Raw genomic sequence first — 48,375 nt, 5'->3', positions numbered from 1 at the left:
AGGTCGCCAACGGCGCCTGGAAGCTCCGCGTCCAGGACAAGGCCTCGGCCGACACCGGCTACATCAACGCCTTCAAGCTGACCTTCCCGTAACCCCGTAATCCCGTGCCCCTCACGGGAAGGCGAGAGAACGCCCGGGCGGGTCGGTGACCATCGCCCCCGACCCGCCCGGGGTCCCAACCGGTCCGGCCGCTACTTGCCGGAGTTCGCCGCCTCCACCAGGGCGTCCTTCGTCACCGCGCCGACGTAGACCTTGCCGTCGTCGGTGAGGAGCGCGTTCACCAGCTTCGTCGTGAAGAGGGTGCCCGAGCCGAACTTCCCGGTGACCTTGTCGCCGAAGGAGTCCAGGAGGCCCTGGAGCTCCTTCGGCGCCTCGTCCGTCTTGGGCGCCGGGGCGCCGGTGTCGAGCTTCGCGATGGTCGTCCAGCCCTCGCCGAGGACGTTCAGGCCCTTGCCGAAGTCCCCGAAGCCCTCGCCGAACTCCTTGCCGAAGTCCTTCTCGAAGTTCTCCGGGAGCTTCTGGGACTTCCGCGCCTCCTCCGCCGCGCCCTCCGTCACCTTCGCGCCCTTCGGCGCCTCGAAGGCGAAGACCGACGCGTCCGGGCGGGCGAAGTCGACCTTCGTGAAGCCCGCGTCCACGACCGGCTTGCCGCCCTCGACCGAGGAGAGCGTGAACTTCAGCGGGGTGCCGTTCGCCGCGTCCACCGCGATCTTCACCGACGCGACCGTCGAACCGGCCTGCTTCGGCTTGATCACCAGCTGGTACGCGTCCCGGCCCGCCACCCGCGCCGTGCCGTCGACCGTGATCGACGTGGTGTCGCCCGCCGCCTTCAGGACCTCGTCCGCGAGCTCCTTGGGCGTCGCCGGAAGCTCCTTCCCCTCCGGCTTCTCCGCCCCCGGGCCCTCCGAGGCGCCCTTCTCGTGGAAGACCTCGTTCGACTTGCTGTCGTAGGCCCAGACGTCGTCGCCGTCGTGGATCAGGCTGTACTCGTCGGAGCCGTCGAGCAGGGTCAGCTTCTGGCGCTCGGGGCCGTCCGCCGCCAGGCGCAGCGTGTGGGTGCCCGAGACGAGTTCGGTGAGCTTCTGCGCGGGGTCCGCCGTGGAGGCCCCGCCGCCTTGGCCCCCGAGGCCGGACGCCAGGCCGCCGAGGGCCGGCAGGCCCAGGTCGGTGGAGACCTTGAAGGTGCCGGAGAGGGTCTGGGTCTCCGAGCCCGCGATCTTCTCGATGAGCTGCTGGGCCGTGATCTCCGGCAGGTCCGGGTCGCCGGCCGCCGCGAGCGCCGGGACCAGACCGATGGTCGCCGCGGCCACACCGGCCACCGCGACAGGGACGACGTACCGGCTCGCCTTGCGACGGGTCTCGCCACGAGCCTCGCCGCGAACCTCGCTGGGGGTCTCGCTGGGGACTTCGTTCGCTGCCATGGTCTCCGCTACCTCCGTGCGCCCTGGAGAGGCCCCGAACGGCCTCATGTGGTCGATGTACCCCATCCCACCAAACGGGGAGGACGGAATCGTCAGCCCCCGGGATCAACCTCGCGTACCCCTTCGGGATGACCCGACCCCGAGACCGGCCCGGACCCGCACATACGGAACTCCGGGTTCCGCGAAGGCGGGGCCCGTGCTCCCGGGCGAGACTGGCGGGAGGGGGACGGGTCGCGAGAGGAACCGTCATGGCCGAAAGGCTCTCCGCGGCGGCGCGCACCGGGCGCCACGCCGCGCACGTCACCGCCGCGACCGCCGCCGGGTTCTATCCGGCGCTCCACCTCCTGGACCGGCCGGTGGCCGGGATCTACGCCCTGTTCACCCCCATCGCGTTCGGCATCCTCTCCCCGCTGCCCGGAGCGGGCCGGGAGCGCGCCGCGACCGTGCTGCGGGCGGTGCCGGCCGCGGCCGTGCTCGTCGTCCTCGGGACCGTGCTCGCGGTCGGGACCTGGCCGGCCGTCGCGGGCATGCTGGCGGTCGGGTTCGCGCTGGCCTTCGGGGCGGCCTGCGGGCCCCGGATCGCGGGCGCCGCCCCCGGGCTCCAGCTCTTCTACATCCTGGCCTGCTTCCCGCCGTACGAGCCGGGGACGCTGCCGCAGCGGCTCGCCGGGCTCGTCGTCGGCGGGGCGCTCCTGGCCCTGGCCGAGGCGGTGTTCTTCCCGGACGCGCCGGAGCCCTCGTACCGGGGGCGGATCGCCGACGCCCTGGACCTGGCGGCCCGCGCCGCCGCCGGGGTCGTCCGCGGGGAGGGGCCGGACCCGGGGACCGCCGGGCGGCTCGGGGCGGCCGGGCGGGAGCTGCGCCTGTCGCGGCTGCCCGCCGGGTCCCGGCCGACGGGCGCGGGCCGGACGGACCGGGCCCTGGCCCAGGCGGGGGCCGCGACCCGCCGGCTCCTGGACCAGCTGGCCCTCCTCGCCGCGCACGACCCGGCCCCCGGGGACACGGTCTCGGCGGAGCTGCTGCGGGGGATCGCGGCGAACTGCACGGAGACGGCCGAAGCCCTGCGCGGGGGGCGCCGGGGACGGCCCCTCCCCGGCCCGCAGCTCCTCGAAGAGATGATCGCGGACTTCCTGAAGGCACGCGGGGCCTCGGCGGAGAGCACCGGGGCGCGGGCCGGCTCCCCCGACCCGCCCGCCCCCACCCTCCGTACCGTCCTCGTCCGGCGTTCGACCGTTCTGACGGCGGCCGTGTCGGCGGTGACCGTCCGCACGGCCGCCTCCCTCGCGCTCGGCGGCCGGGAGCGGCTCCACGGGCTGCCCCGCGAGCAGTTCTGGTACGCGGCGGAGGGGACGGCCCGGCTGGTGGCCGTCCGGGTCAGGGGCAATCTGACCCGGCGCTCCGTCGTCTTCCAGAACGCGCTGCGCACCGCGCTCGGCCTGGCGCTCGCCCGGCTCGTGGCCGGTTCGCTCGACCTGACGCACGGCTTCTGGGTGCTGCTCGCCGTCCTGACCCTGGGGCGGACCACGGCGGGCGCCACCTGGTCGGCCGTGCGGGCGGCGGCGGCCGGGACCCTGGCGGGGGCGTTCGCGGCGGGGCTGCTGATCGTGGGGGCCGGGGGCGCCTCCGACGTGTACGCGGCGCTGCTCGTGCCGATGATGCTGGTGGCCTTCACGCTGGGCCCGCTCGGCGGCCCGTCCTGGGGCCAGGGGCTCTTCACGCTCGTCGTCGCCACGGCCTTCGCCCAGATCGCGCCGGTGACCTGGCGGCTCGCGGAGGCCCGTCTGGTCGACGTGCTCACCGGCAGCGCGATCGGCCTGCTGTGCGGCCTCCTCGCCTGGCCGGCGGGGGCCCGCGCCGAGATCCGGTACGGCATGTCGGGCCTGCTGCGGGCCGCCGCGCCGGTGGTCCGGGCCACGACGGCGGCGGTGACGGACGGGACCGGGGAGGGCGCGGTCCCGGCCGGGGAGGCGAAGGGCGCCGGCCCCGCCGGGTCCGCCTCCCCCGGCGTACGGCTCACCCTGCACCGGCTCCGGATCGCCGAGGCGGTCTACGCGCAGTACCGGACGGAGCCCGCCGCGGACGCCGCCGGGTCCGCCCACGACTGGCTCGCGGTGCTGGACTACGGGTCGCGGACGCTGGTCGGGGCCTACTGGCTGCCCCGTACGGACGGCATGCCCGGCCTTCCGGCGGACGCCCGGCGCTGGGCGCACGAGACGGCCGAGGAGGTGGTCGCGGCGGCCGTGCGGGCGGCGGGATTCCCCCCGGACGGCGTACGGGTCCGTCCCGCGCCCCTGCCGCCGGAGGTGGCGGAGCGGGTGCCCGCGCCGCTGCTGGCCCCGCTCACGGACGTGGAGGTCTGGCTCCACGCGCTCGCCCGGGACCTGGAGGCGGGCTCGCCCCGGGAGCCGGAGGACCGGAGGGACCGGAGGGACCGGAGGGACCGGCCGGGCGGTCAGCCCGCCCGGTGCACCACCGCGTCGCACAGCTCCGCGAGCGCCGACTTGGCGTAGCCGTCGGGCAGCGGCGCCAGCATCGCGCGGGCCTCCTCCGCGTACCGCACGGTGTCCCGGCGGGCCTGCTCCAGGGCCGGGTGGGCGCGCAGCCGGCGCAGGACCTCGGCGTGCCGGGCGTCGTCGGTGAGGTCGCCGTCGACGAGGGCGACGAGCTCGACGTCCCCGGGGCGCCCGTGCGCGGCGGCCGCGGCCCGCAGCCGCAGGACGGGCAGGGTCGGGATGCCCTCGCGCAGGTCGGTGCCGGGGGTCTTGCCGGACTCGTGGGAGTCGGAGGCGATGTCGAGGACGTCGTCGGCGAGCTGGAAGGCGACGCCGAGCCGCTCGCCGTACTGGGTGAGGGTGTCGACGACGCCCTCGTCGGCGCCGGCCATCATCGCGCCGAAGCGGCAGGCGACGGCGACGAGGGAGCCGGTCTTGCCGCCGAGGACGTCGAGGTAGTGGTCGACGGGGTCGCGGCCGTCGGCGGGCCCGGCGGTCTCCAGGATCTGGCCGGTGACGAGCCGCTCGAACGCCTCGGACTGGATGCGGACGGCCTCCGGGCCGAGGTCCGCGAGCGTGTGGGAGGCGCGGGCGAAGAGGAAGTCGCCCGTGAGGACGGCGATCGAGTTGCCCCAGCGGGTGTTGGCGCTGGGGACGCCGCGCCGGACGTCGGCCTCGTCCATGACGTCGTCGTGGTAGAGCGTGGCGAGGTGGGTCAGTTCGACGACCACGGCGGCGGGCACGATGCCGGGCGCGTAGGGGTCGCCGAACTGGGCGGCGAGCATCACGAGCAGCGGGCGGAAGCGCTTCCCGCCGGCCAGGACGAGGTGCTGCGCGGCCTCCGTGATGAAGGGGACGTCGCTCTTGGTGGCGGCCAGGAGGCCCGCCTCCACGGCCGCCAGACCGGTCTGGACATCGGCCTCAAGAGCCTGGTCCCGCACGCTGAGGCCGAACGGCCCGACGACGGTCACGAGGGGGTCTCCTGTCTGCTGACGCCTGCTGTCGCTACACGGTCGGCAGCGATCACACGGGACGGTCACACGGATTGTCGATGTGTCGCTGGATTCACTCAAGCCAGCGTATCCGGTCACCTTTCGATCACCGTGGGCGCCTTCCCGTCACCCCCGGTATGTTCGTGATCGGCCGATACCACCAGGAGTAGGCGCTTTGTCCCGAACGAACATCGACACCGACCCGGACGGCGAGCAGCCCCCGCCGGAGGACGACCACGCCTTCCTCGGGCACCCGAGGGGCCTGCTGACCCTCTCGGGCCTGGAGGTCTGGGAGCGGTTCTCGTTCCTCGGCATGCAGGCGATCCTCGTCCTGTACTTCGCCGCCGCCGTCGCCGACGACGGGCTCGGCATGTCCCCGGGCACCGCCGCCTCGGTCTCCGCCGCCTACGGCACGCTGGTCTACCTGGTCTCGGTGGCCGGCGGCTGGCTCGCGGACCGCGTCCTCGGCTCGTACCGCGCCGTCCTGTGGGGCGGGATCCTGATCGCCTGCGGCCACTACTCCATGGCGGTCCCCACGGCCGCCATGACCTGGGTGGGGCTCGGTCTGATCAGCGCCGGGACCGGGCTGCTCAAGCCGAACGTGGCGACGATGGTCGGCAAGCTCTACCGCACGGACGACGACCGCCGCGACGCCGGTTTCGCGCTCTACTACACGGCGATCAACATCGGCGCCTTCGCCGGTCCGCTGATCACCGGCTGGCTCGCCGACCACCGGGGCTACCACTGGGGCTTCTCGGCCGCCGCGATCGGCATGACCTTCGGCCTGGTGCAGTACGTGGCGGGCCGGCGTCACCTGGCCGGACGCAGGCACGCCGCCGAGTTCGCGCTCGCCCCGGACGCCATGCGCCGGGCGGTCCGGCTGATGGTCGCGGGCGCGGTCGTGGTGGCCGTCGTCGCCACGGTCCTGGCCCTGGCCGGGTGGCTGACGATCGACCGGTTCGTGGACGTGCTGACCCTGGTCTCGGTGGTCGCGCCGGTCGTCTACTTCCGGGTGATGTTCACCAGCCCCCGGGTCACGCCCGAGGAGCGCGGCCGGCTGCGGCCGTACGCGGTGCTCTTCCTGGCCTCGGTGGTGTTCAACTTCATCCTCTTCCAGGCGTACTCGACGATGATCCTGCTGGCCTCCACCAACGCCCGCACCACGATCCTCGGCTTCGACTTCCCGGCGAGCTGGTACGCCTCCGCCCTCGGCGCCTTCGAGGTGGCCCTGGCGCCCGTGGTGGCCGCCGTCTGGTCCCGGATGGGCCACCGCCAGCCGCACGTCTCGAACAAGATCGCGTTCGGGGTGGTCCTGGGCGGCCTGTCCTTCCTCCTGATGGTCCTGCCGACCTCCGGGCACGCGGACGACACCTACCGGATGGCCGCCTGGTGGATCGTCGGCTCGTACGTGCTCCTCGGCCTCGGCGACGTGCTCCTGGAGACCTCCGGGATGTCCGCCACCAGCAAGCTCGCCCCGAAGGCCTTCTCCAGCCAGACGATGTCGCTCTGGTTCCTCTCCCTCGCCCTGGCCAACGGGATCCAGGCCCAGACCGTGAAGCTCTACGACGACGTCCCCAAGCCCGTGTACTTCGGCGTGAACGGCGCGGTGGCCGTCGCCGCCGGCCTCGTCGTGATCGCCCTGGCGCCCTGGCTGCGCCGCACCATGCACCCCGTCCGCTGAGCGCCGCACCCCGCCTTCTCCCGTCCCCGAGGTGACCCGATGCCGAAGATCCGCACCGACTTCCCGTACGAGACCCGCCGCGAGGACGTCCGCATCCCGATGGCGGACGGCACCCTGCTCTACGCGCGCGTGTGGCGCCCGGTCACCGAGGAGCCCGTACCGGCGCTCCTGGAGTACCTGCCGTACCGCCTGACCGACTGGACCGCGCCCCGCGACCACCAGCGCCACCCCTGGTACGCGGGCCACGGCTACGCCTCCGTACGGGTGGACGTGCGCGGCCACGGCAACAGCGGGGGGCTGCCGGGCGACGAGTACGACGCGACCGAGCTGGCGGACGGCGTGGCCGTGGTGCACTGGCTCGCCGAGCAGCCCTGGTGCACGGGCCGGGTCGGCATGTTCGGCATCTCCTGGGGCGGCTTCAACTCGCTGCAGATCGCCGCCCTCGCCCCCGAGCCCCTGAAGGCGGTCGTCACCGTCTGCTCCACCGACGACCGGTACGACAACGACGTGCACTACATGGGCGGCTCGGTCCTCGGCGTCGACATGCACGCCTGGGGCGCCACCATGCTCGCCTTCGCCTCCCGGCCGCCGGACCCGGAGTACGCGGGCGAGGAGTGGCGCGCGATGTGGCTGCGGCGCCTGGAGGCCGTGGAGCCCCTCGTCGACACCTGGCTCTCCCACCAGACCCGGGACGCCTACTGGAGGCACGGCAGCGTCTGCGAGGACTACGGGGCGATCGGGGCGGCCGTCCTCGCCGTGGGCGGCTGGCACGACCCGTACCGGGACACCGTCCTGCGGCTCGTCGAGCACCTCCCGGCGGACCGGGTGCGCGGGATCGTCGGGCCGTGGTCGCACCAGTACCCGGACCGGGGCCTGCCGCCGGGGCCCGCGATCGGCTTCCTCCAGGAGACCCTGCGCTGGTGGGACCACCACCTCAAGGGGGCCGCGAACGGCGTGATGGACGAGCCGCTGCTGCGGTCCTGGATCAGCGACTCGCACCCGCCGGCCACCGTCTACGAGGAGCTGCCGGGCCGCTGGGTCGCCGACCCCGCCTGGCCCTCCCCGCACGTCACCCCCGTCACGTACGGCTTCCAGGGCTCCCCGGTCGTCGTCGACTCGCCCCAGCAGACCGGGATCGACGCGGGCCGCTTCTTCCCCTTCGGCAACGACGCCGACCTGCCGCCCGACCAGCGCGAGGAGGACGCCCACTCGGCCTGCTTCGACTTCCCCGTGCCCGAGGACGGCGGCCCGGTCGAGATCCTGGGCCGCCCGTCGGTGAACCTGTCCCTGCGCGCGGCCGCCCCCACCGGGCAGGTGATCGCCCGGCTCTGCGACATCGCCCCGGACGGCTCCTCCACCCTCGTCACCCGGGGCGCCCTGAACTTCTCCGCCCGCCGCGGCCGCGACCGGGCCGAACCGGCCCTGATCGGGGAGACGGAGGGCTTCGCCTTCGAGCTGAACGGCATCGGGCACGCCTTCGCGCCCGGCCACCGGGTGCGGCTCGCGGTCTCCTCCACGTACTGGCCGTGGATCTGGCCCCAGCCCGACGCGGCGGGCTTCACCCTCGACCCGGCGGGCTCCTCCCTCACCCTGCCGGTCCGCCGCCGCACCGAGGACGCGGTCGTGTGGGAGGAGCCGGAGCAGGCCGAGCCGCTGGGCGTGGTCCACCCGGCCTCCCCGGAGGAGCGGCGTCCGGAGCGGGTGGTGGTCCGGGACGTGGCCAAGGGCGAGTGGCGCCTGGAGGTGGATCCGAAATACGGGGGCACGCGCGTGTACCCGGACGGGCTGGAGTTCACCGAGGACGCCCTGGAGACGTACACGATCGAGGAGAGCGGCCCGCTGACCGCCCGCACCCGCTCGGACTGGACGATCCGGCTGCGCCGCCCCGACCGGGGCTGGGACGTCGGCGTGGACACCCGCTCGGAGATCACCTGCGACGCGGAGGCCTTCCACACCTGGAACGAGGTGGTGTGCCGGGAGGGCGACGAGGTCGTCTTCCGCCGCACCTGGGAGAAGCGGATCCCCCGTACGGCGGGCTGAGCGCGCGTACGGGGGATCCGGGACCGCTGGTTACGCCTGCGTGCCGGCCTTGCGGCGGCGGGCGGCGAAGACCACGCCGGCGCCGAGGGCGACGGCCCCGGCGGCGGCCAGGCCGAGCTGCGGCAGGACGTCGTTGGCGCCGGTGGCGGCGAGGGTGCCGCCGGTCGTCACCGGGGTGGTGGACGAACCGCCCTGCTGGGTGATGCCGGTGGTGCCGGTGGTGGTCACCGGGGCGGGCGTCGAGGTGGAGGGCGACGGGGTCGGGGTCGGCTTCGGCTTGTCGTCCTTGGCGGCGAGGATGTCGAAGTCGGTGTACCCGTCGTCCAGGCTGATGCCGCAGGTGGAGTCGTTGTTCTCGTACTGGCCGAAGGCGAAGACCGAGCCCGCGCCGGCGGGGGCGCCGGCGTCGACCGTGAGGCGCAGCTTCACGTCGTAGTGGGCGCCCTTGGCGAGCTTCCCGACCTCGATGGACTCGAACTCCTCGCTGACGGGAGTCCATTCGAGGACGTCCGCCGAGGACCACTCGACGGGGATCGTCCACTTCTCGAAGTCCGTGTCCTCGTCGATGTCCTCGCCGGGGCCGGGCTCGCGCAGGGCGTTGACGTAGACGTCGACGAGGTCCAGGGTCCGGTCGGAGGCGTTGGTGACGCGCATCGAGAAGACGGCGGGCTCTCCGGCGGTGACCTTCTCCGGGCCGCTCAGGGCGATCTTCACGGCCTCGTCCGGCTCGCAGACGCCCTCCATGTCCTCATAGGACGCCAGCTCCTCCTTGGCGTCGTCGAGCTTCCGGGAGGCCTCCTCCTTCGCCACCTCGGCGCGGTGGAACACCTGCGAGGCGGCGGCCGAGGCGTCGGCCAGGTCCTTCGAGGCCGCGCTCAGCGCCGTGTCGGCGGCGGTCTTGGCGGTGGCGGCCTCCCCGGCCTTCCCCTTCGCGGCCTCGACGGCGTCGTCGGCGGCCTGCTTCTGCTCGGGGGTGGCGTCGACGGGAAGGTCCTTCTTCGCCTGCTCCGCCTCGGTGAGCGCCGTGTCGGCCGCGGTCTTGGCGGTGGCGGCCTCCTCGGCCTTCTTCTGGGCCGCGGTGACGGCGGCCCTGAGGGGGTGGTCGGCCTTCTCCAAGGCGTCGACGGCGGCCCCGGCCCCGGCGAGGGCGACGACGGCGTCGTCGTACTCCTTCTGCGCCAGCGCGACCGCGGCCTTGAGCTCGTCGAGCGTCGGCGGCTTGTCGTCCTCGCCCCGCGCGGGCTTCTGCGTCGACGCGGACGACGGCTTGGTGTCGGCGAACGCCGGGGCGGCGGACAGGAACACGACCGGGGTGGTCACGGCGGCGGCCACGGCGGTCGCGAGAATGCGACGGATCTTCACAGTGCGGGACCTTTTTCCTGGTCAGGGAAGAGTGCGGGAAAGCGGGCGCGCGCCCGCGGCTGCTTCACGCGGCGCGATACCACCGTGATCGTAGGGCCGGGGGCGCCCCCGCGGGAGGCCCGTTCCCGCGGCTCGGACCCGGGGGGAGACACCGGCGGGCACGCAAAGGGAGCGAACGCGGACAGTTGCCCACGGAGGCCGCGCTTTCCGTGTGATCCATGTCATCAGCGCCCGGCGGCCGGACCCGTAACGTGTCCCCCAACACCCGTGGAAAGCGAGGCAAGCACCGATGTCCGAGCACAGCCCGCTCGACCTGGCCGAGGGCGATCCCTTCGGCCCGCACAACCTCCCGTACGGCGTCTTCTCCACCGCCGAGGAGCCCGACCGGCGCCGGCTCGGCGTCCGGATCGGCGGGTACGTGCTGGACGCGGGGGCCGCGGCGCACGCGCTCGGCTCGCCGTACGCGTCACTCCTCGCGCAGCCCGGCCTGAACCCGCTGCTCGCCGCCGGGCGGACCGCCTGGCGCGACGTCCGCCGGGCGCTCACGGCCTGGGTGACCGTCCCCGCGCACCGGGCCGACGTCGAACCGCTCCTCCACCCCCTGGACGCGGTGACGCTGCACCTGCCCTACGAGGTCGCGGACTACGTCGACTTCTACGCGAGCGAGCACCACGCGACCAACGTGGGACGGATCTTCCGCCCCGACGGCGACGCGCTCACCCCCAACTGGAAGCACCTGCCGATCGGTTACCACGGGCGCGCGGGCACGGTCGTGGTCTCCGGCACCGACGTCGTGCGCCCCTCGGGGCAGCGCAGGGCGCCCACCGACCCGGCGCCGGTCTTCGGGCCCTCGGTGAAGCTGGACATCGAGGCGGAGGTCGGCTTCCTGGTCGGCACCCCGTCGGAGCTGGGCCGGCCGGTGCCGCTCGCCGACTTCCGGGAGCACGTCTTCGGCCTGACGCTGCTCAACGACTGGTCGGCGCGGGACGTGCAGGCCTGGGAGTACGTGCCGCTCGGCCCGTTCCTCGGCAAGTCGTTCCAGACGTCGGTCTCGGCGTGGGTGACGCCCCTGGAGGCCCTGGACGCGGCCCGGACCGCCCCGCCCGCACGGGACCTCCCCCTCCTGCCGTACCTGGACGACGCGGACGAGGAGGAGCCGGGCGGCTTCGACCTGCGGATCTCCGTGGAGATCAACGGCGAGGTGGTGGCCGAGCCGCCGTTCTCCTCGATGTACTGGACGGCGGCCCAGCAGCTCGCCCACATGACGGTGAACGGCGCGTCGCTGCGCACGGGCGACCTGTACGGCTCCGGGACGGTCTCCGGGCCGGAGGTGAACCAGCGCGGTTCGCTCCTGGAGCTCACCTGGAACGGGCGGGACGCGCTCGAACTGTCCGGCGGCAAGCGGACGTTCCTGGAGGACGGCGACGAGGTCGTCCTGACGGCGTGGGCGCCGGGCCCGGACGGCACCCGGGTCGCCCTGGGCGAGGTCCGGGGCCGGATCGCCCCCGCCGTCTGACCGTCAGGCGGCCCGCCAGAGGGCGGGGACGTTCGGCGGCTGCCAGCCGGGCTGGGCGGTGTGCGCCTGGAGGCACACGTAGCCCAGCCCGCCGTAGGTGACGGCGTCCCCGGCCTTGTAGGCCGTGCCGACCGCCCAACTGCCCCCCGGCGGCTGGGTGGTCGGGGTGGGCGTCGGCGTGGGGCCGGGGTTCTGCGCCACGTTCAGGACGAAGTCGAAGGCGGCCTCGCGCGCGCCGCCCGCGTCCCGCACGGTCATGAGCAGCCGCGGGTCGAAGAGGCTGTCGGTGTTGTTGCGGGGCTCGTTCGGGAAGTAGAGCTGCGTGGTGAGGACCGGGCGGCCGGGGGCCTGCACCTTGACGTGGAGGTGCCGGGTGCGGCCCGGGTAGAGGCCGGGCACGATCGTGGTGAGCTTGAAGGAGCCGTCGGCGCCGGTGAACTGGTGGCCGCGGAAGCGGAACCCGGTGTTGTCGTAGGCGCCGTTGGTGTCGGCCTGCCAGAAGTCCAGCAGGACGCCGGATATCGGCCGGCAGGCGAGCCCGAAGGCGTACCCGCTGACGGTGAGCCGGACGCCGGGGGTGTTGGCCTCCGACAGGCTGGTCCGCAGCGGGGAGTTGGGCTTGAAGTACGGGCCCTCGATCTGCTCCGGGGTGGGATCGTCGCCGTCGTCGCACGCGGGGGTGAGCGCGGGCGCCTCGCCGCTCTCCGTCAGGGTGCGGGCGAGCGCGGGGACGCCCATGAGCACCGCGGGCGCCGCCATGCCGGCCGCGAGCGCGGCCCGCAGGACGGTCTTGCGGCTGACGTGCCCGGTGCTGGTCTCGTGGTCCATGTGCCTGGCTCCTCGGGTGGGGGCTGGGATCGGCAACGAACCTAGGGGCCCGCGGCACCGGGTTCGATGGACGGAACACGGCGGTCGTGGTCTTTTCGGAAGCGCCCGGGACTGCGGCCGACCTCCCTGCGGAAGAAGCGGCAGAAGTAGGCGGCGTCCTCGAACCCGACCCGCGCGGCGACCTGCCGCACGGGCAGCGCGGTGGCGACGAGCAGCCGCTGCGCCTCCCGCACCCGCTCCTGGCGCAGCAGCGCGGCGGGGGTGCGTCCGGTGGCGGCCCGCACCACCTCGGTGAGGTGCCCGGGCGTCACCCCGATCCGCTCGGCGCACTCCCGTACGGAGAGCCCGGCGGTCCCGGCGGTACGGGCGAGGCGCAGGAACTCCCCGGCCAGGCCCGACGACGGCTCCCCTCCCCCGCCCGTGCCGCCGGGCAGCCGGACGGTCCGCACGAGGAGGACGTGGAGCAGGGACCGCAGCACCCCGGCGAACCCGTCGGCCCCGTGCCGGTACTCCTCGGCCAGGTCGCCCATCAGCCGGGCCGTGCGCTCGTGGGTGGCGGCGTCGAGGTCCACCCAGGGCCGCTCCCCGAGCCGCCGCAGCAGTTCCTCGTCGTCGGGTCCGCCGACCAGGAACTCGGGCGTGAAGAGGGCGAGCGACCCTTCGAGCCCGCGCACGCCCTCCCAGTGGTGCACCTGTCCGGGCAGGATCACCCCGAGCTGCGGCGGCCGCACCTCGTACCGCTCCAGGTCGAGCACGTGGACCCCGCTCCCCTCGACGACGTGCACGATCTCGTAGAAGGTGTGCCGGTGCGGGTACGCGGCCCGCGACATCGGTCCCATCGCGTCGAACCCCCCGGCGGCGAAGGGCACCTGGTCGGGCAGCCGCAGTTCGAGCCGGTGCACGGGCGGGTCGCCGTTCCTCGGCGCGGCGCAGGGCGCTCCGGGTAAGACCGTGGTGCCGCGCATGGAACCATCCCTCCACGACTGGTACAGACCATTCGGTGTGGCTCCCACGATGGCACGGCGCCCGGCGGGGGTGAAGTACGCCGAAGGGCCCGGCTCCTGGGGAGCCGGGCCCTTCACGCGCGTCCGTCCGGGGTCACCGCACGAACACGCTCGCCTGGTTCGCCAGGTCCAGGAAGTACTGCGGGGCGAGGCCGAGGGCCAGGGTGACGGCCACGCCCGCCGTGATGGTGACCGTGGTCAGGGCCGAGGGCACGGCGACCGTGGGGCCGTCCGCCTTGGGCTCGCTGAAGAACATGAGCACGATGACCCGGATGTAGAAGAAGGCGGCGATCGCCGAGGAGATCACGCCGACCACCACCAGGACGCCCGCGCCGCCCTCCGCCGCCGCCTTGAAGACCGCGAACTTGCCGGAGAAGCCGGAGGTCAGCGGGATGCCGGCGAAGGCGAGCAGGAAGACCGCGAAGACCGCCGCGACGAGCGGCGAACGGCGGCCCAGACCGGCCCACTTGGAGAGGTGGGTGGCCTCGCCGCCCGCGTCCCTGACCAGGGTGACGACGGCGAAGGCGCCGATCGTCACGAAGGAGTACGCCCCCAGGTAGAAGAGGACGGACGAGATGCCGCTCGGGGTGGCGGCGATGACGCCCGCGAGGAGGAACCCGGCGTGCGCGATCGAGGAGTACGCCAGGAGCCGCTTGATGTCGGTCTGGGTGATCGCGATGATCGCGCCGCCCAGCATCGTCACGATCGCGACGCCCCACATGACCGGCCGCCAGTCCCACGTGAGGCCCGGGAGCACCACGTAGAGCAGGCGGAGCAGCGCGCCGAAGGCGGCGACCTTGGTCGCGGCGGCCATGAAGCCGGTGACCGGGGTCGGGGCGCCCTGGTAGACGTCGGGGGTCCACATGTGGAACGGCACGGCGCCGACCTTGAAGAGGAGCCCCATGAGGACCATGGCGAAGCCGATGAGGAGCAGCGCGTCGTTCCCCATGGTGTCGGCGAGCGCCGGGTTCACCGAGGCGACCGTCCCGTCGACGACGTCGGCGATCGTGGCGTACGAGACGGAGCCCGCGTAGCCGTAGAGCAGGGCGATCCCGAAGAGCAGGAAGGCCGAGGAGAAGGCGCCGAGCAGGAAGTACTTGACGGCCGCCTCCTGCGACATCAGCCGCTTGCGGCGGGCGACGGCGCACAGCAGGTACAGCGGGAGGGAGAAGACCTCCAGGGCGACGAAGAGCGTCAGGAGGTCGTTGGCCGCCGGGAAGACCAGCATGCCGGCGACGGCGAAGAGGGCGAGCGGGAACACCTCGGTGGTGGTGAACCCGGCCTTGACCGCCGCCTTCTCCTGGTCGCTGCCGGGGACCGCGGCGGCCTCGGCGGCGAAGGAGTCGACCCGGTGGCCGTGGTCGGCCGGGTCGAGCCGGCGCTCGGCGAAGGTGAAGACCGCCACGATCGAGGCCAGGAGGATGGTGCCCTGGAGGAAGAGGGCGGGTCCGTCGACCGCGATGGCGCCCATGGCCGCGATGTGGGCCTTGGTGGAGCCGTACCCGCCGGCCGCCAGGCCGACGACGGCGGCGAAGGAGGCGGCGAGCGCGAGGACGCTCAGGAAGACCTGGGCGACGTAGCGGCCCCGGCGGGGCACGAACGCCTCGACGAGGACGCCGAGGACCGCGGCGCCGACCACGATGAGCACGGGCGCGAGCTGCGTGTACTCGATGTGGGGCGCCGGGATCTTCTCCAGCGGCTCGGCGGCGGCCGTCCACAGGGTGTGGACGGAGGATGCGACGGCGGGAGTGCTCACTTGGCCGCCTCCACTTCAGGCTGGGGGTCCTTCTGCTGGACGTCGGACATGGTGTGCCGCACCGCCGGGTTCACCACGTCCGTCAGCGGCTTCGGGAAGACCCCGAGGAAGATCAGGAGGGCGATCAGCGGGACGACCACGGCCAGCTCGCGCGGCCGCAGGTCGTGCAGCCCGCGCACCTCCTCCTTCACCGGCCCGGTCATCGTCCGCTGGTACAGGACGAGGGTGTAGAGCGCGGCGAGGACGATGCCGGTGGTGGCGACGACACCGGCCACCGGGTAGCGGGCGAAGGTGCCGACCAGGACCAGGAACTCGCTGACGAACGGGGCGAGTCCGGGCAGCGACAGGGTCGCGAGGCCGCCGATCAGGAAGGTGCCGGCGAGCACCGGGGCGACCTTCTGCACGCCGCCGTAGTCGGCGATGAGCCGCGAGCCGCGCCGGGAGATCAGGAACCCGGCGACCAGCATCAGGGCGGCCGTCGAGATGCCGTGGTTGACCATATAGAGCGTGGCGCCGGACTGGCCCTGGCTGGTCATCGCGAAGATGCCCAGGATGATGAAGCCGAAGTGCGAGATGGACGCGTAGGCGACCAGGCGCTTGATGTCCCGCTGCCCGACGGCGACCAGCGCCCCGTAGACGATGCTGATCAGGGCGAGGACGACGATCGCGGGCGTGGCCCACTTCGAGGCCTCGGGGAAGAGCCCGAGGCAGAAGCGGAGCATCGCGAAGGTGCCGACCTTGTCGACGACGGCGGTGATGAGGACGGCGACCGGGGCGGTCGCCTCCCCCATCGCGTTCGGCAGCCAGGTGTGCAGCGGCCACAGCGGCGCCTTCACCGCGAAGGCGAAGAAGAAGCCGAGGAACAGCCAGCGCTCGGTGCTGGTCGCGATCTCCAGGGAGCCGTTGGCCCGGGCCCCGGCGATCTCGGTGAGCGAGAAGTTCCCCGCGACCACGTAGAGCCCGATGACGGCGGCCAGCATGATCAGGCCGCCGACCAGGTTGTAGAGGAGGAACTTGACGGCCGCGTAGGAGCGCTGGGCCGCCGCGTTCTCGTCGGAGCCCGCGTGGGCGCGGTCGCCGAAGCCGCCGATGAGGAAGTACATCGGGATGAGCATGGCTTCGAACAGGATGTAGAAGAGGAAGACGTCGGTGGCCTCGAAGGAGAGGATCACCATCGCCTCGACCATGAGGATCAGGGCGAAGAAGCCCTGGGTCGGACGCCAGCGCTTCGAGGACGTCTCCAGGGGGTCGGCGTCGTGCCAGCCGGCCAGGATCACGAACGGGATCAGCAGCGCGGTGAGCGCGATCAGCGCCACCCCGATGCCGTCCACGCCCAGCTCGTAGCGGACGCCGAAGTCCTTGATCCAGGCGTACGACTCGGTGAGCTGGTACCGCTCGCCGCCCGGCTCGAACCGGGCGAAGACGAGTCCGGCGAGGACGAGCGTGGCGAGCGAGACGAGCAGCGCCAGCCACTTGGCGGCGGTGCGGCGGGCGGCGGGCACGGCGGCGGTCAGGACCGCACCGACCGCCGGCACCGCTGCCGTCACCGTAAGGAGCGGGAAAGACATGGTGATTACACCGCCCTCATCAGCAGGGTCGCGGCGATCAGCACCGCCGTACCTCCGAACATGGAGACCGCGTACGAGCGGGCGTAGCCGTTCTGGAGCTTGCGCAGCCGGCCGGAGAGGCCGCCGACGCCCGCCGCCGTGCCGTTGACGACGCCGTCCACCAGGGAGTGGTCGACGTAGACGAGCGAGCGGGTGAGGTGCGTGCCGCCCGTGACGAAGACGGCGTGGTTGAAGTCGTCCTGGAGCAGGTCGCGGCGGGCCGCCCGGGTGAGCAGCGAGCCGCGCGGGGCGACCACCGGGACCGGCCGGCGCCCGTACTGGAGGTAGGCCAGGCCGACGCCGATCACCATGACGGCGACGGTGCAGGCGGTGACGGCCGCGGCGCCGATCGGCGGGTGCCCGTGCTCGTAGCCGGTGACCGGCTCCAGCCACTCGACGAACCCGGCGAACTCGAAGACCGCGCCTCCGGCGACCGATCCGACGGCGAGCAGCACCATCGGGATCAGCATGGACTTCGGCGACTCGTGCGGGTGCGGCATGGCTCCCGCGGCGTGCTCGGCGGCCGGTTCGGCGTCGGGCGTCCGGTCCGGGTCGGGCGCCGGCTGCCAGCGCTTCTCGCCGAAGAAGGTCATCAGCATCACGCGGGTCATGTAGTACGCGGTGATGGCCGCGCCGAGGAGGGTGACCGCGCCGAGGATCCAGCCCTCGGCGCCGCCCTTCGCGAAGGCCGCCTCGATGATCTTGTCCTTGGAGAAGAAGCCGGACAGGCCGGGGAAGCCGATGATCGCCAGGTAGCCGAGGCCGAAGGTCACGAAGGTGACCGGCATGTACTTCCGCAGGCCGCCGTACTTCCGCATGTCGACCTCGTCGTTCATGCCGTGCATGACCGAACCGGCGCCGAGGAAGAGCCCGGCCTTGAAGAAGCCGTGCGTCACCAGGTGCATGATCGCGAAGACGTACCCGATGGGGCCGAGGCCGGCCGCCAGGATCATGTAGCCGATCTGCGACATCGTCGAACCGGCGAGCGCCTTCTTGATGTCGTCCTTGGCGCAACCGACGATCGCACCGAAGAGGAGCGTGACGGCGCCGACGACGGTGACGACGAGCTGCGCGTCCGGCGCGGCGTTGAAGATGTCGGCGGAGCGGACGATCAGGTAGACGCCGGCGGTCACCATCGTGGCCGCGTGGATGAGGGCCGAGACCGGGGTCGGGCCCTCCATCGCGTCCCCGAGCCAGGACTGCAGCGGCACCTGGGCCGACTTGCCGCAGGCCGCGAGGAGCAGCATCAGGCCGATCGCGGTCAGCGTCCCCTGCGAGGCCTGCCCGCTCGCCTCCAGGACCGGCCCGAAGGCGAAGGTCCCGAAGGTGGTGAACATCAGCATGATGGCGACCGAGAGGCCGATGTCACCGACCCGGTTGACCAGGAACGCCTTCTTGGCGGCGGTGGCCGCGCTCGGCTTGTGCTGCCAGAACCCGATCAGGAGGTACGAGGCGAGGCCGACGCCCTCCCAGCCGAAGTACAGGAGCAGGTAGTTGTCGGCGAGGACGAGCAGGAGCATCGCCGCGACGAACAGGTTCAGGTAGCCGAAGAACCGGCGGCGCCGCTCGTCGTGCTCCATGTAGCCGATGGAGTACACGTGGATGAGGGTGCCGACCCCGCTGATCAGCAGGACGAACGTCATGGAGAGCTGGTCGAGCTGGAAGGCCATGTCCGCCTGGAAGCCCTCGACGGGGATCCAGGTGAAGAGCCGCTGGTGCAGGGCCCTCTCCTCGGCGCCCTTGCCGAGCATGTCGGCGAAGAGCGCCAGGCCGATCGCGAAGGAGACGGCCGCGAGGAGCGTGCCGATCCAGTGGCCGGCCCTGTCGAGGCGCCGGCCGCCGCAGAGCAGGACGGCGGCGCCCAGCAGGGGCGCGCCGACGAGCAGAGCGATGAGATTTTCCACGGTCAGCCCCTCACAGCTTCATCAGGCTTGCGTCGTCGACCGAGGCCGAGTGGCGGGCACGGAAGACGGACACGATGATCGCGAGCCCGACGACGACCTCCGCGGCGGCGACGACCATCGTGAAGAAGGCGATGACCTGGCCGTCGAGGTTGCCGTGCATGCGGGAGAAGGTGACGAACGCGAGGTTGCAGGCGTTGAGCATCAGCTCCACGCACATGAAGACCACGATCGCGTTGCGCCGGATCAGGACCCCGGCCGCGCCGATGGTGAACAGCAGGGCGGAGAGGTACAGGTAGTTGACGGGATTCACCGGGTGGCCTCCTCTTCGTCCCGGTCCCGGCCGAGCCGCTCCTCGGAGCGCTGCTCCAGGGCCTTGAGGTCGGCCATGGCCTCGGTGGACACGTCCCGGATCTGGCCCCGCTTGCGCAGGGTGCCCATGACGGTGAGCTCCGCCGGGGTGCCGTCGGGCAGCAGGCCCGCGACGTCCACGGCGTTGTGCCGGGCGTAGACGCCGGGCGCGGGCAGCGGCGGCACGTGCTTGCCCTCCCGCACGCGCTGCTCGGCGAGCTCGCGCTGGGTGCGGGCGCGTTCGGTGCGCTCGCGGTGGGTGAGGACCATCGCGCCGACGGTGGCGGTGATGAGGAGCGCGCCGGTGATCTCGAAGGCGAAGACGTACTTGGTGAAGATGAGGGCGGCGAGGCCCTCGACGTTTCCGCCGCGCGCGCCGTTGGCGGCGCCGAGGCCGGCGAACTCGGTGATCGAGGCGTTCCCGATGCCGGCGGCGAGCAGGATCCCGAAGCCGAGGCCGCAGGCGGCGGCCCACCAGCGCTGGCCCTTGAGGGTCTCCTTCAGGGAGTCCGCGGCCGTGACGCCGACCAGCATGACGACGAAGAGGAAGAGCATCATGATCGCGCCGGTGTAGACGACGATCTGGACGACGCCGAGGAAGTACGCGCCGTTGGCCAGGTAGAAGACCGCCAGGACGATCATGGTTCCGGCGAGGCAGAGCGCGGAGTGGACGGCCCTGCGCATCAGGATCGTGCACAGCGCGCCGATCACGGCGACGGTGCCGAGGACCCAGAACTGGACGGCCTCGCCGGTGGAGGTCGCGTAGGCCGCGAGGGTCTCGGTGGCGAAGGGGGCGACAGGGGCGACGGGGACGAGGGGGGCGCTCACGCGTCCACCTCCTCGTCGGCGTCGTCCTTCTCCCCCTTGGAGGCGGCGGTCTGCCGGACGGTGCCGGGGGCGGCCCCGGTGACCAGGCCCCGGTAGTAGTCCTGCTCGTCCATGCCCGGGAAGATCGCGTGCGGGGTGTCGACCATCTCCTCCTCCAGGCCGGCGAGGAGCTGCTCCTTGGTGTAGATCAGGTTCGCCCGGGAGGAGTCGGCCAGTTCGAACTCGTTGGTCATCGTCAGCGCGCGCGTGGGGCAGGCCTCGATGCACAGGCCGCACAGGATGCAGCGGGCGTAGTTGATCTGGTAGACGCGGCCGTAGCGCTCGCCGGGCGAGTAGCGCTCCTCGTCCGTGTTGTCCGCGCCCTCCACGTAGATGGCGTCGGCGGGACAGGCCCAGGCGCACAGCTCGCAGCCGACGCACTTCTCCAGGCCGTCGGGGTGACGGTTGAGCTGGTGCCGGCCGTGGAAGCGGGGCGCCGTCGTCTTCTGCTGCTCCGGGTACTGCTCGGTCAGCCGCTTCTTGAACATGGCCTTGAAGGTCACGCCGAAGCCGGCCACCGGATTCTGGAAGTCAGACACCGTCCGTCTCCTTTCCATCACTCGCAGTAGCAGTATCGGGGGCGCCACTGACAACGAGGTCCCGCTGGTGCCGTGACCTGCGCCGGGGCACGGGCGGCAGGGACTGTCCGGGCTTGGGCGGTACGGGGAAGCCGCCGGCCATCGGGTCGAAGGCCCGGTCCTCCTCGGGGGCGGGCGCCGCCGCCTTCGCCTTCCGGTCGCGGAAGAGGTCGACCACGAAGGAGAGGAGGAGCAGGGCGAGCACGGCCCCGGCCACGTACAGGACGATGTTGGTGAACGCGATGTTCTCGTTGCGCAGCGCCCGGACGGTGGCGACCAGCATCAGCCAGACCACGGAGACCGGGATGAGGACCTTCCAGCCGAGCTTCATCAGCTGGTCGTAGCGGACGCGGGGCAGGGTGCCGCGCAGCCAGATGAAGAAGAACAGCAGCAGCTGCACCTTGATCACGAACCAGAGCATCGGCCACCAGCCGTGGTTCGCGCCCTCCCAGAAGGTGGAGACCGGGTACGGGGCCCGCCAGCCGCCCAGGAAGAGGGTCGTCGTCACGGCCGAGACCGTCACCATGTTCACGTACTCGGCGAGCATGAACATCGCGAACTTGATGGACGAGTACTCGGTGTTGAAGCCGCCGACGAGGTCGCCCTCGGACTCCGGCATGTCGAAGGGGGCGCGGTTGGTCTCGCCGACCATCGTGACGACGTAGATGATGAACGAGACCGGCAGCAGGATCACGAACCAGCGGTCCGCCTGCGCCTCGACGATCGCCGAGGTCGACATCGACCCGGAGTAGAGGAAGACGGAGGCGAAGGCCGCGCCCATGGCGATCTCGTAGGAGATCATCTGCGCGCAGGAGCGCAGTCCGCCCAGGAGCGGGTACGTGGAGCCGGAGGACCAGCCCGCGAGGACGATGCCGTAGATGCCGACGGAGGCGACCGCGAGGACGTACAGCATCGCGATCGGCAGGTCGGTGAGCTGCATCGAGGTGCGGTGGCCGAAGACCGAGACCTCGTTGCCCGCCGGGCCGAAGGGGATCACGGCGATCGCCATGAAGGCGGGGATCGCGGCGACGACCGGGGCGAGGACGTAGACGACCTTGTCGGCCTTCTTGACGATCACGTCCTCCTTGAGCATCAGCTTGATGCCGTCCGCGAGGGACTGGAGGAGGCCCCAGGGGCCGTGCCGGTTGGGGCCGACGCGCAGCTGCATCCAGGCGACGACCTTGCGCTCCCACACGATGGAGAAGAGCACGGTCACCATGAGGAAGGCGAAGCAGAAGACGGCCTTGACCGCGACGAGCCACCAGGGGTCCGTGCCGAACATGGACAGGTCTTCAGCGGCGAGCGGCACGCTCATGCCTGCACCTCCGTGACGTCGGCGGGGCGCGGGGCCGCCAGGCCGATGCGGACCAGGTCGCCCGGGCGGGCGCCGGTGTCGGAGAGGACGCCGTGCCCGGTCAAGTTCAGCGGGAGCCAGACGACGCGGTCGGGCATCTCGGTGACCAGGAGCGGGAGGGCGGTCGACCCGGCCGGGCCGGTGACCTCCAGGAGGTCGCCGTCCTTGACGCCGGTGTCGGCGGCGGTGGCGGCGGAGAGCCGGGCGACCGCCGCGTGGCGGGTGCCGGCGAGGGCGGTGTCGCCCTCCTGGAGGCGGCCGAGGTCGAGCAGCATCCGGTGTCCGGCGAGGACGGCCTCGCCGTCGCCGGTGCGGGGCGCGGGCCGGCCGGGCTCGGTGGGCTCGGTGGCCCGCCCGTGGGCCCAGCCGCCGAGCCGGTCCAGCTCGCGCCGTACGGCCCTGAGGTCGGGCAGGCCCAAGTGGGCGTCGAGGGCGTCGGCCAGCATGTGCAGGGCGCGGGTGTCGGTCGGGGCGAGCGGCCGGGTCATCTGCTCCGGCTTGAGCGCGGCCTCGAACATCCGGGCCCTGCCCTCCCAGTTGAGGAAGGTGCCGGGCTTCTCGGCGACGGCGGCGACCGGCAGGACGACGTCGGCGCGGTCGGTGACCTCGCCGGGCCGCAGCTCCAGGGAGACCACGAAGGCCGCGTCGAGCGCCTCGCGCGCGCGTGCCGGGTCCGGCAGGTCGGCGACCTCGACGCCGGCGACGAGCAGGGCGGCGAGTTCGCCGGTGGCGGCGGCCTCCAGGATCTGGCCGGTGTCGCGGCCGTAGCGGGCGGGGAGTTCGCGCAGGCCCCAGGCGGCGGCGACCTCCTCACGCGCGCGGGGGTGGGTCGCGGGTCGGCCGCCGGGGAGCAGCGAGGGCAGCGCGCCCGCCTCGACCGCGCCGCGTTCGCCGGAGCGGCGCGGGATCCACACGAGCCGGGCGCCGGTGGCGGCGGCGGCCCGCAGGGCGGCGGTGAGCGCGCCGGGCACGCCCGCGAGGCGCTCGCCGACGGCGAGGACGGCGCCCTCCCTGCGGAGGTCCTCGGCGGCGGCGAGCCCGTCGCCGGTGAGGCCGACGCGGGAGGTGAGGGCGTCGAGCCACTCGGTCTCGGTGCCGGGGGCGGCCGGCAGCAGGGTGCCGCCGGTCTTCTCCAGGCCCCGGGTGGCGAAGGCGGCGACGGCGTAGGTCTTCTGGCCGCGCTTGCGCCATGCCTTCCGGAGCCGCAGGAAGACGCCGGGAGCCTCCTCCTCGGACTCCAGGCCGACGAGGAGCACGGCCGGGGCGGCCTCGAGCGAGGTGTACGTGACGCCCTTGCCGTCCAGGTCCCGTCCCCGGCCCGCGACGGCGGAGGCCAGGAAGTCGGCCTCCTCGCCGGAGTGGACCCGGGCCCGGAAGTCGACGTCGTTGGTGTCGAGGGCGACCCGGGCGAACTTGGCGTACGCGTAGGAGTCCTCGACGGTCAGCCGGCCGCCGGTCAGGACGCCGGTCCGGCCGCGGACGAGTCCGCGGGCGGCGGCCTCCAGGGCCTCGGGCCAGGAGGCGGGCTCCAGCTCACCGGTCGCGGCGTTCCGCACGAGCGGGGTGGTGAGCCGGTCGCGCTGTTGGGCGTACCGGAAGCCGAAGCGGCCCTTGTCGCAGATCCACTCCTCGTTGACCTCCGGGTCCTCGGCGGCGAGCCGCCGCATGACCTTGCCGCGCCGGTGGTCGGTGCGGGTGGCGCAGCCGCCCGCGCACTGCTCGCACACGGACGGCGAGGAGACCAGGTCGAAGGGGCGGGAGCGGAAGCGGTAGGCGGCCGAGGTGAGGGCGCCGACCGGGCAGATCTGGATGGTGTTGCCGGAGAAGTACGACTCGAAGGGGTCGCCCTCGCCGGTGCCGACCTGCTGGAGCGCGCCGCGCTCGATCAGCTCGATCATCGGGTCGCCCGCGACCTGGTTGGAGAAGCGGGTGCAGCGGGCGCAGAGCACGCAGCGCTCGCGGTCGAGGAGGACCTGGGTGGAGATCGGGATCGGCTTCTCGTAGGTGCGCTTGACGCCCTCGAAGCGGGACTCGGCCTGTCCGTGGGACATGGCCTGGTTCTGCAGGGGGCACTCGCCGCCCTTGTCGCAGACGGGGCAGTCGAGCGGGTGGTTGACGAGCAGCAGCTCCATCACGCCGTGCTGGGCCTTCTCGGCGACGGGGCTGGTGAGCTGCGACTTCACCACCATGCCGTCGGTGCACGTGATGGTGCAGGAGGCCATGGGCTTGCGCTGGCCCTCGACCTCGACGATGCACTGGCGGCAGGCGCCGGCGGGGTCGAGGAGCGGGTGGTCGCAGAAGCGCGGGATCTCGATGCCGAGCTGTTCGGCGGCGCGGATGACCAGGGTCCCCTTGGGGACGGAGACCTCGATGCCGTCGATGGTCAGCGTGACGAGGTCCTCCGGCGGCACGGCCGGGCTGCCGCCTCCCGTCGGTCCGGACTCGGTGACGGTCATGCGGTCACCTCCTTGTGGTTGTCCGCCCAGGCGGTCGACTTGGCCGGGTCGAAGGGGCAGCCCTTGCCCGTGATGTGCTGCTCGTACTCCTCGCGGAAGTACTTCAGGGAGGAGAAGATCGGCGAGGCGGCGCCGTCGCCGAGGGCGCAGAACGACTTGCCGTTGATGTTGTCGGCGATGTCGTTGAGCTTGTCGAGGTCGGACATCCGCCCCTTGCCTGCCTCGATGTCGCGGAGCAGTTGGACGAGCCAGTACGTGCCCTCGCGGCACGGTGTGCACTTGCCGCAGGACTCGTGGGCGTAGAACTCGGTCCAGCGGGTGACGGCCCGGACCACGCAGGTGGTCTCGTCGAAGCACTGGAGCGCCTTGGTGCCGAGCATGGAGCCGGCGGCGCCGACGCCCTCGTAGTCGAGGGGCACGTCGAGGTGCTCGTCGGTGAACATCGGGGTGGAGGAGCCGCCGGGGGTCCAGAACTTGAGGCGGTGGCCGGGGCGCATCCCGCCGCTCATGTCGAGGAGCTGGCGCAGGGTGATGCCGAGCGGGGCCTCGTACTGGCCGGGCGAGGCGACGTGCCCGGAGAGCGAGTACAGCGTGAAGCCCGGGGACTTCTCGCTGCCCATGGAGGTGAACCAGTCCTTGCCCTTGTTCAGGATCGCGGGAACGGACGCGATGGACTCGACGTTGTTCACCACGGTGGGGCAGGCGTAGAGGCCGGCGACCGCGGGGAAGGGGGGCCGCAGCCGGGGCTGGCCGCGGCGTCCTTCGAGCGAGTCGAGGAGCGCGGTCTCCTCGCCGCAGATGTACGCGCCGGCGCCGGCGTGCACGGTGAGTTCGAGGTCGAGTCCGCTGCCCAGGACGTTCTGCCCGAGGTAGCCGGCGGCGTAGGCCTCGCGGACGGCCTCGTGGAGGCGGCGCAGGACGGGGACGACCTCGCCGCGCAGGTAGATGAAGGCGTGGCTGGAGCGGATCGCGTAACAGGCGATCACGATGCCCTCGATGAGCGAGTGCGGGTTGGCGAAGAGGAGCGGGATGTCCTTGCAGGTGCCGGGCTCGGACTCGTCGGCGTTGACGACGAGGTAGTGCGGCTTGCCGTCGCCCTGCGGGATGAACTGCCACTTCATGCCGGTGGGGAAGCCGGCGCCGCCGCGGCCGCGGAGTCCGGACTCCTTGACGTACGCGATGAGGTCGTCGGGGCCCATCGCGAGGGCCTTGCGGAGGCCCTGGTAGCCCTCGTGGCGCTCGTAGGTCTCCAGGGTCCAGGAGTCGGGCTGGTCCCAGAAGGCCGAGAGGACGGGGGCGAGGAGCTTCTCGGGGCTGCTGTTGTTGATCTCGGCTGCCAAGGTCATCACTTCCCCTCCTGACCGGAGGCCTCACCGCGCGGGTGGACGATTCGACGGTGCGGCTGCTCGCCCTTGGCCAGTCGGAGGCCGACGAGGGAGGCGGGGCCCGCGCCGCCGGTGGCCTCGACGGCGCCGGGGCGCTCGTCGGGGAAGCCGGCGAGGATGCGGGCGGTCTCCTTGAAGGTGCAGAGCGGGGCGCCGCGGGTGGGCTCGACGGTCCGTCCGGCCCGCAGGTCGTCCACCATCTTCTTGGCGGACTCGGGCGTCTGGTTGTCGAAGAACTCCCAGTTGACCATCACGACGGGCGCGAAGTCGCAGGCGGCGTTGCACTCGATGTGTTCGAGGGTGACCTTGCCGTCCTCGGTCGTCTCGTTGTTCCCGACGCCGAGGTGTTCCTTGAGCTCGTCGAAGATGGCGTCGCCGCCCATGACCGCGCAGAGGGTGTTGGTGCAGACGCCGACCTGGTAGTCGCCGGAGGGCTTGCGCCGGTACATGGTGTAGAAGGTGGCGACGGCGGTGACCTCGGCGGTGGTGAGGCCGAGGACGTCGGCGCAGAACGCCATGCCGGTGCGGGTGACGTGGCCCTCCTCGGACTGCACGAGGTGCAGCATCGGCAGGAGCGCGGAGCGGGAGTCGGGATAGCGGGCGACGATGGCCCGCGCGTCCTCCTCCAGGCGGGCGCGGACGTCCGCCGGGTAGTCGGGGGCGGGGAGCTGGGGCATGCCCAGGCTGATCTGCTCGGTCATCGGTCGACGCCTCCCATCACGGGGTCGATGGAGGCGACGGCGACGATGACGTCGGCGACCTGGCCGCCCTCGCACATCGCCGCCATGGCCTGGAGGTTGGTGAAGGACGGGTCGCGGAAGTGGACCCGGTAGGGGCGGGTGCCGCCGTCGGAGACGACGTGCGCGCCGAGCTCGCCCTTGGGGGACTCGACGGCCGCGTAGGCCTGGCCGGGCGGGACCCGGAAGCCCTCGGTGACCAGCTTGAAGTGGTGGATCAGGGCCTCCATGGAGGTGCCCATGATCTTCTTGATGTGGTCGAGGGAGTTGCCGAGGCCGTCGGTGCCGAGCGCGAGCTGGGCGGGCCAGGCGATCTTCTTGTCGCCGACCATGACCGGGCCGGGCTCCAGGCGGTCGAGGCACTGCTCGACGATCCGCAGGGACTGGCGCATCTCCTCCAGGCGGATCAGGAAGCGCCCGTAGGAGTCGCAGGTGTCGGCGGTGGGGACCTCGAAGTCGTAGTCCTCGTAGCCGCAGTACGGGTCGGTCTTGCGCAGGTCGTGCGGGAGGCCCGCGGAGCGCAGGATCGGTCCGGTGGCGCCGAGCGCCATGCAGCCGGTGAGGTCGAGGTGGCCGACGTCCTGCATGCGGGCCTTGAAGATGGGGTTGCCGGTGGCGAGCTTGTCGTACTCCGGCAGGTTCTTCTTCATGGTCCTCACGAACTCGCGCACGGCGTCGACGGCGCCGGGCGGGAGGTCCTGGGCGAGGCCGCCGGGGCGGATGTACGCGTGGTTCATGCGCAGGCCGGTGATCAGCTCGTACAGGTCCAGGATCATCTCGCGGTCCCGGAAGCCGTAGATCATGATCGTGGTGGCGCCGAGCTCCATGCCGCCGGTGGCGATGCAGACCAGGTGCGAGGAGAGCCGGTTGAGCTCCATGAGCAGGACGCGGATCACGCTCGCGCGGTCCGGGATCTGCTCGGTGATCCCGAGGAGCTTCTCCACGCCGAGGCAGTACGCCGTCTCGTTGTAGAACGAGGTGAGGTAGTCCATGCGCGTGACGAAGGTGGTGCCCTGCGTCCAGGTCCGGTACTCGAGGTTCTTCTCGATGCCGGTGTGGAGGTAGCCGATGCCGCAGCGGGCCTCGGTGACGGTCTCGCCGTCGATCTCCAGGATGAGGCGGAGCACTCCGTGGGTGGACGGGTGCTGGGGCCCCATGTTGACGACGATCCGCTCGTCGTCGGCCTGGGCGGCGGACCGGGCGACCTCGTCCCAGTCGCCGCCGGTCACCGTGTAGACGGCGCCTTCTGTCGTCTCGCGGGGAGACGCGTGGGGAGTGGACATCAGCTGTACGACCTCCGCTGGTCCGGAGCCGGGATCTGGGCGCCCTTGTACTCGACGGCGATGCCGCCGAGGGGGTAGTCCTTGCGCTGCGGGTGGCCCTGCCAGTCGTCCGGCATCATGATCCGGGTGAGGGCGGGGTGGCCGTCGAAGACGATCCCGAAGAAGTCGTACGTCTCGCGCTCGTGCCAGTCGTTCGTCGGGTAGACGGCGACGAGGGACGGGATCCTCGGGTCGGTGTCCGGGGCCGAGACCTCCAGGCGGATCATCCGGCCGTGGGTGAGCGAGCGCAGGTGGTAGACGGCGTGCAGCTCGCGGCCCTTGTCGTGCGGGTAGTGGACGCCGGAGACGCCGGTGCAGAGCTCGAAGCGGAGCGCCGGGTCGTCGCGCAGGGTGCGGGCCGTGCGGACCAGGTGCTCGCGCTCGACGTGGAAGGTGAACTCGCCGCGGTCGACGACCGTCTTCTCGATCACGTTCTCCGGGAGGAGTCCCTGTTCCTCCAGGGCGCCCTCCAGCTCGTCGGCGACCTCGTCGAACCAGCCGCCGTAGGGCCGGGCGGCCGGGCCGGGGAGCCGGACCGAGCGGACGAGGCCGCCGTAGCCGGAGGTGTCGGCACCGCTCTGGGCGCCGAACATGCCGCGCTGGACGCGGACCTCCTCGCCGTGGTCCCCGCGCTGGCCCGGCAGGTTCTGCGCGCTGAGGTCCTTCTCTGGGTTGGGTGTCTCGTCGCTCACCGGAGCAGACCCTTCAATTCGATGGTCGGCAGTGCCTTGAGCGCCGCCTGCTCCGCCTCGCGCGCCGCCTCCTCGGCGTTCACGCCGAGCTTGGAGGTCTGGATCTTCTGGTGGAGCTTGAGGATCGCGTCGATCAGCATCTCGGGGCGCGGCGGGCAGCCGGGCAGGTAGATGTCGACCGGCACGATGTGGTCGACGCCCTGGACGATCGCGTAGTTGTTGAACATGCCGCCCGAGGAGGCGCAGACGCCCATGGAGATCACCCACTTGGGGTTGGGCATCTGGTCGTAGACCTGCCGCAGGACGGGCGCCATCTTCTGGCTGACGCGGCCGGCGACGATCATCAGGTCGGCCTGGCGCGGCGAGCCGCGGAAGACCTCCATGCCGAAGCGGGCCAGGTCGTACCGGCCGGCTCCGGTGGTCATCATCTCGATGGCGCAGCAGGCGAGGCCGAAGGTCGCGGGGAAGACGGACGCCTTGCGCACCCAGCCCGCGGCCTGTTCGACCGTCGTCAGCAGAAAGCCGCTCGGGAGTTTCTCTTCGAGTCCCATAGGTGCCCCTCAGCCCCTCAGTCCCATTCCAGGCCGCCGCGCCGCCACACGTAGGCGTAGGCGACGAAGACGGTGAGCACGAAGAGCAACATCTCCACGAGCCCGAAAAGCCCCAGGGCGTCGAAGGTGACGGCCCAGGGGTAGAGGAAGACGATCTCGATGTCGAAGACGATGAAGAGCATCGCCGTCAGGTAGTACTTGATCGGGAAGCGGCCGCCTCCGGCGGGCGTGGGGGTGGGCTCGATGCCGCACTCATACGCTTCCAGTTTCGCCCTGTTGTACCGCTTTGGCCCGATGAGCGTGGCCATGACCACGGAGAAGATCGCAAACCCCGCACCCAGGGCACCGAGCACGAGGACGGGCGCGTACGCATTCACGTTCCCCGCTCCTTCCAGTCGTCCTTGACCGTTGGACCGCACCGCCGCGCCGTGAAAGATCGCCCCCATGTGAGGCAGTTCACAAGCCCGGCTGCCCCGCATCTTATGCCTGCCCCTCTGTGATCTGCGACACGGGGTGCAGCACGTAGTTTGTGATCTCCACCACCTGACGAAGGATCATGAAGTCGGATGAGCGGTGATCTTGTCGCGCGAAGCGCCCAGGTGATCACCAGATGTGACATCCGTACCGGAAATCGCTGCTCGGAGGGGGTGTCGCACTATCAAGTGTTGGCGCCTACATGCAAATTGGCGATGGACGCGAACGGGTGGTAAAGGGCCCGCCCTTCGCCCGGTCGGGGGGCCGCGCGTACGGAGGTGGACACGTGCGCGTTTTCACGAGCTCGCCTGTGATCTGCGTCACGGGCCGGAAGCCCGAAAAGAAGGGGGCTTGGCCAAGGGTGTCAAGGAGTGGTAAGCGTCGGGCAATTCGGGCTTTTCAATGAAAACCCGTGATCAAGGCCTGGATGACTCATGCCCGATTTGCCCGTTACGGCGTCAATAAGGGTGTCACGGAAGCGGATTCACAGGTTCCGAACGTAACTGTGGCGCAATCCACGTTTCTTGAAGGGAACCGTCATGCCCTGATAGCGGTTGTCCCCATGTCCCACACCGCTCACATACCCAGCCACCGGAAGCCCCGCCGCAGCGCCTCGAAGCTCGCGCTCCGGGCCGGAGTTGCCGGTGGCGTCCTCGGCACCATCGCGGTGGCCGGTGCTGCCGGGCCGGCGAATGCCGAGCCGGTGACCGAGACCATCGAAATGCCCACCCTGGGCTCCCTCGACGTCGGCACGAACCTCGCGAGCGCGGTCGCCGCCTCCGCCGAGGCGTCCCAGCAGGAGGCCCTGGACCAGAGCCTCCAGAGCCTGGAGCAGGCGGCCCTCAAGAAGGCCGCCCAGGACGCCAAGAAGGCGAAGGCCGAGGCGGACCGCAAGGCCGAGGCCGAGCGCGCCGAGAAGGCCCGCCTCAAGGCCGAGAAGGAGCGCCAGGAGGCCGAGGAGGCCGCCGCCGCCGAGCGCGCCTCCCGCAGCGAGACGCGCACCCAGCTCTCCACCACCTCCTCGGGCTCCTCGGACGACGGCGGCTCGTCGTCCTCCGACGGCGGCTCCAGCGCCTCGGACAGCGGCAGCCGGACGCAGGCCCCCTCGGGCTCCGCCGCCTCGATCGTGGACTTCGCCCGCGCCCAGGTCGGCGACTCCTACGTCACCGGCGGCACCGGCCCCAACTCGTGGGACTGCTCCGGCCTCGTCCAGGCCGCCTACCGCGCGGCCGGCATCGACCTGCCCCGCATCTCGTACCAGCAGTCGAGCATGGGCAGCTCCGTCTCCCTGGACAGCCTCCAGCCGGGCGACATCCTGTACTGGGGCAGCCGCAGCGGCTCGTACCACGTCGCCGTCTACGTCGGCGGCGGCAAGTACGTCGGCGCGCAGAACTCCTCCACCGGCGTCGTCGAGCGCTCCCTGGACTGGGACCCGCCGTCGGGCGCCGTGCGCATCCTCTGAGCGCTCCCGCTCGCGCGGAAGGGCCGTCACTCCTCGGGGGAGTGACGGCCCTTCGCCGTGCGCGGGACCCGGGGTCAGGCCTTCGGGGCCACCTTCGACAGGCCGTTGATGATCCGGTCCATCGCGTCGCCGCCCGTCGGGTCCGTGAGGTTCGCCAGCATCTTCAGGGTGAACTTCATCAGGAGCGGGTGGGTCAGGCCGCGCTGGGCCGCGATCTTCATGATCTTCGGGTTGCCGATGAGCTTCACGAAGGCGCGGCCCAGCGTGTAGTAGCCGCCGTAGGTGTCCTTGAGGACCTGCGGGTAGTTCCGCAGGGCCAGTTCGCGCTGGGCCGGGGTCGCGCGGGCGTGCGCCTGGACGATGACGTCGGCCGCGATCTGCCCCGACTCCATGGCGTACGCGATGCCCTCGCCGTTGAACGGGTTGACCAGGCCGCCCGCGTCGCCGACGAGCAGCAGGCCCTTGGTGTAGTGCGGCTGCCGGTTGAACGCCATCGGCAGGGCGGCGCCCCGGATCGTGGTCGTCATGTTGTCCGGGACGAAGCCCCAGTCCTCCGGCATCGAGGCGCACCAGGCCTTGAGCACCTCGCGCCAGTCCAGCTCCTTGAAGGCGGAGGAGGAGTCGAGGATGCCCAGGCCGACGTTGGAGGTGCCGTCGCCCATGCCGAAGATCCAGCCGTAGCCGGGGAGCAGCCGGTCCTGCGGGCCGCGCCGGTCCCACAGCTCCAGCCAGGACTCCAGGTAGTCGTCCTCGTGCCGGGGGGTGGTGAAGTACGTGCGGACGGCGACGCCCATCGGACGGTCGTCGCGCCGGTGCAGGCCCATCGCGAGGGAGATGCGGCTGGAGTTGCCGTCGGCGGCGACGACGAGCGGGGCGTGGAAGGTGACCTCGCGCTTCTCCTCCCCCAGCTTGGCGTGGACGCCGGTGATCCGGCCCGTGCGGTCGTCCAGGATCGGGGCGCCGACGTTGCAGCGCTCGTACAGGCGGGCGCCGGCCTTCTGCGCCTGGCGGGCGAGCTGCTCGTCGAAGTCGTCGCGCTTGCGGACGAGCCCGTAGTCCGGGTACGAGGCGAGCTCCGGCCAGTCCAGCTCCAGGCGGACGCCGCCGCCGATGATCCGCAGGCCCTTGTTCCGCAGCCAGCCGGCCTCTTCGGAGATGTCGATGCCCATGGCGACGAGCTGCTTGGTGGCACGGGGGGTGAGGCCGTCGCCGCAGACCTTCTCGCGCGGGAACGCGGTCTTCTCCAGGAGGAGGACGTCCAGGCCCGCCTTCGCCAGGTAGTAGGCGGTGGTCGAGCCGGCCGGGCCCGCCCCGACGACGATCACGTCCGCGCTGTGCTCGGAGAGGGGCTGCTCGGTCACGGCGGGTCTCCCTAAGGGGTCGAGGGAAGGATGGGGGAAGTCTAGGGCCTGTCTTTCGGACCAGGCCGGATCAGGGAGCGGGGTCCGGTGCGTGCGATCGCAAGGCGGAGGAGGGAGTCGACGCGGTGGGGGTGCCTCCCGTGCCCGGAGGGCTACGGGGGAGTCGGCGACCGACGACAACGCGGCGAGCGTGCGTGCCGGGCCCCGCGAGCCCGGCATGATCCGAAAGACAGGCCCTGGGTGCGGGGCGGAGGGGCGGCGGGGGTTACGGCTTGAAGCCCCGGTGGAGGGCGACGATGCCGCCCGACAGGTTCCGCCAGGCGACCTTCGACCAGCCGGCCTCCCGGAGCAGGCCCGCCAGGGTCGGCTGGTCCGGCCAGGACTGGATGGACTCGGCCAGGTACACGTACGCGTCGGGGTTGGAGGAGACGGCCCGGGCCACCGGCGGCAGCGCGCGCATCAGGTACTCCTCGTACACCGTGCGGAAGGGTGCCCAGGTGGGGTGCGAGAACTCGCAGATGACGACCCGGCCGCCGGGCTTCGTCACCCGGTACAGCTCGCGCAGCGCCCGCTCGGTGTCCTGGATGTTCCGCAGCCCGAAGGAGATGGTGACGGCGTCGAACACGTCGTCCCGGAAGGGCAGCTTCGTGCCGTCGCCCGCCGTGAACGGCATCCACGGGTGGTTCTTCTTGCCGACCCGCAGCATCCCGAGGGAGAAGTCGCACGGGACGACGTACGCGCCCGCGCGCGCGAAGGGCTGCGAGGAGGTGGCCGTGCCGGCGGCCAGGTCGAGGATCCTCTGCGCCGGGCGGGCGTCGACCGCCTTCGCGACCTCCTTGCGCCAGCGGCGGTCCTGGCCGAGCGAGAGCACGTCGTTGGTGAGGTCGTAGTTGGCCGCCACGTCGTCGAACATCGAGGCGACTTCGTGCGGCTGCTTGTCCAGGGTGGCGCGGGTCACGGGCGTTCGGCCTCGCAGAATCGGAGACGGGCGGGCGGCCCCATTGTCTCAGGACCCCTCGCGCCCCGGTCGGCAGGGCACGCTCGGCGGCACCGGGCGCGCCGGGCGCTCAGCGGGCCCGGTGGACCAGCCGGCCGCCGAGGACGGTGGCGACGCAGGTCGACGCGCCGAGGCGGACCAGGGCGGCCCGGTCGGGGACGTCGAAGACGGCGAAGCGGGCGGGGCCGCCCGGGACCGGGGCGGGCAGGAGCACCAGCGGCACCGGGGAGAGGGACGGCGGGCCGGGCAGCCGCTCCGGGCGGCGGCCGACGGCGAGACCGGCCCGGCGCACGGCGTCCACGGCGGCCCGGCCGCGCAGCTCGCCCGCGACCGCGACCGTCCCGTGGGCCAGGAGCCGCTGCACGCCCCGGCGCGCGGAGGCGCCGCGCCGCGCGGGGTCGGCCCGGAAGATCCGCTGCGCGCGCTCCCCGGTGATCGGCTCCGTGCCGAAGCCCTCGGCCTCCCGGGGGTCCGGGTGGTACGTGCCTTCGAGCAGCTCGGGGCCGTACGGGTTGAGCAGGCCCGGGGTGAGGATGCCGGGCCACCGCCGCACCCGCGCCCCGGGGCGGACGGCGACCAGGTCCTCGTACGGGCCGACGGCCGCGACGAGGGCGCCGTCGACCAGGACGGCGCTCTCGGGGGTCGCCTCGGCGACGTGGATCGTCAGCACGGTGTCGTCGGCTCGTTTCTCGTGGCTCGCGTGTTCTCGTCCTTCCGCGTCCCGCTCAGTTCGCGTCGAGGAGCTTCAGCTCCGGGTGGGCCGTGCCGCCCTCGATCGCGATCGACGAGATGTGGGAGGCGACGCGCTCGTCCACCGGGTCGTTCGCCGGGTCGTCGTGGACGACCAGGTGCTCGTACGTGGTGGAGCGCTGCGCCGGGACGCGGCCCGCCTTGCGGATCAGGTCGATGATCTCCAGGCGGTTGGAGCGGTGCTTGGCACCGGCGGAGGAGACGACGTTCTCCTCCAGCATGATCGAGCCGAGGTCGTCGGCGCCGTAGTGCAGGGAGAGCTGGCCGACCTCCTTGCCCGTGGTCAGCCAGGAGCCCTGGATGTGGGCGACGTTGTCCAGGAAGAGCCGGGCGATCGCGATCATGCGCAGGTACTCGAAGAGCGTGGCCTGCGTGCGGCCCTTGAGGTGGTTGTTCTCGGGCTGGTACGTGTACGGGATGAAGGCCCGGAAGCCGCCCGTCCGGTCCTGCGTGTCGCGGATCATGCGCAGGTGCTCGATGCGCTCGGCGTTGGTCTCGCCGGTGCCCATGAGCATGGTGGAGGTGGACTCCACGCCCAGGCCGTGGGCGATCTCCATGATCTCCAGCCAGCGCTCGCCGGACTCCTTCAGGGGCGCGATGGCCTTGCGGGGCCGCTCGGGGAGCAGCTCGGCGCCCGCGCCGGCGAAGGAGTCGAGGCCGGCGGCGTGGATGCGGCCGATCGCCTCCTCGACGGGGACGCCGGAGATGCGGGCCATGTGCTCGATCTCGGAGGCGCCGAGGGAGTGGATGACCAGCTGCGGGAACGCGGCCTTGATCGCGGCGAAGTGCTTCTCGTAGTACTCGACGCCGTAGTCCGGGTGGTGGCCGCCCTGGAACATGATCTGGGTGCCGCCGAGCTCCACGGTCTCCGCGCAGCGGCGCAGGATGTCGTCGAGGTCCCGGGTCCAGCCCTTCGCGGTGTCCTTCGGCGCGGCGTAGAAGGCGCAGAACCGGCACGCCGTCACGCAGACGTTCGTGTAGTTGATGTTCCGCTCGATGATGTACGTCGCGATGTGCTCGGTCCCCGCGTACCGGCGGCGGCGCACGGCGTCGGCGGCGGCGCCGAGGGCGTGCAGGGGCGCCGAGCGGTAGAGGTCGAGCGCCTCCTCGGGGGTGATCCGGCCGCCCGCGGCGGCGCGGTCCAGAACGGACTGCAGTTCGGCCTTCTCGGTCACCGGGTTCGTCCCTTTCGGAGGGGTACTGACAGACCGAACCAGCGTACGCCAGGGGTCCGGGCCGCCTCCGTCGGGGAGCGGCCGGGTCATTCCGGCGAATGCGCGAACACCGGAGATCCCGCCGGGGCCCCCGGCGGCCCGGCGGATGAACGGACGGGAAACCGCCTTCCCCTTTCGGGCGTCCGCATTCCGGCCGGCCGTTTGCGCGGGCCTCCGGAATGGGGCCGGGGGCGGGTGGGAATTACATTCGTGTGAATTGATTCCCGGAAGTCCGGACCGGTCCGCCCCGACGCGTTCCGGCGCGTGCGGTCAGCCGCGCGGGGGCTCCAGGAGTTCCACCGTGACGTCCGCCGGAAAACCGGTCGTGGGGCCGGTGCGGCGGGCGAACTCGCGGGCTCCCGCGAGTTGTTCGGGACCGAAGCGGAAGTCGAGGGTGCGGAAGTACCGCTCCAGGAGTTCGGCGTCGAAGGCCTCCCAGCGGGCCGCCTGCTCGGCGACCTTGGTGACCTCTTCGAGGGAGAGGTCGCGCGAGGCCAGGAACGCCTGGTGGACCTCGTGGACGGTCTCCGGCTCGCGCGCCAGGTAGTCCTTCCGCACCGCCCAGACGGCGAAGACGAACGGGAGGCCCGTCCACTCCTTCCACATCAGGCCCAGGTCGTGGACCTGGAGGCCGAGCCGGGGCGCGTCGTGCAGCGAGGCCCGGAGCGCGGCGTCGCCGATGAGGACGGCCGCCTCGGCCTCCTGCATCATCAGGCCGAGGTCCGGCGGGCAGGTGTAGTAGTCGGGCGACACGCCGTACCGCTCGGACAGGAGCAGCTGGGCGAGGCGCACGGAGGTGCGGGAGGTGGAGCCGAGCGCGACGCGCGCGCCGTCGAGCTCCTCCAGGGGCCGCTGCGACACGATCACGCAGGACATCACCGGTCCGTCGCAGCCGACGGCGATGTCGGGGAGGGCGACCAGGTCGTCGGCGTGGCGGAGGAACTCGACGAGGGTGACGGGGCCGATGTCCAGGTCGCCCCGGACGAGCCGCTCGCTGAGCTTCTCCGGGGTGTCCTTGGTGAGCTCCAGGTCCAGGAGCGTCCCCGTGCGCGCCAGGCCCCAGTAGAGGGGGAGGCAGTTCAGGAACTGGATGTGTCCGACGCGGGGCCGGCTGCGCTGGTCGTCGGTTGCTTTGTCCACATCGTGAGGCTAGACCCGTCCCGCGGACCGGGCATCGCCGGGGCACGCGCGTCAGCACGCGGAAGATGTTCAAACACGCGGGTGACGTGATCTTTCCCTCTACCCTCCCGAGCCTTCTGCGTGCTACGCTCAACGCAAGTTGCAGTTTGGTTTCCCTTGCAGTACAGAGCCTGCGGAGCATGTAACCCGCAGGCTTTTGTAGTTTTCAGACTTGTTTGCAGGTTCTGGAGCAGGGCAACCCTTTGGCCCAAGGAGGGCTTATGGCTACCGGAACCGTCAAGTGGTTCAACGCTGAAAAGGGCTTCGGCTTCATCGCCCAGGACGGCGGCGGCCCGGATGTCTTCGTCCACTACTCCGCGATCAACGCGAACGGCTTCCGTTCGCTCGAGGAGAACCAGGTCGTGCAGTTCGACGTCACGCAGGGCCCGAAGGGTCCGCAGGCGGAGAACGTCACCCCGGCCTAAGTTGCCCGGGTCGGCGAACACGCACAACTGAGAGCAGTACCCAAGGAGCCCCGCTCCGTGCCTCGCGGCACGAGCGGGGCTCCTGCCCTTTTGCGGGGCCCGCCCGGAAGGCCGGCGGGCCGGGATCAGCAGGTGGGGATCACGGTCCCGTTGTTGTCGCGGGCCTCGTCGTCGCCCCAGCGGGACAGGTAGTAGGCGGAGACGTGGGCGTTCCGCCCGTTCTTCCCGGCGTACACCGTGTCGAGGTCGGTCCGCAGCCACCAGTGGTTGTAGTTGCCGGAGGCGTCCCGGACCTCCTGGCCCCAGACCTTGCAGTAGACGTAGTTCGTGCCGGCGTTCAGCACGCCCTGGGCGTCGTTCGTGTTGGCCTGGGCGTAGCCGGTGGCGCGGGCGAAGGTGTCGACCCAGTACTTCCCGCCCCCGCCGGAGCAGCCGTTGTCGCTGGTCAGGTGCTTGGAGCCGTAGGAGCCGGGGTAGGGCGCGAGGGAGGCGCCGTTGATCGTGATGGGCTGGCCGACGCCGTTGTAAAGCTGCTCGTAGTGGATGTGGGCGCCGGAGCTGTTGCCGGTGGAGCCGGTGGTGCCGATCTGCTGCCCCTGGGAGACGGCGGCGCCGTCGGCGACCGAGTAGGCGCCGAGGTGGAAGTAGTACGTCTTCCAGCCGCCGCCGTGCTCGATCACGACGTAGTTCCCGGCGCCGGACGGCTGGGAGTAGCGGTGGGCGGTGCCGGACGCCGAGGCGAGGACCGGGGTCCCCGCGGTGGCGCCGCCGTCGGAGCGGACGAAGTCGAGGGCCTGGCGGACCTCGGCCGAGTGGTGGCCGTAGGTCCACTTCTGGCCGCAGGGGAAGGGCGCCTTGAAGAGCGGCGCGGCCTGGGCGGGGGTCGTGGTGACGAGCGCGGTGAGCAGGCCCGCGACGAGCGCGAGCAGGGTGCCGAGCGGGGTGATCCGTGCACGCATGCGTCCTCCGGTGGCATGGGGTGGCGGGGGCGGTGGGGCGTGGCGGGACAAGGGTCGACGCGCGTGGAACGGACCTCAGCGTGCCGGAAGACCGCGCGGCGCAGTAGACCGCGACGGCCACACCCGGAGCGGGCCGGTTACGTAGTCTGGACACATGACCGAACGCAAGCCGCCGGGAGTGAGCTTCGAGTCGTTCGTGGACAAGCAGATCCGCGAGGCCGCGGAACGGGGTGAGTTCCGGAGCCTGCCGGGCTTCGGGAAGCCCCTGCCCGACGACTCGGCGCCGTACGACGAGCTGTGGTGGATCAAGGGGAAGATGCACCGCGAGGGGGCGTCCGTGCTGCCGCCGGCCCTGGCGCTGCGCAAGGAGGCCGAGGACGCGGAGGCGGCGGTGGCCGCGGCCGTCTCCGAGAGCCAGGTCCGCCGGATCCTCGGCGGGATCAACACGAAGATCGCCGAGGCCCTGCTGCGCCCGCCGGCCGGTCCGCCGCTGCACCTGAAGCCGTTCGACGTGGAGGCGGCGGTGGAGCGGTGGCGGGCGGAGCGGTCCCGGTCCCCCGAGTCCCCGAAGTGAAGGAGTCCCGCATGAACAGCGCCGGTCTGCTGGTCGATTCGTTCGGCCGGGTCCGCGAGGCCGTCCACGGGGCCGTGGAGGGCCTCACGGACGACGAGCTGGCCGCCCGGATCGATCCGGACGCCAACTCGATCGCCTGGCTCGTCTGGCACCTCACCCGCATCCAGGACGACCACCTGGCGGGCGCCTTCGGCACCGAGCAGGTGTGGACCGCCGGGGGCTGGGCGGACCGCTTCGGGCTGCCCTTCCCCGGGAAGGCCACCGGGTACGGCCAGACACCCGCCGAGGCGGGCCGGGTGAGGGCCCCGGCGGAGCTGCTCCTCGGCTACCACGACGCCGTGCACGACCGGACCGCCGAGCTGGTCGGGACGGTGACGAACGCGGACCTGGACCGGGTCGTGGACGAGGCCTGGGACCCGCCGGTCACCCTCGGCGTCCGGCTCGTGTCGGTGATCGCGGACGACCTCCAGCACGCGGGGCAGGCGGCGTACGTGCGGGGGGTGGTCGAGCGCGGTTAGGGGGCCGGAGCCGGAGGGCCCCGGGGCGGCCGGCCCCTCCGACCGGCCCGCCCAATCGTCCACTTGTTCGGAACGAGGGTCGCACGCGTGCAACCTTCTCCCCGGGCGACGGGTCCAACCAGTCGTGGCACCAGCCACGTTCGGCTTTCCTGGGGGGAACTCGCCTTGCAGCACCGTCCGTCCGCCCGTCGTGTCGCCGCCGCCGTGACCGCCGTCCTCGCGGTCACCGCCGGCACCGTCCTCACCGCCGCCCCGGCCATGGCCGCCCCGGCGGCCACGACCGGCACCACCGCCACTACCGCAGACGCCGCCGACGAGATGAGACTGCCCCTCGACGCCCAGGTGGTCAGCGCCGGCAGCACCGGCTATCTGACGTCCCGCCGGAACGACCTCGACGACACGGTCCTGGAGTGGCACCGGTACGCCGACGGCGCGATCCTGCCCGTCGCCACGGGCCCCGGCGCCACGGCGTACGACAGCAACTCCGACTTCGCCGTGACGAACAGGGAGGGGATCATCAGCGTCCGGGACATGAGGTCCCCCGACACCTGGTCCCCGTCCTTCAGCCTCGGGACCGAGTTCAAGTCGGGCGCGAAGCTCGTCGGCGTGGTCGGCGAGAACCTCTTCGTGAGCGTTCCGACCACCGAGGACTACCACGAGCTGTGGCAGCTCGCCCGGGTCAACGGCGTCAACCAGAAGCGGAAGCTGTCGTCCCGCACCCGCAACCTGGACTACAAGGTCGTCGCCTCGAACGGGTACGACCTCGTCGTCCTGGGCAGCGAGCTGACGAAGCAGAGCGGCGGCTACGGGCCCTCCTGGTGGACGGCGCGCACGAACGTCCTCAACGGCGCGGTCATCGACTGGGAGGGGTCGTCGGGCACCGGCCGGTGGACCCACGACTCGACGGGCGCCTACACGGCGAGCCACCGGGCGTGGGTCCAGTACCCCGAGGACGCGAGCCCCGAGATCGTCGTCTCCGGCGGCCTGCGGGTGCCCCTGGAGGGCGCCCTGAGCGGTGCGGTCGTCGCGGGCATCGTCGGGGACGTGCTCCTGTACGGCGTTCCGGGCACGACCGCCGGGGAGCCGTCGAGCCCGCTGTACGCGCGGAGCATCACCGACCCCGCCGCCGCCCCGTACAAAGTCCTGGACAACTTCACCCGCTCGGCCCAGGCCCCGGACGGTTCCGTGCTCGTGCGCGGCTTCACCGGCGCGGGGGACGGGATCTTCCGCCTCGGGGGCGGAACCGGCGGCGCCCGCCCGGAGCTGACGCTCGTGGCGGACACGGGCCGGGTCACGGCCCTGCGGGTGACCGGCTCGAAGGTCCCCGCGTCGGCGAGCCTGGAGAAGGCGGGCACCACGGTCCCGATGGAGTGGACCCTGTCCCGTCCCGGCGCCGCCGTGGACCTCACGCTCACCCACGCGGCCACCGGCGGGAAGCTCGTCCGGCGGCTGTCCCCGCCGGACTCGGGCAGCACCTTCGCCTTCGCGTGGGACGGGATCCTGAACGGCGCCAGCGCCCCGAACGGTTCCTACTCCTGGCAGATCACCGCCACGCCCACCGACGGCTCCGGCGGTCCGGCGACCGCCTCGGGGAGCCTCCTGGTCTCGCGCACGGCCAACCCCCACGACTTCAACGACAACGGCTCGACGGACGTCCTCGCCCGGGACGCGGCGGGCGTGCTGTGGCGGGACGACCTGTTCGACTGGCCGGCGACGGGCGGCCAGGTCGGGGTGGCCAAGCGGACGAAGGTCGGCCCGGGCTGGCAGACGTACCGGCAGATCGAGGCCGTGGGGAACCTCGCCGGCAGCGCGACCGGCGACCTGATCGCGCTCGACGGCTCCGGCGTGCTGTGGCACTACCTCGGCAAGAACGACGGCACCTTCGCCGCCCGCGCCCGGATCGGCGCCGGCTGGGGCGGCTACAAGCAGCTCACCGGCGGCTCGGACCTCAACGGCGACGGACGGCCCGACCTCCTCGCCACCGACGCCTCGGGCGCGCTCTGGTACTACCGGAGCCTCAACAGCGCGACCACCCCCTTCGCGGCCCGCGTCAAGGTGGGCGGCGGCTGGGGCGGCTACAACCAGCTCACCGCCGTGGGCGACATCGCGGGCGGCACGGCCGGCGACCTCGTCGCCCGGGACGCCTCCGGCGTCCTCTGGCTCTACCAGGGCAAGGGCGACGGCACCTTCGCCACCCGCGTCAAGGTGGGCGGCGGCTGGGGCGGCTTCAGCCAGCTCGTCGGCGCCGGCGACGTCACCGGCGACGGCCGTCCCGACCTGATCGCGTACGGCTCCGGCGGCACGTACGTCTACCGCTCCACCGGTTCGGCGGCGGCCCCCTTCACCCGCCTGACGACGAACCTGTACGCGGGCGAGGGGACCAAGTTCAACTCGGTGTCCTGAGAAGGACGTACCGCCGCCTTCCGGTCGATTCCCGATCGATTCCCGATCGTTTCCCGGCCGGAGGGCGGCGGTACGGAGCCCCCATCGCACCACCGCACAACCATTCGACCTCTCCACGCGTCCCACCCGCGACGGCGGATCACCGCCGCACCACGCCTTCCGGGGGAGGGACCCCTTTTGATCCGCACGCGTACGTCCCGGCGCCGTCTCGCCGCGGCCGTCGTCGCCGTCCTCGCCGCCACCGGCACCGGCCTGACGACCCCGGCCGCCTCCGCGGCGACGACACGAACACAGGCGCCGGCACCGACGCAGAACGCCGTCCCGTTCCCCAAGGACTCGATCGTCCTGGGCACCGGCCCCACCGGGTTCCTGAGCGCCGTGTACCTCCACGCGAACAGGGGCCCCTACCACTGGACGCGGTACGCGGACGGCGCCACGACCGAGCTGCCCGCGGGCACGTACACGGGCGTCATGCAGACGGACCTCGTCGCGAAGCGCGAGGGAGGCGTCGTCGAGCTGTACGACATGGCCACCGGTGCCGCTCCCCTGCGGTTCGACACCGGCGCCCTCCCCGGCCGCACCCTCAGGGGGATCGCCGGGACCACCCTCGTCATGAGCGCCGCGAACGCGGCCGGCGGCACCGGAATCCGTCTCGTCGGGGCGGGACCGGACGGCCCCGTCGAGCGCGAGGTGACCGGTCTGCCGGAGGACGCCACCGTCACGCGCGTGGGCGTGGACTCCCCCGCGACCGTCGTCGTCCTGTACGCGAGCACCGTGGACGGGGCCCGGCAGGAGCGCGCGGCCGTCGTGGACGTCGCCTCCGGCGCGGTCGTCGAGCGGTACGAGGCCTCCGGGGCGACGGCGACCTCCGACACCGCCGTGTCGGCGACGCGCCTCGCCTGGATCGAGCACCCGACCCCCACCACGACGGTCGTGGCCGTCGTCCGGCGGGACACCGGCGCGACCGAGCGCTTCCCGATCCCCCACGCGGACGGCCCCATGGTCGGGCTCGTGGGCGACTGGGTGACGTACGGGCTGTCGGGCGGCGCCAAGGCCACCGTGCCGCACGCCCTCCACCCGCTGACCGCCCGCTCCCTGGAGACCGGTGAGACGGTGAAGCTCCTGGACCACGTGGTCGACGGGGTCACCGGACCCGGCGACGTCCCGGTGCTGCGCGGCGGAACCCTGGACGAGGGCGAGGGCCTCTACCGGATCGCCCCCGGCCCGGACGGCGTCCCGGCCGCCGGGCTCGTCGCCTCCACCGGCGAGCCGACCGCGCTGACGCTCGTGGCCCAGAACGTCCCCGAGAAGGCCGTCTTCGACCCCGTCACCGGCGTGTTCGGGATGAAATGGACCCTCAGCGGCCGGGCGAACGCGTCCCTCAAGCTGACCCACACCGCCTCCGGGAAGGTGCTGCGGCCCACGGTGTGGGCCCAGTCCGGCAATGCCTACGGACTGGGCTGGAACGGCGTGTTCCCCAACGACGTCACCGCCTACAACGGCACGTACGCCTGGGAGTTCACCGCCCGCCCGCTCAACGGCATCGGCCCCGCCGTGACCCGGACCGGCACCTTCGAGGTCGTCCGCGAGCCCACCGCGCACGACTTCGACGACAACGGCACCCCCGACCTGCTCGTCGGACACGACGAGGGCGTGTACGTCTACGACGGCCACCAGGTCCTGCGCGGGGCGTCGCAGGTGGCCCTGGACCCGATCCACCTCGACTACGGCTGGAGCGGCTACGACCGGCTCCTGGCGCCCGGGAACCTCGGCGGCTCCCCGCACGCCGACATCGTGGCCCGAGACAAGAGCGGGGTGCTCTGGCTCCACCAGGGCGCCGGCCGCGCCCTGGCGGAGCGGGTGCGGATCGGCGGCGGCTGGCAGGTCTACGACCGGATCGCGGGCGGCAGCGACCTGACGGGCGACGGCCGCCCCGACCTGGTGGCCACCGACAAGGCGGGCGGCCTGTACCTGTACAAGGGCACGGGGAAGGCCGACGCCCCCTTCGAGGCCCGCAGGAAGACCGGCTCCGGCTGGAACATCTACAACCGGCTGACGGCCGTGGGCGACGTCGCGGGCGCGGCCGCGGGCGATCTCGTCGCCCGCGACAAGGACGGCGTCCTCTGGCTCTACCTCGGCAAGGGCGACGGCACCTTCGCTTCCCGCACCAGGATCGGCGCCGGCTGGAACGCCTACACGGACCTCGTCGGCCTCGGCGACGCCGACGGGGACGGCCGCGCCGACGCGGTGGCGTACGACGCCAAGGGCTTCGCCTACTTCTACAAGGGCACCGGTGACTGGCGCGCGCCGTTCGCGGGACGTTCCGAGATCACCAATTCCGCCCTGATGAGGACGGGGCCGGCCGCCCGGTACTGACAGATCACCGGGAGGTCAGCGGCACGGTCGCCCAGACCGTCTTGCCGACCTCCCGCTCCTTCACGCCCCACGCCGTGGCGAGGGCGGCGACGAGCAGCAGCCCGTAGCCGCCCTCGTCGGGCGTCGCGGACGGTAACGGCCGCCGCTCGCCGCGCGCGTCGGACAACTCGATCCGCACGTGCCCCTCACCCCGCTCCATCCGCACCTCGAAATCCCTCCCGGGCACCCGCCCGTGGAGGGCCGCGTTGTTGGCCAGCTCGGCGAGGACCAGTTCGACGGCCTCGGCCCCGGCCCCGGTGACCTCCCATTCCCGCAACTGCTGCACGCCCAGCAGACGCGCCAGGCGCGCGCCCCGGCGCGTGGCGGAGAGACGGAGCACGAACTCACCGGTCGGGGTGGTGGTTTCTGACTTCATGCCCCGAGCGTGGCCCGCCGCCCCTACGCTGACCAGCAGCGACGCGACGACGCTGCGTAACGGTACGGGCACGCCAAGAAGGCGGTACGGATGTCGGGGAACGAGGAGGAGAGGCCGGAACGGCCCTCCGAAGTGGACGGTACGGCGCACCTTTTCCAGGCGCTGGGCAAGATCCTGAAGGTCCTGCGCCGCAACGCGGGCCTGAGCCAGGCGGAGCTGTCCGACCTGGCGCATTGCAGCGAGGACCTGATCTCGTCGGTGGAACGGGGGGTGCGGACTCCGCAGCCGGACTTCCTGGTACGGGTGGATCCGCTGGTGAAGGCGGGCGGGGCGCTTGCCGCGACGGCGGACGACGTGCGGGAAGCGCTGGCGAGGGTCAGGGTGCGGCACCCTGACTGGTTCCGCAGCTACGCCAGGGCGGAAGCCGAAGCGGTCACGCTGCACTACTACGCGCCCCAGGTCGTGCCGGGCATCCTCCAGGTCCCCGGATACGCGGACGCCGTCTTCCGGCACCGCCGCCCGCTCTACGACGAGGCGACCATCGAGAAGCGGCTGACCGACCGGCTCGCCCGCCAGGTCATCTTCGAGAAGCAGCCCGCTCCGACGATGAGCTTCGTCATCGAGGAGGACGTACTCCGCCGCCCGTTGGGGGGCCAAAAAGCATTCCGCGAGCAGCTCAAGCGCCTCATCGAGGTGGCCAAACTCCGGAACGTCCACCTCCAGATCATGCCGACCGACCGCGAGGAACACCCGGCGCTGGGAGGCCAGTTCACGTTGTTGACGCTGAGGGGGCGGCGGGAGGTGGCGTACATCGAGAGCTACCAGCACGGCCGCCTCATCACCGACCCCGAAGAGGTCCGGATGTACACCGAGCGGTATGGGATCATGCGCGCACAGGCGCTCACCCCCCGGGAGTCCCTGGAGTACCTCGAAAAAATGCTGGGAGAGCTATGAGCACCGCAGATCTGGCCTGGTTCAAGAGCAGCTACAGCGGCGGCGAAGGCGGCGAGTGCGTCGAACTCGCCTACGAGTGGCGCAAGTCCAGTTACAGCAGCGGCGAAGGCGGCGAGTGCGTCGAGGTAGCCGCCCACCCCACCACCGTCCACGTCCGTGACTCCAAGGTCCCGCACGGCCCCCAGCTCGCCGTGGCCCCCGCTGCCTGGGCGGCGTTCGTGGACGTAGCCTCTGCCGTGTGACCAGGAAGAAGTTCGTACTCTTCGACGTCGACGGCACCCTCATGGACGCCGTCGCCAACCAGCGCCACGTCTGGCACGAGTGGGCCGGGCGGTACGGGCTCGACGGGGACGAGGTGTACGCCGTGGCGCTGCGCACCCGCCCCGTGGAGACGTTCGCGGCGGTCGTACCGGCCGAGGACCCGGCCGAGTGCCTCGCGCTCCTGCACGCGCTGGAGGACGAGGACGTGCGGACGGGGACGTACACGGCCTTCGACGGGGCCGCCGGGTTGCTGGGCGCGCTCCCGGCGGACCGGTGGGCGCTGGTGACGTCGAACTACGAGCACCGGGTGCGGGGGCGGTTCGGGCGGACCGGGCTCCCGCTGCCGGGGCTGATCGTCGACGCGGCCTCGGTGGCGGAGGGGAAGCCGTCGCCCGTCCCGTACCTCACCGCCGCCGGGAAGCTGGGCGCGGACCCGGCGGACTGCCTGGTGATCGAGGACGCGCCCTCGGGCGTACGGGCGGGCCTCGACGCCGGGATGACGGTCTGGACGGTCAACGTCCCGGCCCCGCACCCGGACGCCCACCGCCACTTCCCGACCCTGTCGGAGGCGGCCCCGCACGTCCTGGCGGCGCTCGGCGCCTGACCGGAACGACGTCGATCGGTCTGCTGCGAACCAAGTGCCCCGGATCCCTCGCTGGGCCACTATGGGGAGATGGCGACGTGGCAGCGGGTGTGTTGGTGGGGGCTGGCTCTGCTGGGAGCCGGCGCGGGAGTGGGACTGCTGGTGTGGGTGACGGTGGCGCACCCGGAAGGATCCGCTCAGGGCTGGGGCGTCGCGGGCGCGGTGGCGGGACTGGTCGCGGCCGGGGCGGCGTTGTGGCAGTTGCGTGCGGCGGCGGCCGGTAACCCGGCGCCGACTCCGCCGACATCACCCGCGCCGACGGGCCCGGTGGTCGCGGAGCGGGGCGCGATCGCGGCGAACGGGAACGTGACCGGGTCTTCGACCAAGTACACCGGTTCCTCTCCTCAGGGGTCCTCCCCCGGTGCGTCGGGAACGACGGGGCTCGTCGGCCGGGACGGTGCGATCGCGGCCGGCGGCGACGTCAAGGACTCGAAAACGGAGTACGGCTCTTGATCGGGAAGCGTGCGGCTTCCCAGGAGCAGCCTGAGGAGCCGCCCTCGCTGCACGGGGACCGTGGTTCGATCGTCGCCGGTGGCGACGTCAGCAATTCGGTGACCCAGTACGTGGAGGCCCAGCAGGCGTTCGTGCTCTCCCCCGACGCGTACGGTCCGATCCCGGACGAAGCGGTGGACCGGGGCGTGTCGAACATCCCGGCCACCGACGAGATGTTCGTCGGCCGCGCAGCCGAACTCCTGGCCCTGGAAAAGGCGTTCACCGCGCCTGGAGAGGTTCTCGTGCAAGCGGTGCACGGGCTGGGCGGGGTCGGGAAGTCGGCGCTCGCCGCGCGGTGGGCCGCCGGGCGGAACGAGACGGTGCGGTGGTGGATCGTCGCGGACACCGCGCCCGCGATCGACGCCGGAGTGGCGGCGCTGGCCCGGGCCCTGCAGCCCGGCCTGGCGGGACTGCCCGTCGAGGTGCAGACGGAGCGCGCGATCCGGTGGCTCGCGGACCACCCGGACCAGTGGCTGCTGGTGCTGGACAACGTCGAGGCCCCCGCCCACATCCGCCCGCTCCTGGACCGGGTCCCCGGAGGGAGGGTGCTGGTCACGACGCGCCTGGCCAGTGGCTGGCACCGCCATGCGGCGGTCGTGCGGCTGGGCGTGCTCGAACCGGCCGACGCGGTGGAGCTGTTCGAGAACATCCTCGGCCAGCACGGGCCGCGTGACCACACCGGTACCGACGCGGTGTGCGCCGAGCTCGGGTACCTCGCCCTGGCGGTCGAACAGGCCGCGGCGTACTGCGCCGAGACCGGCGTCAGCCCCCTTGCCTACCTGGAACGACTCGCTTCCTGGCCCGCGACGATGTACGCCGCCACCGCGGAGGGCGGCGACTCCGCACGTACCTGTGCCCGCATCTGGCGCCTCACGCTCGACCGCGTCGACACCACTCCGCTCGCCGGCGACCTGCTGCGCCTGCTGGCCTGGTACGCCCCCGACCGCATCCCGCGCGATCTGCTCGCCCCGCTCGCCACGCCCCCGGAGGTCGACGCGGCGATCGGCAAGCTCGCGGCGTACAACATGATCACGGACAACCACGACGGCACCCTCACGGTGCACCGCCTGGTCCAGGCCCTGGCCCGCACGCCCGACCCCGACGACCCCCACCGGCAGGCCGACGCCATCGACCAGGCGCGAGACGGTGCCGCCGAAGTCCTCGCAAAGGCCTATCCCACCGTCTCCGAAGACCCCGCGAACTGGCCCCGTTACCAGCAGCTCATCCCGCACACCGACGCCCTCGTCAGCCACCACTCCAGCGGCTACGACACCCATGCCACCGCCTGCGTCCTCGACCGCGCCGCCACCTACAGGCAGCACCACGGCGCGCCGACCCTGGTCCTGCCGGCCCTCCGACGCGCGCTTGCCGCGTGTGAGCGGGTGCTGGGCGAGGACCACCCGGACACGCTCTCCTTGCGCAACAACCTCGCCAACGCGTACGAGTCGGTGGGAGACCTGAAGCGGGCCGTCCCCCTGCACGAGACCACCCTCGCCACACGGGAACGAGTCCTGGGCCACGACCACCTCCACACACTCAGCTCACGCAACAGCCTTGCCCACGCGTACGGGTCGGCGGGGGACCTGAAGCGGGCCATCTCCCTGCACGAGACCACCCTCGCCACACGGGAACGAGTCCTGGGCCACGACCACCCGCACACACTCAACTCACGCCACAACCTCGCCAACGCGTACACGTCTGCCGGGGACCTGAAGCGGGCCGTCCCCCTGCACGAGACCACCCTCGCCACACGGGAACGAGTCCTGGGCCACGACCACCCGGACACACTCGTCTCACGCGGCGGCCTCGCCAACGCGTACAGGCTGGCGGGGGACCTGAAACGGGCCGTCCCCCTGCACGAGGCCGACCTCGCCGACTGCGAACGGGTGCTGGGCCAGGACCACCCGCACACACTCACCTCACGCGGCAACCTCGCCAACGCGTACACGTCTGCCGGGGACCTGAAGCGGGCCGTCCCCCTGCACGAGACCACCCTCGCCACACGGGAACGAGTCCTGGGCCACG

Annotated in this window: 42 protein-coding genes; 16 read left to right on the top strand and 26 right to left on the bottom strand. The window is 72.2% G+C overall.

Going from position 1 to position 48,375, the window contains the following annotated elements; genetic code table 11:
* The coding region (locus tag ACIP5O_RS16120) for a proprotein convertase P-domain-containing protein (RefSeq protein WP_356542887.1) at positions 1 to 92 on the top strand (92 nt) is incomplete at its 5' end.
* Between the two features lie 99 nt (positions 93 to 191).
* Here ACIP5O_RS16120 and ACIP5O_RS16115 read toward each other — a convergent pair.
* Positions 192 to 1,421: an outer membrane lipoprotein carrier protein LolA gene (locus ACIP5O_RS16115; RefSeq protein ID WP_401293496.1), complete on the bottom strand. Its 1,230-nt coding sequence runs from the start codon at positions 1,419 to 1,421 to the stop codon at positions 192 to 194.
* Positions 1,422 to 1,669: 248 nt separating this feature from the next.
* Between ACIP5O_RS16115 and ACIP5O_RS16110 the strand changes: the two genes are divergently transcribed.
* Positions 1,670 to 3,931, top strand: coding sequence for an FUSC family protein (locus ACIP5O_RS16110; protein ID WP_401293493.1), 2,262 nt, complete (start codon positions 1,670 to 1,672; stop codon positions 3,929 to 3,931).
* On the opposite strand, the gene ACIP5O_RS16105 is transcribed toward ACIP5O_RS16110, so the two are convergent.
* Positions 3,874 to 4,884: a polyprenyl synthetase family protein gene (locus ACIP5O_RS16105; RefSeq protein WP_401293490.1), complete on the bottom strand. Its 1,011-nt coding sequence runs from the start codon at positions 4,882 to 4,884 to the stop codon at positions 3,874 to 3,876. The genes ACIP5O_RS16110 and ACIP5O_RS16105 overlap by 58 nt on opposite strands.
* A 196-nt stretch (positions 4,885 to 5,080) precedes the next feature.
* On the opposite strand from ACIP5O_RS16105, the gene ACIP5O_RS16100 reads away from it, so the two are divergent.
* Together ACIP5O_RS16100 and ACIP5O_RS16095 are read left to right on the top strand one after the other, a co-directional pair.
* The gene (locus tag ACIP5O_RS16100) at positions 5,081 to 6,586 is read left to right on the top strand and encodes a peptide MFS transporter (protein WP_401293487.1); all 1,506 of its coding nucleotides are present in this window, start codon (positions 5,081 to 5,083) and stop codon (positions 6,584 to 6,586) included.
* A gap of 39 nt (positions 6,587 to 6,625) precedes the next feature.
* Entirely contained in the window at positions 6,626 to 8,626 is a 2,001-nt protein-coding gene (locus ACIP5O_RS16095) for a CocE/NonD family hydrolase (protein WP_401293485.1), read from the top strand.
* Positions 8,627 to 8,656: 30 nt separating this feature from the next.
* Here the strand turns inward: ACIP5O_RS16095 and ACIP5O_RS16090 are convergent, their stop codons facing one another.
* Positions 8,657 to 9,988, bottom strand: a complete 1,332-nt coding sequence (locus ACIP5O_RS16090) for a peptidase (protein WP_401293482.1) — start codon at positions 9,986 to 9,988, stop codon at positions 8,657 to 8,659.
* A 289-nt stretch (positions 9,989 to 10,277) separates the two neighbouring features.
* Between ACIP5O_RS16090 and fahA the strand changes: the two genes are divergently transcribed.
* Positions 10,278 to 11,504: a fumarylacetoacetase gene (gene fahA, locus ACIP5O_RS16085; protein WP_401293479.1), complete on the top strand. Its 1,227-nt coding sequence runs from the start codon at positions 10,278 to 10,280 to the stop codon at positions 11,502 to 11,504.
* A 3-nt stretch (positions 11,505 to 11,507) separates the two neighbouring features.
* Here the strand turns inward: fahA and ACIP5O_RS16080 are convergent, their stop codons facing one another.
* The 16 genes from ACIP5O_RS16080 to ACIP5O_RS16005 form a co-directional block, all read right to left on the bottom strand.
* Entirely contained in the window at positions 11,508 to 12,332 is an 825-nt protein-coding gene (locus tag ACIP5O_RS16080; protein ID WP_401293476.1) for a carbohydrate-binding protein, read from the bottom strand.
* Positions 12,333 to 12,373: 41 nt separating this feature from the next.
* On the bottom strand, positions 12,374 to 13,297 hold the full coding sequence (locus ACIP5O_RS16075; protein ID WP_401293474.1) for an AraC family transcriptional regulator: 924 nt from the start codon (positions 13,295 to 13,297) through the stop codon (positions 12,374 to 12,376).
* A gap of 133 nt (positions 13,298 to 13,430) precedes the next feature.
* Complete coding sequence (gene nuoN / locus ACIP5O_RS16070) at positions 13,431 to 15,092, bottom strand: NADH-quinone oxidoreductase subunit NuoN (protein WP_401293472.1); 1,662 nt, start codon at positions 15,090 to 15,092, stop codon at positions 13,431 to 13,433.
* Positions 15,089 to 16,660 carry an NADH-quinone oxidoreductase subunit M gene (locus tag ACIP5O_RS16065; RefSeq protein WP_401293469.1) on the bottom strand — a complete coding sequence of 524 codons (1,572 nt, stop codon included), beginning with the start codon at positions 16,658 to 16,660 and terminating at the stop codon, positions 15,089 to 15,091. Before ACIP5O_RS16065 ends, nuoN begins: the two co-directional genes overlap by 4 nt.
* Before the next feature lie 5 nt (positions 16,661 to 16,665).
* On the bottom strand, positions 16,666 to 18,603 hold the full coding sequence (nuoL, locus tag ACIP5O_RS16060; RefSeq protein WP_401293466.1) for an NADH-quinone oxidoreductase subunit L: 1,938 nt from the start codon (positions 18,601 to 18,603) through the stop codon (positions 16,666 to 16,668).
* A gap of 10 nt (positions 18,604 to 18,613) precedes the next feature.
* Positions 18,614 to 18,913 (bottom strand): NADH-quinone oxidoreductase subunit NuoK, encoded by a 300-nt coding sequence (nuoK, locus tag ACIP5O_RS16055; protein ID WP_365543129.1) that lies wholly within the window; start codon positions 18,911 to 18,913, stop codon positions 18,614 to 18,616.
* The gene (locus ACIP5O_RS16050) at positions 18,910 to 19,779 is read right to left on the bottom strand and encodes an NADH-quinone oxidoreductase subunit J (protein ID WP_401293462.1); all 870 of its coding nucleotides are present in this window, start codon (positions 19,777 to 19,779) and stop codon (positions 18,910 to 18,912) included. Before ACIP5O_RS16050 ends, nuoK begins: the two co-directional genes overlap by 4 nt.
* A complete protein-coding gene (gene nuoI / locus ACIP5O_RS16045; RefSeq protein WP_125658804.1) occupies positions 19,776 to 20,375 on the bottom strand; it encodes an NADH-quinone oxidoreductase subunit NuoI in 600 nt (199 codons plus the stop codon). The genes ACIP5O_RS16050 and nuoI overlap by 4 nt, the downstream gene beginning before the upstream one ends.
* The gene (nuoH, locus tag ACIP5O_RS16040; RefSeq protein WP_401293459.1) at positions 20,350 to 21,711 is read right to left on the bottom strand and encodes an NADH-quinone oxidoreductase subunit NuoH; all 1,362 of its coding nucleotides are present in this window, start codon (positions 21,709 to 21,711) and stop codon (positions 20,350 to 20,352) included. The genes nuoI and nuoH overlap by 26 nt, the downstream gene beginning before the upstream one ends.
* A complete protein-coding gene (locus ACIP5O_RS16035; RefSeq protein ID WP_401293456.1) occupies positions 21,708 to 24,206 on the bottom strand; it encodes an NADH-quinone oxidoreductase subunit G in 2,499 nt (832 codons plus the stop codon). Before ACIP5O_RS16035 ends, nuoH begins: the two co-directional genes overlap by 4 nt.
* Positions 24,203 to 25,555: an NADH-quinone oxidoreductase subunit NuoF gene (nuoF, locus tag ACIP5O_RS16030; RefSeq protein WP_401293453.1), complete on the bottom strand. Its 1,353-nt coding sequence runs from the start codon at positions 25,553 to 25,555 to the stop codon at positions 24,203 to 24,205. The genes ACIP5O_RS16035 and nuoF overlap by 4 nt, the downstream gene beginning before the upstream one ends.
* The gene (nuoE, locus tag ACIP5O_RS16025) at positions 25,552 to 26,292 is read right to left on the bottom strand and encodes an NADH-quinone oxidoreductase subunit NuoE (protein ID WP_401293451.1); all 741 of its coding nucleotides are present in this window, start codon (positions 26,290 to 26,292) and stop codon (positions 25,552 to 25,554) included. The genes nuoF and nuoE overlap by 4 nt, the downstream gene beginning before the upstream one ends.
* Positions 26,289 to 27,611 carry an NADH-quinone oxidoreductase subunit D gene (locus tag ACIP5O_RS16020; RefSeq protein ID WP_401293449.1) on the bottom strand — a complete coding sequence of 441 codons (1,323 nt, stop codon included), beginning with the start codon at positions 27,609 to 27,611 and terminating at the stop codon, positions 26,289 to 26,291. Before ACIP5O_RS16020 ends, nuoE begins: the two co-directional genes overlap by 4 nt.
* A complete protein-coding gene (locus tag ACIP5O_RS16015; RefSeq protein ID WP_401293446.1) occupies positions 27,611 to 28,342 on the bottom strand; it encodes an NADH-quinone oxidoreductase subunit C in 732 nt (243 codons plus the stop codon). Before ACIP5O_RS16015 ends, ACIP5O_RS16020 begins: the two co-directional genes overlap by 1 nt.
* Positions 28,339 to 28,893, bottom strand: a complete 555-nt coding sequence (locus tag ACIP5O_RS16010) for a NuoB/complex I 20 kDa subunit family protein (protein ID WP_401293443.1) — start codon at positions 28,891 to 28,893, stop codon at positions 28,339 to 28,341. Before ACIP5O_RS16010 ends, ACIP5O_RS16015 begins: the two co-directional genes overlap by 4 nt.
* Before the next feature lie 17 nt (positions 28,894 to 28,910).
* Positions 28,911 to 29,270, bottom strand: a complete 360-nt coding sequence (locus tag ACIP5O_RS16005) for an NADH-quinone oxidoreductase subunit A (RefSeq protein WP_019888619.1) — start codon at positions 29,268 to 29,270, stop codon at positions 28,911 to 28,913.
* A gap of 659 nt (positions 29,271 to 29,929) precedes the next feature.
* Here ACIP5O_RS16005 and ACIP5O_RS16000 point away from each other — a divergent pair.
* A complete protein-coding gene (locus ACIP5O_RS16000; protein WP_401293439.1) occupies positions 29,930 to 30,829 on the top strand; it encodes a C40 family peptidase in 900 nt (299 codons plus the stop codon).
* 74 nt (positions 30,830 to 30,903) lie between these two features.
* On the opposite strand, the gene ACIP5O_RS15995 is transcribed toward ACIP5O_RS16000, so the two are convergent.
* From ACIP5O_RS15995 to ACIP5O_RS15975, 5 genes are all read right to left on the bottom strand, one after another.
* Positions 30,904 to 32,190 carry a geranylgeranyl reductase family protein gene (locus tag ACIP5O_RS15995; RefSeq protein WP_401293437.1) on the bottom strand — a complete coding sequence of 429 codons (1,287 nt, stop codon included), beginning with the start codon at positions 32,188 to 32,190 and terminating at the stop codon, positions 30,904 to 30,906.
* 265 nt (positions 32,191 to 32,455) lie between these two features.
* On the bottom strand, positions 32,456 to 33,148 hold the full coding sequence (locus tag ACIP5O_RS15990) for a demethylmenaquinone methyltransferase (protein ID WP_356543367.1): 693 nt from the start codon (positions 33,146 to 33,148) through the stop codon (positions 32,456 to 32,458).
* A 109-nt stretch (positions 33,149 to 33,257) separates the two neighbouring features.
* On the bottom strand, positions 33,258 to 33,857 hold the full coding sequence (locus ACIP5O_RS15985; RefSeq protein WP_125658846.1) for a hypothetical protein: 600 nt from the start codon (positions 33,855 to 33,857) through the stop codon (positions 33,258 to 33,260).
* A gap of 55 nt (positions 33,858 to 33,912) precedes the next feature.
* Positions 33,913 to 35,112 carry a cyclic dehypoxanthinyl futalosine synthase gene (mqnC, locus tag ACIP5O_RS15980; RefSeq protein WP_125658850.1) on the bottom strand — a complete coding sequence of 400 codons (1,200 nt, stop codon included), beginning with the start codon at positions 35,110 to 35,112 and terminating at the stop codon, positions 33,913 to 33,915.
* 309 nt (positions 35,113 to 35,421) lie between these two features.
* Positions 35,422 to 36,291, bottom strand: a complete 870-nt coding sequence (locus ACIP5O_RS15975; protein WP_356543362.1) for a menaquinone biosynthesis protein — start codon at positions 36,289 to 36,291, stop codon at positions 35,422 to 35,424.
* 260 nt (positions 36,292 to 36,551) lie between these two features.
* On the opposite strand from ACIP5O_RS15975, the gene ACIP5O_RS15970 reads away from it, so the two are divergent.
* Positions 36,552 to 36,755 carry a cold-shock protein gene (locus ACIP5O_RS15970; RefSeq protein ID WP_125658861.1) on the top strand — a complete coding sequence of 68 codons (204 nt, stop codon included), beginning with the start codon at positions 36,552 to 36,554 and terminating at the stop codon, positions 36,753 to 36,755.
* A 125-nt stretch (positions 36,756 to 36,880) separates the two neighbouring features.
* On the opposite strand, the gene ACIP5O_RS15965 is transcribed toward ACIP5O_RS15970, so the two are convergent.
* Complete coding sequence (locus ACIP5O_RS15965; protein WP_401293432.1) at positions 36,881 to 37,714, bottom strand: M23 family metallopeptidase; 834 nt, start codon at positions 37,712 to 37,714, stop codon at positions 36,881 to 36,883.
* Positions 37,715 to 37,868: 154 nt separating this feature from the next.
* On the opposite strand from ACIP5O_RS15965, the gene ACIP5O_RS15960 reads away from it, so the two are divergent.
* From ACIP5O_RS15960 to ACIP5O_RS15945, 4 genes are all read left to right on the top strand, one after another.
* Positions 37,869 to 38,288: a DUF1992 domain-containing protein gene (locus ACIP5O_RS15960; RefSeq protein ID WP_401293429.1), complete on the top strand. Its 420-nt coding sequence runs from the start codon at positions 37,869 to 37,871 to the stop codon at positions 38,286 to 38,288.
* Positions 38,289 to 38,299: 11 nt separating this feature from the next.
* A complete protein-coding gene (locus tag ACIP5O_RS15955) occupies positions 38,300 to 38,806 on the top strand; it encodes a DinB family protein (RefSeq protein ID WP_401293426.1) in 507 nt (168 codons plus the stop codon).
* A gap of 165 nt (positions 38,807 to 38,971) precedes the next feature.
* A complete protein-coding gene (locus ACIP5O_RS15950; RefSeq protein WP_401293424.1) occupies positions 38,972 to 41,209 on the top strand; it encodes an FG-GAP-like repeat-containing protein in 2,238 nt (745 codons plus the stop codon).
* Between the two features lie 177 nt (positions 41,210 to 41,386).
* Entirely contained in the window at positions 41,387 to 43,585 is a 2,199-nt protein-coding gene (locus ACIP5O_RS15945; protein ID WP_401293422.1) for an FG-GAP repeat domain-containing protein, read from the top strand.
* 4 nt (positions 43,586 to 43,589) lie between these two features.
* Here the strand turns inward: ACIP5O_RS15945 and ACIP5O_RS15940 are convergent, their stop codons facing one another.
* Positions 43,590 to 44,000: an ATP-binding protein gene (locus ACIP5O_RS15940; RefSeq protein ID WP_401293419.1), complete on the bottom strand. Its 411-nt coding sequence runs from the start codon at positions 43,998 to 44,000 to the stop codon at positions 43,590 to 43,592.
* A gap of 90 nt (positions 44,001 to 44,090) precedes the next feature.
* Here ACIP5O_RS15940 and ACIP5O_RS15935 point away from each other — a divergent pair, with 90 nt between their 5' ends.
* The 5 genes from ACIP5O_RS15935 to fxsT form a co-directional block, all read left to right on the top strand.
* Positions 44,091 to 44,954, top strand: coding sequence for a helix-turn-helix domain-containing protein (locus tag ACIP5O_RS15935; RefSeq protein ID WP_401293416.1), 864 nt, complete (start codon positions 44,091 to 44,093; stop codon positions 44,952 to 44,954).
* On the top strand, positions 44,951 to 45,196 hold the full coding sequence (locus tag ACIP5O_RS15930; RefSeq protein WP_401293413.1) for a DUF397 domain-containing protein: 246 nt from the start codon (positions 44,951 to 44,953) through the stop codon (positions 45,194 to 45,196). Before ACIP5O_RS15935 ends, ACIP5O_RS15930 begins: the two co-directional genes overlap by 4 nt.
* The gene (locus ACIP5O_RS15925; protein ID WP_401293411.1) at positions 45,193 to 45,819 is read left to right on the top strand and encodes an HAD family hydrolase; all 627 of its coding nucleotides are present in this window, start codon (positions 45,193 to 45,195) and stop codon (positions 45,817 to 45,819) included. Before ACIP5O_RS15930 ends, ACIP5O_RS15925 begins: the two co-directional genes overlap by 4 nt.
* A 69-nt stretch (positions 45,820 to 45,888) precedes the next feature.
* Positions 45,889 to 46,311: a hypothetical protein gene (locus tag ACIP5O_RS15920; RefSeq protein WP_401293408.1), complete on the top strand. Its 423-nt coding sequence runs from the start codon at positions 45,889 to 45,891 to the stop codon at positions 46,309 to 46,311.
* Positions 46,308 to 48,375: FxSxx-COOH system tetratricopeptide repeat protein (gene fxsT / locus ACIP5O_RS15915; RefSeq protein WP_401293405.1), on the top strand; the 2,068-nt coding region annotated here is incomplete at its 3' end. The genes ACIP5O_RS15920 and fxsT, both read left to right, overlap by 4 nt.

The organism is Streptomyces sp. NPDC088915, from assembly GCF_044749825.1.
In the GTDB taxonomy this organism is placed as follows: Bacteria; Actinomycetota; Actinomycetes; order Streptomycetales; family Streptomycetaceae; genus Streptomyces.
Note: the sequence above shows the minus strand (reverse complement) of the source record. Positions and strands in the feature narration are given on the sequence as shown.

Excerpts from the sequence above, each read along its gene's own strand:
- ACIP5O_RS15960 (WP_401293429.1), top strand. The coding sequence starts at position 37,869 with ATGACCGAACGCAAGCCGCCGGGAGTGAGCTTCGAGTCGTTCGTGGAC.
- ACIP5O_RS16075 (WP_401293474.1), bottom strand. The coding sequence starts at position 13,297 with ATGCGCGGCACCACGGTCTTACCCGGAGCGCCCTGCGCCGCGCCGAGG.
- ACIP5O_RS15930 (WP_401293413.1), top strand. The coding sequence starts at position 44,951 with ATGAGCACCGCAGATCTGGCCTGGTTCAAGAGCAGCTACAGCGGCGGC.
- ACIP5O_RS16010 (WP_401293443.1), bottom strand. The coding sequence starts at position 28,893 with ATGGGACTCGAAGAGAAACTCCCGAGCGGCTTTCTGCTGACGACGGTC.
- ACIP5O_RS15940 (WP_401293419.1), bottom strand. The coding sequence starts at position 44,000 with ATGAAGTCAGAAACCACCACCCCGACCGGTGAGTTCGTGCTCCGTCTC.
- ACIP5O_RS16115 (WP_401293496.1), bottom strand. The coding sequence starts at position 1,421 with ATGGCAGCGAACGAAGTCCCCAGCGAGACCCCCAGCGAGGTTCGCGGC.
- ACIP5O_RS16080 (WP_401293476.1), bottom strand. The coding sequence starts at position 12,332 with ATGGACCACGAGACCAGCACCGGGCACGTCAGCCGCAAGACCGTCCTG.
- ACIP5O_RS16065 (WP_401293469.1), bottom strand. The coding sequence starts at position 16,660 with ATGTCTTTCCCGCTCCTTACGGTGACGGCAGCGGTGCCGGCGGTCGGT.
- ACIP5O_RS16110 (WP_401293493.1), top strand. The coding sequence starts at position 1,670 with ATGGCCGAAAGGCTCTCCGCGGCGGCGCGCACCGGGCGCCACGCCGCG.
- ACIP5O_RS16020 (WP_401293449.1), bottom strand. The coding sequence starts at position 27,611 with ATGTCCACTCCCCACGCGTCTCCCCGCGAGACGACAGAAGGCGCCGTC.
- ACIP5O_RS15955 (WP_401293426.1), top strand. The coding sequence starts at position 38,300 with ATGAACAGCGCCGGTCTGCTGGTCGATTCGTTCGGCCGGGTCCGCGAG.
- nuoE (WP_401293451.1), bottom strand. The coding sequence starts at position 26,292 with ATGACCGAGCAGATCAGCCTGGGCATGCCCCAGCTCCCCGCCCCCGAC.
- nuoI (WP_125658804.1), bottom strand. The coding sequence starts at position 20,375 with ATGGAAAGGAGACGGACGGTGTCTGACTTCCAGAATCCGGTGGCCGGC.
- ACIP5O_RS16000 (WP_401293439.1), top strand. The coding sequence starts at position 29,930 with ATGTCCCACACCGCTCACATACCCAGCCACCGGAAGCCCCGCCGCAGC.
- ACIP5O_RS15920 (WP_401293408.1), top strand. The coding sequence starts at position 45,889 with ATGGCGACGTGGCAGCGGGTGTGTTGGTGGGGGCTGGCTCTGCTGGGA.
- ACIP5O_RS15970 (WP_125658861.1), top strand. The coding sequence starts at position 36,552 with ATGGCTACCGGAACCGTCAAGTGGTTCAACGCTGAAAAGGGCTTCGGC.
- nuoH (WP_401293459.1), bottom strand. The coding sequence starts at position 21,711 with ATGAGCGTGCCGCTCGCCGCTGAAGACCTGTCCATGTTCGGCACGGAC.
- ACIP5O_RS15965 (WP_401293432.1), bottom strand. The coding sequence starts at position 37,714 with ATGCGTGCACGGATCACCCCGCTCGGCACCCTGCTCGCGCTCGTCGCG.
- ACIP5O_RS15935 (WP_401293416.1), top strand. The coding sequence starts at position 44,091 with ATGTCGGGGAACGAGGAGGAGAGGCCGGAACGGCCCTCCGAAGTGGAC.
- ACIP5O_RS16035 (WP_401293456.1), bottom strand. The coding sequence starts at position 24,206 with ATGACCGTCACCGAGTCCGGACCGACGGGAGGCGGCAGCCCGGCCGTG.
- fahA (WP_401293479.1), top strand. The coding sequence starts at position 10,278 with ATGTCCGAGCACAGCCCGCTCGACCTGGCCGAGGGCGATCCCTTCGGC.
- ACIP5O_RS16095 (WP_401293485.1), top strand. The coding sequence starts at position 6,626 with ATGCCGAAGATCCGCACCGACTTCCCGTACGAGACCCGCCGCGAGGAC.